Source organism: Paenibacillus sp. oral taxon 786 str. D14 (assembly GCF_000159955.1).
Classification (GTDB): domain Bacteria; phylum Bacillota; class Bacilli; order Paenibacillales; family Paenibacillaceae; genus Fontibacillus; species Fontibacillus phoenicis.
The window spans coordinates 1-57671 of sequence record NZ_GG695990.1; the positions used below are offsets into that span (position 1 = coordinate 1).

Below are 57671 nucleotides of genomic sequence, written 5' to 3' on the forward strand. Positions count from 1 at the left end.
GTCCCAGAAATGAGGGGGAGGCAGGATTCAAGAGACTTCTTGTCGAACTATAGAACTATATAAGGGATTTTATGGAAAAGGAGGGATATATATGATTGCAAATCGATCTTTTATCTAACATATCGTGAAAACTATGAAAATTTAACATTCGATTTACAATGATATAAGCCATCTTTCATTTCATCTATGTTAGAATAAGTGACAAATTAGGGGTTCAGGAGGATGCGGATGTGGACTTATCTGATTCGCCGTGCCATTTATTCGGTGATTGTGTTATTTATCGTCATGAGCGTATGTTTTTGTGCGATGCGTTTTATGCCAGGGAACATCTGGTCCCTAAGCATTGGGATGACCGAAGAGCAGCTCCAATTCGCAAACGAACAGAAAGCTCTCTATGGTCTGGACTTGCCCATTTACCAGCAATATCTCCGGTGGATCAATGACCTGCTGCATGGGAACTTTGGTCTGGATTATAACCAGATCCCAATTAATCTGTACATCTGGAGATATGTCTGGAACAGCTTCACCTTGTTAGGCACGTCCATGATCATTGCTTTGATGATCGCTATTCCGTGGGGAATCTATAACAGCAGACGGCAGGATGGGCTATCGGATAAACTTGGCCTGATCCTAAGCCTGGTTGGGTACAGCATTCCCGCGTTTGTGCTGGGGCATTGGCTGCAGGAGATTTTTGCCTTCAAATTGTTTTGGTTCCCGCCAAGCAGTATGCATACCCCGAACAAAAAAGGAGAGCTGGACGACCTCATCACCACATGGTACTCCCGGTTGCTACAGTCACGATCGGATTGATTGCTTATTATATGAAAATGGTCCGCACCAGCCTGATCGAGGTGCTGCCTTCTGAATTTCTGAATCTGGCTCGCGCCAAAGGGGCTTCGGAACGAAGAGTCACCTATCGACATGCGTTAAGAGTTGGTTTAATCCCCGTCATTACCATCATCATGCTGGATTTACCGACCCTGATTTCGGGTGCCGCGGTGGTAGAGAACGTTTTTAACTGGGAGGGTCTAGGAAGATTGGCGGTCTATTCTGCGCAATCCCGGAATTATCCCTTGCTTCTTGTGATCATCCTGATTATCTCCGCCTTTGTAGTGGTCGCCAACTTTCTGGCGGACTTGCTCTACACGATCGTTGATCCTCGGGTGAAGATCCATCGAAAGGGCATCCTGCGGCAATGATCAGCCGGAAGGCAACGAGCTGTTCAAGCGCTGCATGAACTCCCGCGGCGATATACCCTCTACTTTTTTGAACACTTTGCTAAAATAAAACGCACTCTCATATCCCAGCTTTTGCGAGATTTCATAGATCCGGCCTTCCCCGCGAACCATCATTTCCTTGGCCGCCGCAATTTTCGTCTCCGTGACGTATTCCACGAAATTGATTTTGGCCGTTTTGGAGAAGAGATGGCTTAAGTAATTGGGGCTGAAGTTAAAAACATCCGCCACCTGATTTAAGGACAGCTTACTGTTCAAGTTCCGTTTCACATAGTCCTGCACGTTCCGCACGATTTGCTCCTTGTAACTTTGCTTGCGGGAAGACAGGATTTCGCAGCAACCGTCCCGGAATTGCACGAGCCAATCGATCACGCCTTGGGTTGTTTGCTTTTTATAGATCGCGCGGTACCCCTCCGGCTCATTCTCGAAAATTTGCTCAACCACGTTCTCGCCGTCTGCCAGCAAAGAGGTGGCCATATATAAAATATTGCAAGCCGCATCGGTAGCGGGTACAAGTAACTCCGGCCGGCCATTAAACCGATCAATGAGATTCGTGATCATGGTGTGCAATGCGTGGGTATCCAGTTCTTCAAAGGCGCGGCGGATCTCTGAACGGGAGACGATGGCATCGACTCCTGGGGAAGCGAGATTCTCCGCTTCGCTCTGGGTGAAGAAGACAAACGATTGCTGATCGAGGGCAAACGGCAACGCCCGCCGGGCAGCCAGGTAGCTTTCATGCAGCAGGTACGGGTCCTCCACGGCATTCCCAACCGCGCCGATGATTTTTACATTGAAATAGGAATGGAGCACCTCTGCCATATGGTGCAGGAGCTCCTCTACCTCCGGCATCCAACGCTGCGGGTCTGGATCCGAGAGGGGCAGCACAATTGCAAAGTTCCGCAAATCCAGGCTGGTTACGAAGCAGGGCCGCGACGACGCGAGCGTATCCTTAGCCATCTGCACCGTGCTGGAGCACAAAGCGACCAGCTTATCCCCGCGCGGAGGGACGCTCTCCGGTCCCTGAATCCGGCAGGAGCAGACGAGGTGGGCAGGAGCGGATAAATCCAGCTCAAGATCGTCTCGTTGCAGCAGGAACTGATTTTTGTTCTCGAACAGCTGATTAAACAGCCGGATAAAAAATTTATCGCGCAGCGCATGCAAATTGCTGCGGTACAGCATACTCGGGTAACTCTCCACGGTTTGGTATTCCCCCAACATGGCAACGGCCTTCTGAACGGATTCGGCCAGGATCTGCGGGGTTAGCTCCAGCTTGACTAAATAATCCGCTGCCTGCAGATGAATGGCGCGACGTGCGTATTCAAATTCCTCATAGCTCGTTAAGAAGATGAAGAGCGGTATCCGGCCATATTTGTCGCGTACGGATTCAGCGACCTGCAGACCGGTTTTGACCGGCATCTTAATGTCGGAAATGACCAGGTCAGGACGCAACGATTCGATCATTTCCTCTGCCTGAGCACCGTTGTGGGCAATGCCCACGATTTCGATCTGATAATCTTCCCATTTGAGCATGGACTGCAGGCCGATACAGACGAGTGCCTCATCATCGGCAATCAGCATTTTAATCATACGATCACTTCCTCCCGTGGTTTACGATAGCGACAAGTTGTCAAAGTTGGAGGTCAAGACTTCCGGCAGGGCAACAGCAAATGCATTCTCGTAAATTCGTTCAACTTGCTTTCGATGGAGAGGCCGTATCGATCCCCAAAGGTCAGACGCAGCCGATCGTGTACGCTGCGGAGCCCGATATTTTCGAACAGGCCTTTGGAGCCGGGTTCTTCTTGCTTGGACAAAATCGCCTCAATTTGGGCTTCACTCATTCCCACGCCGTTATCCTCAATCGTAATCCGCATGTCATACCCGCTCTTGGCCACAGACACCGTGATGTTGCCGCGCCCCTTCGGTTCGATTCCATGAAAAATCGCATTCTCCACCAGCGGCTGCAGTGTAAAGCGGGGAACCAGACTGGAAAGGAGCTCCTCGTTATCAATGATTTGTTCCATTGTAATCGTGCCGCCGTAGCGATATTTCTGAATGAGGAAATAGTCATTCATCAGGCTAAGCTCTTCCTGCAGCGGAACCAGCTTGCGTTGATCTTTGGCGATGCTGCGCAGCAGCCGCGATAAGGAGGTGACCATATCTGCGATACCCGTAGCGTTCTGAATCGTAGCCATCCATCTTATCGAGTTCAGGGTATTATAGAGAAAATGAGGACTGATCTGGCTTTGCAGCATCCGATATTCCAGCTCCTGCTTCTGCTTCTCGTCTGCTACTCGGGATTCCATCAGCATCAAAATGTCTTGGGACAACCGGTTGATGCCGCGTCCCACATCCCCCAGCTCGCTGTTCCATTCGATATTCCGGTCGATAAAGAAATTGCCTTGCGCGATCTTGTCGATCCGTTTCCGCAGCTTTTCCACGGGCAGGCTGATCGTGCGAGTTAAATACAACATTATAAAACCGCTTAATGCGATCACCAGCACGGATGCGCCAATCATCAGCAGCAGCCAAGCGTTCAGCTGCGGAGCAAATTGCTTCTTGTCCAGCGTCTGGGACAGCATAACGCCTTCCCGGACCGGATAGGACACGGAGATTTGACGTTCTCCGTCCTGCTCCATCCATTCGAGCTTGGTGAGCGCCCCGGTGGCCTCGCTTTTGTCGTACGGCAACACGGTGTAAGGGCTTTCGAGCGGCTGCACTTTGTCCCCTTCAATGCGGTATGTTTGGCTGCCGAGGGTAAGCAGCAATTCAGAGCCCTCCGGCAGACTGTATCCTTTTAGCTTATCGGTGATCACGGAGGTGTTAGCCAGAAGATAGACCGTCCCAATGCGTGCAGCCCGTTCACCGTAAATCGGCAGCACGATCGGGATGCCGCTGGAGCGGGAGAATGGGTCCTGGATCACGCGTTCCCAAGCTTCCTTCGCATCTGCGGACAGGCCGGGCAACTGGGTAATATTATGGATATTCAGCGGAACTGAAGCGCTTCCAGAATTGTCAACCTGAATAAACTTGTCTTGGTGATCCGTGATGATCAGGCGACGCACGTAGCTGTTGGACCGGTTAACCCGGAAGTCCTCCTGCATCGATAAGAAGACATTCAGCCTGTCTTTGGCGCTGGCGTCCGGCGAGATGAAATAGTTCTGAATCAGTTGATTGGTAGGCGAGTTCGTGCTGCTGGTTAAAGCCAAGGTGTTCAAGTTATTGAGATCTTGATCGATGATGTGAGAGACGAGCTGCAGGTTGAATTCCGTCGCCTGAATGGTCGTTTTACGTTGAAAATACGAGATCAGCTCATAGCTGAAAAAAGACAGAATCCCTGCGATCAGCAAGGCAAACATGGTCATGATCAGGATGATCCGGCTTTTGATAGTGGCTTTTCTTGCGCGCGTGTCGATCACCTCGTCCGGAGTAAGATCACTGCGAGTTTTTACCGATATAAACTACAATAACATGAGTTGACTTCATCAGCAGCGGCCCGGATCATAAACAACCATTTTTACATCTTTTGAGTATGATTTTACAGCTTTTCATCCGTTTCTTGAAGAAGCGAATAGAAAAGTGTAGGAAATGAACGCAAAAATGTATGCCCTTACATTTCGAATTTCGATACCATGTACCTAAGGATTCGGCGTTGCCGATCTGGAAAACAGGAGGAAAAGGGGTTTGAAGATGAGACGAAAGAAAGTATTCGGTATTACCTTGGCGGCCGTTCTCCTTATGGGTCTGCTGGCAGGCTGTTCCGGCAACAACGGAAACTCGGGCAAAGCGAATACCACAGAGCCTCAAACGAACAATTCTGCAAGCGTTTCCAACGAGACGGGCGACAAGCCGGTCACGCTGAAATGGGCGCTGTGGGACTGGGAGGCAACCGCTTACTACCAGCCTTTGATCGACGCTTATAAGAAAGACCATCCGAACGTAACGATCGAATATGTTGACCTTGGCTCTACCGACTACATGACGATGCTCAGCACACAGCTCTCTGGCGGTGCGGACCTGGATATTCTGACCATCAAGGACATACCGGGCTACGTCAACCTGGTGAAGCAGAACCACCTAGAGCCGCTCAAGAGCTTCATTGACACCCAAGGCATTGATACTTCCCTCTACGGCGGAACGGTTGAGCAAATTCAAATGAACGGCGATGTGTTCGCGCTGCCTTTCCGCAGTGACTTCTGGGTCGTTTATTATAACAAGGACCTGTTTGATAAAGCCGGAGTTCCTTATCCAACCAACGATATGACGCTGGATCAATACGACGAGTTGGCCCGTAAATTGACGTCCGGCAGCGGCTCGGAAAAAGTATACGGCGCGCATTACCACACTTGGCGCAGTGCAGTTCAGTTGTTTGGCATCCTGGACGGAAAGAACACCATCGTGGATGGCAACTATCAATTCTTGAAACCGATTTACGAACGGATTCTGAAACAGCAAGACGACGGCATCGTGATGGACTACGCTACGTTAAAGACCTCCAGCACTCACTATTCCGGCGTATTCTACAATAATTCCGTTGCGATGATGAACATGGGCAGCTGGTTTATCGCTACGCAAATCGACAAGGTGAAGAGCGGTGAATCCCAGGCTACAAACTGGGGGATCGTGAAATATCCGCATCCGGACGGCGTACCCGCCGGGACAACGCTGGGGACCATTACTTCACTGGCTGTAAACCAAAAGTCCGCTAACAAAGAAGCCGCTTTAGATTTCTTGAAATTCGTTACCGGTGAAGAAGGTGCAGCAGTGATCGCATCCACAGGTACGATTCCGGCGATCAAGAACGATGAAGTGGTCAGCTCCATCGCTTCCATGGACGGCTTCCCAACGGACGAGAACAGCAAAGCAGCTCTCACGACCGAGAGAACTTATCTGGAAATGCCGCTGCATGAGAAGAGTGCGGACATCGAGGTCGTCCTGAACGAAGCACACGACAACATCATGACGAAAAATGCGACCATCGACGAAGGATTGGCAGATATGGAGAAACGGGTGCAAGAGGTACTTAATAACTAATCTGATCTCGCATGAGATTTCGATGCTGCCAGGGGCGGGCCTTATGAGCCCGTCTTTTTTTCCCAATACTCTAGCACAAGTTGGTTTGGAGGAGAAATCATGCAGAATGAACCCGTGTTAGGAACCAAAGCAGTTAAAAGAAGCGCGTTGTCTAAGAACGTCAAAGATCATTTGGTGGCGTACAGCTTCATTGCCCCCAACTTCATCGGCTTTGCCGTGTTTACGCTGGTGCCGATGGTTTATGCGTTTGTACTCGCTTTTGTGAAATGGGACGGGGCTAACCCGATGGAGTACGTGGGATTGCGTAACTTCTCTCGTCTGTTGCAGGACAGCACCTTTCACAAAGCGTTCTGGAACACCATTATTTATACGATTGGCGTGGTGCCGTTAACGATGGTTTGTGCGCTGGCGCTGGCGATCCTGCTCAATCAGAAGCTGTTTGGCCGCAACTTTATGCGGACCGTGTTCTTCTTCCCCTATGTCGCTTCACTGGTTGCCGTGGCAGCCGTTTGGAATTTCGTGTTCAGCCCCACGATGGGGCCGGTGAACAATCTGCTGCACTCGATTACCGGCATCCCCATTGAGGATTTGCCTCGCTGGGCGGCAGATAAAGATTGGGCGATGTTTACGGTCATTCTTTTTACAGTGTGGAAAAATATGGGTTACTACATGGTCATTTATTTGGCAGGTTTGCAGGGAGTAAATCCCGAGCTGTATGAAGCTGCCGAGCTGGACGGGGCCGGTCCTTGGAAAAGATTCGTCAACGTGACGATCCCGCAGCTGGCACCTACCACGTTCTTTGTCCTGATGATCCTGATCATCAATTCGTTTAAAGTGTACGACATCTTTATCAACCTGTTTGCCGGTGCTGATAATCAGCTGAACAACTCGACCCGGGTACTTGTCTATCAAATCTATAATACCGCGTTCCGCTCGCTGGATTACGGGTACGCCAGCGCTATGGCGATCGTGCTGTTCCTGCTCGTTCTGGGGATCACCTTGATTCAATTTCAGGGCGAGAAGAAGTACGGTCAATAGGAGGATGCAAAAATGACAGGAGCTAACAAACAAGTCAAAGTCGTTGCCAAGATTTTTGCGTACCTGGTGCTCGCGGTCGTTGTGCTGTGCATGCTTGTTCCCTATGCGTGGATGCTGTCTTCCTCGCTTAAATTAAATAAGGATGTGTTCTCGTTCCCGATGCAGTGGATCCCGGATGCTCCAAGGTGGCAGAACTACGTGGAAATCTGGACGCGGATCCCGCTCGGCCGGTTTATATACAACACGGCGAAGCTGTCGGTGATCGTCACTTTGCTTCAGCTGCTGACTTCCAGCTTTGCGGCGTATGCTTTCTCGAAGCTGCGGTTCAAAGGGAGACATGCGCTGTTTCTTGGCTATATTGCCACCATCGCCATTCCGTGGCAGGCCTACATGGTTCCGCAGTTTATCATGATGCGCTCCATGGGGTTAAACAACACCCATCTTGCGATTATTTTTCTGCAGGCGTTCTCGGCCTTTGGCGTGTTCTTGATGCGCCAGTTCTATCAAGGCATCCCGGATGAGCTCTGCGAAGCGGCGCGCATTGACGGATTAAACGAATACGGGATCTGGGCGAAAATCATGCTTCCGCTCTCGAAGCCGGCGCTGTCCACGCTGACGATCTTCACGTTCGTCAATACGTGGAACGATTTCCTCGGGCCGATGATTTACCTGACCAAGACGGAACTCAAAACGATCCAAATCGGGCTGCGGATGTTCATTACGCAGTATTCCGCTGAATATGGCTTAATTATGGCCGCCAGCGTCATTTCTATCATTCCGGTGCTGATCGTCTTCCTGGCGCTGCAAAAATATTTCGTGCAGGGCGTGGCCTCGTCCGGTATTAAGGGGTAATAGATCATGGTCCCGGATAAAAAGGAGTTGAGGAAATGAAAGTAACGGTTAATGCTCCGCTCCAAACGCGCAGCGATATGGTGAACGTTTTGGAAGAGCTGGTGCGTCCCCTTCGGCCGTTCTATAGCGAAGGCGGCGCCCGGCTTGTGCTTGGCAAGAGCGGGGTGTCCTACCCGGCGGCTGTAGCGGAGATGGAAGGGTTCTCCCGGGTGCTGTGGGGATTGGTGCCGCTGCTTGCCGGCGGCGGCAGCAGTGAGTTATGGGACGTCGTCCTGGACGGCATTCGCTGCGGCACGAACCCGGAGCATCAGGAGTATTGGGGCGAGGTTGGCGATTATGATCAACGGCTCGTGGAGATGGCGGTTTTTGGATTTGCACTGGCGTTGATCCCGGAACACATCTGGGAACCGCTTCGCCCGGAAGAGCGTGACCGGCTGTACAGCTGGCTGAATCAGATGAACCAGCATCCTTGTTACGATTGCAATTGGTTGTTCTTTAACGTACTGGTGAATGTGGGCTTCCGCAAAGCCGGCTTGCCTTACGATACGGAGCAGCTGGAGCGGAATTTGGACCGGCTGGACGCGTTTTATCTGGAGGACGGCTGGTACAGCGACGGTGTCGGGGGACACAGCGACTATTACGTCCCGTTTGCCTTTCACTATTACGGGCTGCTCTATGCGCGTATCATGGAAGAGGAAGATCCGCAGCGTTCGCAAGTGTATAAAGAGCGGGCCGCGTTGTTCGCCGACGATTTTCTCGCTTGGTTCGCCCCAGACGGGGCAGCGCTGCCGTACGGACGCAGCTTAACCTACCGTTTCGCCCAATCCGCCTTCTGGAGCGCACTGGCTTATGCCGGTGTGGACGTGTTGCCAATGGGGGTATTAAAGGGGCTGGTGCTGCGCAATTTGCGCTGGTGGTTAAGCCAGCCCATTCGCAGTTCCGAGGGGCTGCTTACGGTGGGTTACGCTTATCCAAACCTGGTGATGGCGGAGAACTACAATTCGCCCGGTTCGCCGTATTGGGCGCTGAAAGCGTTTCTGCCGCTGGCATTGCCGGAGGACCATCCATTCTGGACGGCGGAGGAGCTGCCGCTGCCGGAGCTGCCGGCGCTGAAGGTCCAGCGCCCGGCGCATCTTGTGCTGGCCCGCGATCCTGCGACCGGTCATGTAGCGGCCTTCAACACCGGCCATCGCGGCACGAACGAGCACACCCATACCTCGGCCAAATACGAGAAACTTGTGTATTCCACCGGGTTCGGGTTTAGTGTGCCGCGCGCGGAGTGGGGCTTGTCCCAAGGCGCGTTTGACTCCATGCTGGCGCTCAGCGAAAAGGGAGATAACCTGTACCGGGTAAGACGCCGGAACTTGGACACGTCAATTCAGGATAACGTGCTGTATGCGTTATGGAAACCTTGGTCTGACGTAGAGGTGCGCTCCTGGATCGTTGCCGGACTCCCCTGGCATGTGCGGATTCATCGCATCGAGACGAAACGACCGCTCGACATCGCGGAGGGAGGATTCGCGCTGGGGGTGGAAACGGAGTTGACGGAGTGGATCGAGGGGACGGAACGGACAGGGCTGGTGGAGCTAAAAGAGAAGAGTGGAGAGGGCCGGATCGCTGCGGGAGCAGCAAGCCCCTTTGGAGCCAGCGGGGTGCAAAGCTTGCTTGGCTTCGAATCGGTCGAGCTGATTCGCCCGAACGCCAATACCAATGTTCTGTATCCTCGCACTGTTCTTCCCACGCTCCTCGCTTCCCTGGAACCGGGGGTACACCTGCTCGCGTCGGCGGTTTACGGCGATCCGTCGCCGGGAGCCTCATGGCAACCAATTACGCTTGATGCGTTAAACCTCGCGATAGGAGAGCGGGAGATCGTGATAACGACCTGCTCGGGGAACGAAATCCGTATTGAGCTGGCTTAGTCAACGCCGCTGTTTTGGGCTGCGGTGGAAGGAGGAATGCTGATGAACGTTCGCGAGGGCTGGGAGCAGCTGGCCGAAAGCCTGATCCCTTTGAAGGCTGATGATTACTATCCGCACGGCAGCGGGCTGGCGTTTTGGGAATCGCTGCGCGAGGCGCCGGAGGCCCGGGCCGAGCTTGAAGTGATCCGGAGCGAGGGGGAGCGGCTGCTGAAGTCCCCAGCGGAAGAGCTGACCTATTCGTTGTTTTCTTTATTTGCCGTTCAGGGTTCGCGGCTGGAGTATGAGCGGGTGTATTTTGAGAAGCGGCGGCGGCTCAACACCTTCGCCTTTCTGTCGCTGCTTGAACCGGAGTCGGCGGCGTACGAAGCGGCGCTGCGGGATGCCATCTGGGCGATCTGCAGCGAGTTTACCTGGTGCTTGCCCGCGCATGTGGATGCGAAGCGTCCGGTCTCGGAGACCATCGACCTGTTCTCGGCGGAGACGGGGTTTGCGCTAGCCGAGTTATCTTTGCTGCTAGGCACGCGTCTACCGGAGCTGCTGCGGGTGCGGATCGCCGAACTGGTGGATGAACGGTTGTTCCGGCCATTCCTTGAGAAAGGCCCTTACCATTGGGAGGAGCTGACGAACAACTGGTCGGCGGTTTGCGCTGGCTCGATTGGTTCGGCTGCGCTGCTGCTGATGACAGAACAGCGCGACCACGCCCGGCTGGCTCAGATTTTGGAGAAAACCGAGCGCAGCATGGGCTTCTATTTGCAAGGCTTCGGCGAGGATGGCGGTTGTCCGGAAGGGCTGGGATACTGGAACTACGGGTTTGGCTACTTTGTGTATTATGCCGACCTGCTGTTAAAGCGAAGCCGGGGGCAGCGGGATTGGTTCAGCGAGGATAAAGTGCGGCGAATTTCCGAGTTCCAGCAGAAGTGTTTTCTAGGCGGCCGGCTAGTCGCCAACTTCTCTGACGCGCTGCCGTACGGGAGCGTCCAGCCCGGGCTGTCGCATTACCTTGCGGAGCGGTATGAGGTAGTCGAGGCTCCGCCTGTCTTGCTCTATGCGGATTACCGCGAGGATCACTGCAGCCGCTGGGCGCCGGCGCTGCGCAACCTGATCTGGCGGGACCGCACTGCGGCAGGCCCGGCGGAGTGGAGAGACGGCGACTTTTGGTTTGAAGACGCCGGCTGGCTGATCTCGCGAATTACTGCCGCAGGGGATACGTTTGGTTTTGCCGCAAAAGGCGGGCACAACGGCGAATCGCATAACCACAACGACCTGGGCCATTTCATGCTGGCGGGCGGAGGCGCGTTTTTCCTGTCCGATCTCGGGTGCGGGGAGTATACGCGGGATTACTTTGGCGAGGGCAGGTATCGTTATGACTGTAACGGCTCACAAGGGCATTCCGTGCCGATCATCAACGGCTGCGTGCAGCGGGAGGGACAGGAAAGGGCAGCGTCGAAGCTTCGCTGCGACATGACTGCGGAGGCATGCGAGTTCGCCTTGGAGTTGTCCAGCGCCTATGAGGATGATAATCTGCAGTCTTTTAACCGAAGTTGGATTTGGAACAAGACGGAGCTGCCCAGCTTAACGCTTCGAGACGATTTTCGCTTTGCAGAAGCGCCGGAAAGTCTGGTTGAGCGGTTCGTTAGCCCAATTCAGCCGGAGATGACCCGCCCGGGGCAGCTTCGCCTTGTCCGCGGTCAGTTCGCGCTGGAACTGAACTATGACCCGTATCAGCTGGAGGCGGAGATGGAGGAACGGACCTACCGGGATCATTACGGGAAGGATGCGGTTTGGTACGCGTTAGATTTTCGGGTCAAGCAGCCGGAAGCGGGTTTTGGCGTGGAGCTTCTGTTTAAATTCGCTCGGCAATAAGGAGAATGGAGGAACGAGGTCATATGCATATGGGAAACGAAAGGGCATGGGTGGAAGAGGCCTGGACGAAGTCGCTGGACAAAACGCTGCGGAACACGGCGAGAATTGGCTCCGGGTTTCCGCACGCCAGCAAGGGCGGGGTCTACGATCTGGCTGAGCCGGCCTGGTGGACGGCGGGGTTCTGGCCGGGGCTGCTGTGGCTGCTGTATGAAGGAAGCGGCCGGGAGGAATTGAAAGCGCTGGCACAAGCATGCGAAGCCAAGCTGGATGAGGTGCTGGACGGTTACGTGCGGCTGGATCACGATTTGGGATTCATGTGGACGCTGACCAGCATCGCTTCCTATAAGCTGACGGGGAATGAAACCTCACGGCTGCGGGCACTGAAGGCGGCGAACTATTTGGCGGCGCGCTTTAACCTGAAGGGGCGTTACATTCGAGCCTGGAATCCGTGGACGGAAGGGGAGCGGAACGAAGGCTGGGCAATCATCGATTGTTGCATGAACCTGCCGCTCTTGTTCTGGGCATCCCGGGAGAGCGGCGATCCCCGGTTCGCGCATGTTGCCGAAGCGCATTTGGACACCGTGCTCCATCATTTTGTCCGCAATGACGGCTCGGTCTATCATATCGTGGTCTTTGACCCGGTCACAGGCGAGCGGGTTGGGCCGCAAGGCGGCCAAGGCTACGCGCCGGAGTCGGCCTGGTCGCGCGGGGCTGCCTGGGCAATCTACGGCTTGACGCTGGGCTTCCACCACACCGGTAAGCCGGAGTATCTGTCCGCCGCGAAGCGGGCGGCGGATTTCTTCCTCAGCCAGCTGCCGGACGATCAGGTGCCGGCTTGGGATTTCCGCGCGCCGGAAGAGCTGCGCGAGCTGCGGGACTCGTCCGCCGGTGCCTGCGCGGCCAGCGGGCTGTTGCTGCTGGCGGAGAAGCTTGGCGGCGAAGGAACGGCCGCTACCAAGTACCGCGAAGCCGGCGAACGCATTCTGGAGTCGCTGTACGATAACTACGGCGCGTGGGACGACCCGGCGGAAGAGGGGCTGATCCTGCACGGGACGAGCAACTACCCGCAGGGGACGAACATCGACGTTCCGCTGATTTACGGCGATTATTTCTTTGTGGAAGGGCTCGCCCGGCTGAAGGGCGGCGGGCCGACGTATTGGGAATGAGGCGGACGCAGATATGAAAACAGGGTTGCTATACAATCGCATCTGATAGCGATTGGAGCAACCCTGTTTATTTTTTTCTATGCCTATTTCTCTACATAAAACACTTCTGCGCTTGGATGCTCACCATAATTGCCAAAGCCCTTGCCAAACAACGTCAAGCCGCCCGGATAACGGGCGTCCGGCTCCACGGATAAGCGGAGCGTCCATTGCTTCTGCCGAATGTCAATGTCGTGAAGGGTGACGTCGGACATCTTCAAGCCGTCCATGTACGTACCGTCTGCCGTAATGCGCAGCCGTTTCAGCAGCCCATATTGATTCGCTTGTCTTGGCCACCACTCCGGGGTATATTTTCCCGGCTGCTCCCCGTAATCGCCAGGGCTCGTCCAGGTGCCCAAAAGCTTGCCGTTTAAGGTAAACGTAATATCCGATGGATAATCGTCCTTCGTTCCCGGGGCTTCGGACGCGATTTCCATCGTAAAGACCAGCTCCTCGGGCTTCTGGGAGGACAGCAAGTAATTGGGGGATTTGTATTCGATATATCCCGTACCAAACCATAGAATCGCAGCATGAATCCGTTCCGGGTCCCAGAAGTACCGGGGATCGTCAAAGCTTCCGATGATCTTGTCGGTCGTTGCGATGCCACAGGTTGGCTCGATGTGAAAATCGGAGTAATGGCCTACCGGAATTTCAACCCGGTAGCTCTTGCGCTCGGCTGCCGCCTGCGCCGGAAACTGGATTTCTGCGCCGGAGACAGCAAGCGAGCAAATCTTCTGCAGGCCGCTCTTGCCGGGTGCCATATGGGTGGCGACTAGTCCGCATTCAGACAGCTTGCGCACATGCATGGTCATGATCGCGCTGGACAGCCCGACCGCAGCGGCTAACTCCTTAATGTTCATCGGGCGGTTGGCTAACAGACGCAGAATATGCAGACGAACTGGACTTGCCAGTGCCTCATACACGGGCAGCGATTGTTCAGATAAATCAAGCTTCAAGATGCCTTCACCTCACCCGAATTTTAGTTAATCATTATATTAATGAGAAATGTATTGTTTGACAAGCATCTTCCATGTAGTTATAAAATTTGGTAGAATAATTGACGGGGTTATGGTCGTTTGCCTATAATATTAAGTAAGTAGTTATTTAATTAATATTTATATTAACTAAGGAGTGAAATGACAGATGCCACTGCATGGAGTGTTAAATGCCGATTCCGGCAAAGGAACGATTAATCGCAATATTTACGGTCATTTCTCTGAGCATTTAGGTCGCTGTATTTACGAGGGATTTTGGGTTGGAGAGGATTCCCCGATTCCAAATACCAACGGCATTCGCAACGATGTTGTGAAAGCGCTTAAGAAAATTCGAATTCCGGTGCTGCGCTGGCCGGGCGGCTGTTTTGCCGATGAATATCATTGGAAAGACGGCATCGGGCCGAAGGAAGCCCGTAAGCGGATGGTCAATACCCATTGGGGCGGCGTGGTGGAAAATAACCATTTCGGGACCCATGAGTTTATGGAGCTTTGCCGGCAGCTGGGCTGCGAGCCTTACATTAACGGCAACCTGGGCAGCGGAACCGTTCAGGAAATGTCGGAGTGGGTGGAATATCTGACTTTTGACGGCGTATCGCCGATGGCTGAGCTGCGGGCGCAAAACGGACGCAAGGAGCCTTGGAAGGTGACCTACTTCGGCGTTGGCAATGAGAACTGGGGCTGCGGCGGCAACATGCGCCCGGAATATTATGCTGACGAGTATCGCCGGTATCAGACGTACGTCCGTAACTATGGGGATAATCGAATTCACCGGATCGCCTGTGGTCCAAATTCGGACGACTATAATTGGATGGATGTGTTGATGCGGGAAGCCGGACGGTTTATGGACTCCATCACGCTGCACTACTATACGCTGCCCAACGATAATTGGCAGGATAAAGGGACGGCGACCGGGTTCGACGAGTCTGCCTGGTTTGCCACGTTGCGAAAAGCCCTTCGCATGGATGAGCTCATCACTCGCCACCGCACGATCATGGATAAATACGATCCGGAGGGCCGAGTCGGTTTGATTGTGGATGAATGGGGAACCTGGTACAATGTGGAGCCGGGGACCAATCCGGGATTTTTGTATCAGCAAAATACGATGCGCGATGCGCTTGTCGCCGGGCTTACGCTGAACATTTTCCACAAACATAACGAGCGCGTGCGGATGGCAAATATCGCCCAGACCGTCAACGTGCTTCAGGCCGTCATCCTGACGGAAGGCGAGAAAATGATCTTGACCCCAACGTACCATGTATTCGATATGTATAAGGTTCACCAGGACGCTGAGCTGCTGGATCTGTCGCTGGAAACAGGCAGCTACAAGCTGGAAGACAAGGAAATTCCGGCGGTGACAGCTACCGCATCGCGGGATGCAGAAGGCAAAATCCATCTCAGCTTCTGTAACCTGCAGCCTCATGCGAATACACAGGTAACGATCGACATCCGGGGCTTGGCCGGCAACAGCTTGGCAGTGACTGGCACCACATTAACCGGCGATTCGATTGACGCCCATAATACGTTTGCGCAGCCGGAAGTCGTGAAGCCGCAGCCGTTTGAAGCATTTAAACTGGATGGCGGTAAACTGACGGTTGATTTGCCGGCGAAATCGGTGACGACGCTGGAATTGGCTGCGAGGGGATAACGTTACATGGCGGATACCTCATGCAAAGCGTGCCGGGACGATTACCGGGTGACGGAGGAGCAGATCCAACGTCTGCTGAAAACGACGGCGTTTGCGCCCGAACGCAGGGTGAGTGAGGAGCAGTATCAGGACAGACTTCGCGCATGCGAAGCGTGTCCGAAGCTGATGGACGGGATGACTTGCACAGTCTGCGGTTGTATCATTCCGGTAATCGCCTGGCTCAAGGAACGGCATTGTCCGCTGCCGGGCGGAGGATTGTGGGCGAGCATTGAGGCGTAATAGGAAAGGCTTCGACTTTATGGCAGCAGGGTGATTCCTTGCTTGTGCATAAAGGCGGAGCCTTTTTTTAGAACTATTTCGCCTCCTCCAACAGTTCCTTCGTATTGTTGCGCACGTTCCCAACGGCTGGGGATACGGGGTAAGCCCGCATTTTTGCGGCATCGTAAGGTTGAAGCAGCTTTAGCAGCGATCCCGTATCCGTGTTGTCCCGGGCCAGCCACTCGGCTTCATGTTCAGGTTGCAGGATCACGGGCATCCGGTTATGGATCTCAGCCATCAGCGAGTTGGGCTCCGTGGTGATGATCGTGCAGGTTGCCAGCTTGTTTCCTTGCGGATCGCTCCAGATGTCGTACAGGCCGGCAAAGGCGAAGGGGCTCCCGTCCTTCATGACGATCCGATAGGGCTGCTTGCCTCCGGCCCGCTGTTGCCATTCGTAGAATCCGTCAGCGGGGATGAGGCAGCGCCGGGTTGTCAGCAGCTTCCGAAACGCCGGTTTGTCCGGGAGCGACTCGGCGCGGGCGTTGATCATGCTGGCGCCGATCTTATCCTCCTTCGCCCAGAACGGCACCAGGCCCCAGCGCAGCTCGCCCAGCCGATTGCCCTGCTTGCCCGCAATGACGGCGGGGATGAATTGCATCGGCGCTACATTATAGTTCGGGGCGAATTTCGCCAGCCGGTTTTCCATGATGAGATACCGGACTATCAGTTCGTCCAGAGGAAGCGTAATCGTAAAACGGCCGCACATGGGGAGACCTCCATTGTATGGATCTATTCGTGGTATTCGTGATTCGTGGATTCACATTTTGTTGTATCCATTGTAATCGATTTGCTTACAGGCCTGCCAGCCCCGGGTCGATGTCTCTATCGATTCGGGGCTGCTTTGTTTAGCCGGAAGGAACTTCCGCCTAAGCTAAAGAATATGTATTTTTAGTAAAAAGACGACAAGCGGGGAGATCATCCATGGAACAAGTAGGTTTGGTGTTAGGCGGCGGGGCCGTACGGGGACTCGCTCATTTGGGCGTGTTGAAGGCGTTCGAACGGCACGGAATCCCGGTGGACGCGATCGTTGGTACAAGCATGGGCGGTGCGATCGGAGGCTTGTATGCTGCAGGCATTCCGGCAGAGGACATCGAGGACTTGCTGTATCACACGCCAAAATACCGGCTGATGGATCTAGGAATTCGCCAACGCGGGCTGATCGGCGGGAACAAAATCTACCAAACCGTCAACGATCTCTTGAGGCAACATGGGAAGGATGGGCTGAAGATTGAGGATTTCCCCATTCGGTTTAAGGCGGTTGCCGTGGATTTGATGCAAGGCAAACAGGTGATTTTGGATAAGGGCGATTTGGGAACGGCGCTGCGGGCAACGACGGCGTTTCCGGGGGTATTTGCTCCGCTGGTACGGGACGATCAGGTGCTGGTCGACGGCGGGGTGCTAAACAACTTGCCCGTCCAGGAGCTGAAGCGGAAGGATGTGGGACTGATAATTGCGGTGGATGTGACGCGCGAGCATGAGAAGAAGCCGCCCCGCAATATGATTGAGGTCGTTTACCGCTCTTACAGTTTGATGACCGCCGAACGGAAGCATACCAGCCTGCGGTTAGCGGATATCGTCATCCGACCGGATGTCGGTCATGTGTCCGCGTTTGATTTTTCCAAAATGGCCGATTGCATCAAGGCAGGGGAGGAAGCGGCTGAGGGCATGATGGATGAGCTCAAGGCTGAGGTGAAGCGGGTGAAGCCGGATTTCCTCTGAAGGAAGCTGGTGAATTCCGAATATTTGTTTTGACCGATTTAGAAGAACAAAAATGGGGGAGTTCCATGCGCTGCATCCGATACGACAATCATGGGCGACGCTGATTGCGATTGGGGCCAAACGGTTGGAAACGAGGAGCTGGAGAATTTTTAAGCTGATCTTCAGGTTTCTGTAATGTTCCTTTAAGAAACCGATGCTATTCTTTAGATACTCCCTCTTCTTTAATTGATATAGATATGAAGAAGCCACTCCGTACCAGGGGTGGCTTCTTCCATTTCCTTAGGTGTAAAAAAGCTAACGGAACGAGGAGACCTTATTTCTATTCCTACCAGGGTTAAAACAGATGTAACGGAACCAGATGACCTTATTTGGGCTATAGGCAGCGAATTCGCTGGTATTAGCATCAAATAAGGTCTTTAAGTTCCGTTACAGCGGGAAATCACCGGGAAATAGTACAATAAGGTCTCTGAGTTCCGTTACGGGTAAAGGTGATTACTTCAAATCCTCGATCGAGTTAATGTCCATGTAAACTGGAACGACCAGGCCGGTTTTGACCCCAGTCATGTTCGCGCCGAGATCCTCAACTTGTTCGCCGTATTTATCCCAATAATCCGCATGGGTGAGCGGCAGCCATGCGGCTGCAGTTGCATCAACGTCACCGCTGGCGACACCGGTCCACATTGGACCCGCTTCGACTTGGAGGGACTCGACGTCATAACCCAGCTTGCTTTCGAGTACATATTCCAGCAGGTTGGTGCTGGCGATTTCCGAATCCCATGCCACATAGCTCAGCTTGAGTTTGTCGCCGTTCACCGGTGTCAAGCCTTCGGTCCAGCTGTCCACGCGGTCGGCATGGCTGTCTGCCCAGGCTTTGGCCGCTTCCGCCGGGTCCTGACCTTCCTGAATCGCTGTCATAATCTCGCCCATTTCATCCGAAGTCCACTCGAAGCGGTTGAGGAACTCATAGGCGGTCGGATGGTCTTCCTTCAAGCCTTTCCGCGCCAGCGTGTGAATTTCTTCGGCTTCCCCGTAAACCTTCTGCGGATCCTCCAAATATTTCAGATCGTATTTGGAGAACATCCAGTGCGGGGTCCAGCCGGTAACAATGATCGGTTTTTCGGATTTCACCGCTTTGTCCAGCATCGCCGTCATGGCTGCGCCGGAGCCCTCAATCAGCTTCCAGCCGTCCAAGCCGTAGGTTTCGATCGCTTGACTTGTCGCCTTCATAATTCCAGCACCAGGGTCAATCCCGATGATTTCGTAGTTGACTTGCTCGCCGACGGCTCCGGCTGAGGTGTTGCCCCCGTTCGCCGAAGCATCCGGCGTGTTGTTGGCACCGCCGGCCGAAGGATTGTTCGCTTGCCCGCAGGCGGACAACGCCAACATGCTCACTAATCCTGCCAGTACCATCAACTTCCTCGTCTTCTTCAATTTCATCTCAATCTCCCCTTTGTGTTTTGGATTTAAACAGGTTTTGCGTAAAGCGGTCGAGCACGATGGCTAGGACAACCACGGCCAAACCGGCTTCAAAGCCTTGCCCGATCTTCAGTTGGGTGACCGCCCGGTAGACGGTGGCCCCGATGCCCTGCGCGCCGATCATGGAGGCGATGACGACCATCGAGAGCGACAGCATGATCGTTTGGTTAACCCCGGCCATCAACGTTGGCATGGCGAGCGGAAGCTCGACTTTAAACAGCTTCTGCCAGACCGTGGAGCCAAAGGCGTTCGCCGCTTCCGTCAACTCGCCGTTCACCTGCTTGATCCCAAGATAGGTGAGCCGGATCGTCGGCGGGATCGCGAAGATCACCGATGCGATAACCCCAGGGACCACCCCCAGGCTAAAAAAGGTTACAGCCGGCAGCAGATAAACGAATGCCGGCATCGTCTGCATAAAATCAAGCAGTGGCGAGATGACCCGATGGACCATTTTGCTGTAGGCGCTCCAGATGCCGATCGGAATCCCGAACAGGATCGAGATCAAGCCGGAGGTAATGACCAGGCCTAAGGTGTTCATGGTCTCGGTCCAATAGCCAAGGTTATCGATCAGCAGAAAACCGATTACGGTGAACAAGGTCAGCTGCCATTTTCCAATCAAATAAGCGATGATTCCGACGATGGCAATAAACAGCAGCGGATGCGGCAGCAGGAACAATCCGGCGAAAAAGTTAACGATGGTCTCAATCGTCATGGACAATCCGTCGAAAAATCCTCCAAGCGACCGCTCCATGGCGTCAACCAGCGATTCAATCCACTCGGCCAGCGGCAATTTCGGGATGAATTCCATCTGGGTTCACCTCCTCCTTCAGTTCATGATGTTCTCCGGCGAGGGCTCCCAGTACGGCGCCGCGTACGATAACGCCCAGCAAACGCTCCTGCTGGTCAACGACGGCCAGCGGAACCTTGGATGAGCTCATGACTTCAAATAGGTCACTCAGCACGGTATCCGGGGCCACGCGAGGGCCGTCCGTAATCAGAATTTCCTCCAGGCCGATGCCGGACTTGGCGGCACGGGATGCGTCTTCGGCTGTAATGACGCCCAGCAGGCGTTTGCCCCGGCCGATGACGAACAGGTTGGAGATGCCCCGTTCACGCATTAGTTCGAGGGCGACGCGAGGACCCTTATCCAACGTAACGGTTTCCGGCCGGCGCATGACGCGGGCTGCGGTCAGCACCTTGGACAGGTCCACGTCCTCGATGAACCGTTCCACATAATGGTTGGCCGGGTTCATCAGCATTTCTTCCGGCGTGCCGATTTGAACGAGTGCGCCATCCTTCATCAAGGCGATCCGGTCGCCGAGACGCAGGGCCTCATCCAAATCATGGGTAATGAAGACGATGGTCTTCTTCATCTTCTCCTGCAGCTCCAGCAGCTCATCTTGCATGTTACGGCGAATGAGCGGGTCGAGCGCGCTAAACGCTTCGTCCATCAACAGGATTTCCGGGTCATTGGCTAGCGCTCGGGCCAGGCCGACCCGCTGTTGCATACCGCCGCTCAGCTGCTCCGGCATCTTATGCTCCCAGCCCTTCAAGCCGACGAGCTCGAGGGCCTGCATCGCTTTGTCGCGGCGCTCTTTTTTGGCTACTTTCTGAATTTCCAGTCCGTATTCCACGTTCTGCAGGACCGTGCGGTGTGGGAATAAAGCAAACTTCTGGAACACCATGCTGATCGATTTACGCCGCACCTCGCGCAGCTCAGCTTTGTTCATTTTGCGGAGATCCCGTCCATGCAGCAGAATTTCCCCCGCAGTTGGTTCAATCAATCGATTCAGCATCCGAACCAGTGTCGATTTGCCGCTCCCGGACAAACCCATAATGACGAAAATTTCACCTTCGCGGATGTCCAAGCTGACTTGGCCGACGCCGATGGTGATGCCTTTTTCCTTGAGCAGACGCTCTTTGGTGTAGCCTTGCTTCAACAATGGAATGGCCTGCTCGGCATGCGGGCCAAATAACTTGCTGACTTCACGAACTTGTAATATTGGCTGATTCATAGATTCACTCCTTTTCTAAAGCTTTAAGTTCCCCCTTCGATCTCGGCTTCGCTAACAAAATTGCCCAGCGAGGCAGTATCGCATCAATCCGTGAGGTAAGTGTAACAAATGGAATGAAAATAACGCAAAGATGAAAACTGTACGTAAGGAACGTACAGAAAAAACTGAACGTAATGAATCGGCGGATAACTCCGATATCCTCCCAAATGCTCCCTAGGCTGCGTCTTTACTTTTGGGCTTGACTTACTTAAGATAGAATAAGCGTTGAGCCGTATGGGGATTTAAGCCGTGCGGGTGGACGCGTTACAGCGGAGGTTTTTTTGCATATGAATAGGAGGTTGCAAGCATGAGCTTGGACCAGCTCACCGATGAGCAACAGGCTTTATTAATGAAGGTACGTAAACGCGTGATCGAGGCCATCGGCAGAAATATGGACTTGTATGGGGTCTCGTTATCAACAGGGCACTTATACGGTCTTTTGTTCTTTGCCGACAAGCCGATGACTTTGGACGAGATGGGCAAGGAAATGAAGATGAGCAAAACCAGCATGAGTACGGGCGTCCGCACCCTGCTGGATCTCAAAATGGTCAATAAAGTGTGGGAGAAAGGCTCCCGCAAGGACTTATATGAAGTGGAATATGACTGGTACCAGACGTTTACGGACTTCTTCGCAATTAAATGGAGAAAAGCGGTGGAGAGCAACATCCTGGTGCTGCGTCGCTCCATTGATGAATTAACCAAAGCGATGGTGGTAGAGGAGGAAGGACCGCTCCGTAAGGTATTGGAAGAAGACGTACGTAAGATGAAAGAATCGGTGAAATATTACGAATGGCTGGACCGCCTGATCGACGCGATGGAAAGCGGAGAGATCTATAAGCTGGTTCCCAAGGAAACCGAATCCTGACTTTCTTGTATAAAAAATATAACGCTTATTCCCGATCACGCTGTCATTGCGCAGCGCGGGGAATAAGCGTTTTTTTGGCGTATCAATAGACTCCGATGTCATCCAGCATCAGCTTGGCGGCGCCGCCGCTGAGAAGGAAGGTCAGCCGCTGGATTCCGGTGTCCGGATTGAAGCTGGGGTTGGCGGCCGCAAAGTCTGCCAAAGCTAGACGATACGTCTGATATACCGCTTCCGTCGGATGCTTGTATTTGCCGCCCGACAGGTGGCGCTCCAGCCAGGGGTGGATCGTAAACGAGGTGACGGGCAGCGGTTCGACCTCCATAAACCTCGTGAGCGGCAGACGGACGGAGGTACCGTTGCCGTCGGTAAGCTCTACCTCAACTGTGACGGAACCCGCAGCCAAAGCCGCATCGGGCGTATTGTCATCCTGCAGCTCGAAGCTGCGGTCCGTGAGCGAAAAGGCGAGCTCCTCCAGCTGGCCGCTGGACGGGAGGGGAGCACCTTGCTCCCAGCTTAACGTATAAGTGGACGGCTCATTGCCGCTAGGCTTACGCTCCAGCACGATTCCCCGGGACGGCTTGGTGCCGTTTTGCCGGTTCTTTGCCTCTTCCTCCTTCCAGGTGAGGTTGCTGCCCGCTGCTTTCCCTCCCCCAGGGAGACTCAACCGGTTCAAATCTTCATCGTAGCGGGCCCAAGCGGTAAATGTGCTGCGCTCGAACCGGTTGTAATATGCGGTGTCCGGGAGCCAGGCTAAGCCGGTGCGGTAATCCTGCAGCAGCGGGAGATAGCGGCCGAGCTTGGCGCTGGTGTTCGTTACCGAAGCGGAGCCGGACACAGCGTGGAGAGTGGTTGTTGCTCCGTTATTCCCCGCTCCCGCACCATGCAGCGTTTCCTCAAAGAAAGCCGAGATGTACACCTTCGCGATGCTCCGTTGTTCGGAAGGCGACAGCATCCCGTTCCGGCTGAGCAGGATGCCCTTCGGATAACTGACGTCCCGACCGCCCCAGCTGCTATTGAACTGGCTATGGTTGGCGTCTCCGATGTACAGCGAGGCTTTGAACCGATCTTTGCCTGACGAAAAACTTGTGCGCATGTACTGGCGGTCGCCTTCGAAGTCGCTGACGTCGCCATCCCGCGCGCCTTGCAGTGTCAAATAGCTGACATCCTTAAGCTGTGTGTATTTTCCGTCCACCTTTTTGTCGGTGGGGGCGATGGCGGCAACGGCTTGGATCTTGTAGTCTTCTAAGCTCGACATGAGCTCCGCGTCGTCCGCGAACCAATCCTTGTAACCCGCGGCCATCGCTACTGCTTGCCCGCCGCGGGAATGACCAACCAGTCCGATGCGGGTAAAGTCGATTTTTTCGTATAACGGATTATCCGGTTCTGCGGCAAATGTGCCGATCTGTTGCAAATGCTTCAGCAAAATCCAGGCTCGAACCTTCATATCGTTATCGGGAATCCCCGTCCATACGGAGTAATTCAAGAAGTTCTCATCGACGGATACGACGATAAACCCTCGGCTGGCCAACAATTCTCCCAGATAAGCGTATCCGTCATCGGAGAAATCCTCCATGAGGTGATTCCCGTGAACGATCAGCACGAGCGGGTACCGAGTTTGGCTATCGGCAGCGCTGTTTCCTAGGTTGGTGTTGTCCTGTTCCTCTGCTGCGACAGGCATCCAGACTCTCCCGTTCAGCGGAAGTGCTCGCTGATTAAATCCCCAATAGGCGGTCCGGTAGACGGACCACTTCTTAATGTAGACGGAGGCATCCACCGTTCCGGAGGTGATGTCGACCGCTTCCCCGTATTCGGGCTGCCAAGCGTCGTTCCCGCTGCCGTAGGTGAAGGTCGACACCTCATACGGCCCGGGTTCGGCGGGGCTGTCCAGCAGATCGGCCAAGCTTGGCACGGCCGCTGAACCGACGGCGGCGTCGCTGCTTGCGCCATCGCGCGCCTTGTCATCTTCGGCTTCGCCGGCTTTCCATATCCCGGCGCTTTGCACGCCTTGATAGGCCGGTACGGCGGAGCCGCCCCCTGGTCCCGCCGCGAACGGCCAGATCGCGGCGGCGGCCACCAGCAGCGCCGCCATCAGGGCGGCTGCCGCTTTATGGCGCAGCCGCAGCCTCCGGCTGGCGAGCGCCCCATAAAGCAGCCCGGCGGCGATTCCCGCCAGGCTGATCACCGCGGCCACGACCGCAGCCGCGGGCATCGCTACTTCGTTATAGTAGAAAATAACGAAGGCTGCGGCAAAATCGAACAGGACCGCCCCCGTAAACAGGCGGGGGATCGGCACGCCGATCAAAGCCAGCAGCAGCGCGGCGGTGTGGGCGGTCAGGTACAGGCCCAGCGTTCCCGCGAGCAGGAACAGCAGCAGGTCGACAGGTCTCCCCAACCCGGTCGGCATCCCGAGCGCCAGTAGGCCAAACGCGAACATGCCGGCCCCCCAGGGGCCGGCAATGGCGGATCGCCAAAAGGCGGTATCGTATCGGTAAGCATTCCGGATGCGGCGAGCGATCCGGTAACGCAGCGTCGGCTTGCTCAGTAAAAGTTCAGTAACCACCTGAATTTCCATGGCTTCCCCCAAAATCTCGTAGTCTCTCCTCTTCCCTTATTGTAACATGGGCCAAGGACCGGGAGAAACAGGGGAAAACAGGGGCCGACCCAGCTGACCGAACGGGATAATCATGTAAAAGCGTCTGCTGCAGCACCATCAGCCGGCTGAGTCAGCGGGATAATCCCGTAAAAGCCAGCTCCAACACCTCTACCGACTCTGGCCGGGGCGCGGGCGGAAACGGACCCACGACCAGACGATCAGCAGGAGCAGCACGGCCAGGCAGGTCCCGATACTGATGCGGTTCTGCGCGTCGAACAAGAACAGCAGCGCAATGACAACGAGGCTGATCACGGTCAGCACCGTAATATACGGGAAGCCCCAGACTTTAAAGCTAGGTGCCGCCGGATAACGCTGGCGCAGCTTTAACTGGGACAAGCAGATGGTGATCCAGACGAGCAGCACGACAAAGCCGGGTACCGCCATCAATAGACGGAACAAGCCTGCCTGATTAAAGACGGCCAACATGGAGCCGAGGATCAGAACAACCCCGCAAAGAATTAAGCTGTTGACCGGAACGCCCTTGGCGGAGATCCGCGCCAGCTTCGCTGGGGCTTCCCCGCCGGCGGCCATCGAGTGGAGCATCCGGGTCGCGCCATAGATGCCGGAATTGGCAGCGGACAAGACCGCCGTAATCAGAATGAAGTTCATCAGATGCGCCGCCCCCTGCAAACCAACCGAGGACAGCACCTGCACGAACGGGCTGGTCTGCTCACTGAGACTGTTCCACGGTATCAGCCCGCAAATGATCAGAATCGGTAACGTGTAAAACAGCACCACGCGCAAAATAAAGCTTTTGACCACCCGAGGTAACACTTTTTCCGCATCCTTGGCCTCCGACAAGGTCAGTCCGATCAGCTCGGAGCCGCCGTAGGAGAACATGACGACCAGCAGCGCCGAGAAGATTGCCGTCCATCCGTTCGGGAACAAGCCGCCGTAATCCCGGTAATTGTGCGGGAACGGAGCACTCGTTCCAGGGAGAAGGCCAAACAGCATGGCCGCGCCCAGGAGAATAAAGACAATGATCATCGCGATTTTAATCCCGGCCAGCCAAAACTCAAACTCGCCGTAACCGGCTACGCTCATTCGATTGATGGCCAAGATAAAGGCGGCACTGGCTAGGCTAAGCACCCAGAGCGGCACGTCCGGCAACCAGAACTGCAGGAAACTGCCGGCGGCAATCACCTCAATGACGCATACGGCCAGCCACATGAAGCAGTACATCCACCCCAGAATGAAGGAGATGCGCTCGCCAAACGCCTCCCGGATGAAGTCCTTCATGTTGCGGCCAGGATACACTGTCGCCATCTCGGCAATAGCGCCCATGACGACCAGCAGCAGCAATCCGGCAAAGGCATAAGAAAAAATCACGCCAGGCCCGGCCAGGCTGACGGTCTCGGAGCTCCCTTTGAAGATCCCGGTGCCGATAACGCCGCCCATGGCCATGAAGCTGATGTGGCGGGGCAGCAATTTTTTCTGCAAAGTTGAGGAATCGGATTTCACGTAAATAAAGCCCCCTAAATCTGAGTTGTATCCATTGGAAGTTGGATAAGCAATACGGACTTTATCTTACACTAATTCGCCCGCGGGAGGAAATGAAATCATACCCGGTTGATTAGTATCACATTTCGTTGATTGGTCAGATAGGCAAGGGCCCGGCGGCCAATATACAATAACTTTCAAGATCAAAAAAGCGTAAAGGGGAGAAGCGTTTATGGCCCGATTATCCACGGATCGGGAAATGCAACCCGAACCCGCCATGCCGCACATGCCTTATAAAAGAAGGAAGAGCGGGATCGAGCGTTTTTTTCGGCAAATCGACCTGCAGTTGATGGTTCTCCCGGCGCTTGCCCTCATCTTCGTGTTTAGTTATATCCCGATGTATGGTGTCTTGATCGCCTTTCAGGACTACAAGATCGGGCACAGCTTTACGGGAAGTCCGTGGGTGGGCTGGAAGCATTTTGCTTACTTCTTTAACTCGCCGGATTTTTACACGGTGATGCGCAATACGATCGTCATTAGCCTGCTGAAATTTCTGATTGGATTTCCGGCACCGATCCTGTTGGCCTTAATGCTGAACGAAGTGCGGAAAATGGTCTTCAAACGAGTCGTTCAGACGATTACGTATTTACCGCATTTTATGTCCTGGGTCATTCTCGGCGGCTTGGTCGCTTCGCTGCTCGCCACGGATAACGGCAGCTTAAACATGCTGCTGGAACGGCTGAATCTGATTCAGGAGCCGATTAATTTTCTGTCGCTCCCGGAATACTTCTGGACCATTCTGATCACGACCAACGTCTGGAAGGAAATCGGCTTTGGCTCGATCGTCTACCTAGCGGCGATCGCCGGGGTGGATCCCCATACGTATGAGGCCGCTTCGATTGACGGGGCCAGCCGTTTTAAGCAGATTTATTTGATAACGCTTCCATCGATTATGCCGGTGATTTCGATTTTTATGATTCTGGCCATCGGCAATTTGCTGAGCGCCGGCTTCGAGGATATCCTCGTGTTGGCCGTGAACCCGGCGCTGCGCGATGTATCCGACGTCATCGATACGTACGTGATCCGGGTCGGGATCAACAATTACCGCTATTCCTACGCTACCTCCGTCGGGTTGTTTAAAGCGGTTGTAAGTGTCGGACTGTTGACCCTCGCTAACTATGTAGCCCGCCGATCCGGCAACAGCTTATGGTAATCAGGAGGAGGTGCTCGCGATGTATAGCAGCAGAGGCGACCGGGTCATGGTTGCTTTCATCTACGTCTTCTTAACCATTTTTTCCCTCTCCACGTTATATCCGTTCCTGAATGCCATTGCGATCTCGCTAAACGAGGGGCTGGATACCGCAAAAGGCGGAATTACCCTCTGGCCGCGCGCCTTCACCCTGGAAAATTACGAGGTCGTCTTCCAGGATGAACGGCTGATGTCGGGCTTCATCATCTCCGTCCTTCGGACCGTCGTCGGAACGGTCAGCGCCATCTTGGCCACGGCGATCTTCGCTTATGGGATGACCAAGCGCGAGCTGATGGGGCGTAAGGTTTACATGCTGATGTGTATTTTTACGATGTATTTTTCCGGCGGATTGATTCCAACGTTTCTGCTGATCCGTAATCTGGGGATGTTTAACTCCTTCTGGGTTTATATCATTCCTTCGCTTATCGGGGTCTGGAACATGATCATCTTCCGTACCTTCTTCCAGGGGCTGCCCCAAGGGCTGGAGGAATCGGCCAAAATCGACGGCTGCGGCAATTGGGGCACCTTGTTCCGCATCGTGCTGCCGCTGTCGGGACCGGTTATCGCAACGTTGTCGCTGTTTACCGCGGTTGGGCACTGGAACGAGTGGTTCATCGCCAGCATCTACATTTCGAAGGAGGAGCTGCTGCCGATTCAGACCATTCTGAAGCAGATTCTCGCGTCCAATATCGTCTCCGAGCAGACGGCTAACCTGGATGCAGCGGCGCAAGCCCATATGGCGCAGGCCAAAACCGTCACCAGCAAATCGCTGTCGATGGCCACCATGATGGTCGCAACGATCCCGATCGTCCTGGTGTATCCGTTTGTGCAGAAGTATTTTGTCAAAGGGGTGCTGGTCGGGTCCTTGAAGGAGTAGTTGAAGGAACAACTGGCGGCGTTTAAGGCAGATCGTTCTGCTTTGAACATAAAAATGAAAGGCGAAAGGGGATAACAGTCGTATGAAAAAGCGGGGAACACGGTTAAGCCAACTGTTGATCATCATCATGGCGATTGCCGTCATCCTGGCCGGATGCTCCGGCGGCGGGGGCAACAGCGCGAGTGGCGGTAATCCTGCCGAAGCGCCGAAGGAGAACGGCAGCAATGCGGAGACGAACCAGGCGGAGTCTGCGGAACCGCAGCTTTTCGAGCTGGGGAAGGAGCCGCTGGAATTCACGCTTTACGGCAACTATGACTGGTACACCATGCCCAAATGGGGCGCCGACGAAACGACAGCTTGGGTGAAAGAGAACAAGAAGGTGAACATCACAGAAATTCCAAACGGCGGAAATACGGTGCAAAAGCTAAACACGATGATTGCCTCCGGCGATCTGCCGGACGTCATTTGGGGTGAGCGGGGTGCGGACGTCGAACGGCTGCGCGAAGCAGGCTTGCTGGTGCCATTGGACGATTATATCGAGAAGTATCCGAATTTGAAAAAATGGCTGGATCCGAAGGCAATGAACATGCTGCGATCCCCTGACGGCAAGCTGTATCAATTCCCGAACTGGTACACGAACCGTCCGAACGGCAATGCCGGATGGGTGGTCAACAAGAAGATTTATAAAGAGCTCGGTTCGCCTAAACTGGAAACAACCGATGATTTGTATGCTTACCTGAAGCTGGTGAAGGAGAAATATCCGGACGTCATCCCGCTGGAGACGGATTTGGCCAGCGAAGGTCACGGTCTTGATCAGATTTACTCCGCGTTTAAGGAGAACAATTTAAGTTTTCCGCGTTATTTTGCCGTACCCAACGGGGATAAAATGACTTCGATTTACAAGGACGAACCGTTCCGGGAATCGGTGGTCTACGCAGCGAAGCTGTTCCGCGAGAAGTTGATGACGCAGGACGCCATGACGCAGACCAGAGACCAGGTGCAGGAAAAGCTGATGAACGGCCGGGTGGCGGTGTACACTTCCTCCAATCCGACCTTGTATGCGATGCAGGCCCACGCAGCCTTGACCCAAAAGGATCCGGACGCCGGATATTTCATGATCTGGCCGATTCACAAGGAAGGGCTGGACAAAAACAAAATTTATCCCGGCACTTATAACATGCTCGGTTGGAACGCAGCGGTCATTACGACCAGCGCCAAGAATCCGGAAGCGATATTCGCTTTCTTGGATTGGTGGACCGGTCCTGAGGGGATGACCCTGCAGATGTGGGGGGTTGAAGGCGAGTTCTGGCAAGGACGGGAAGCGGACGGCATCACGCCGAAGTTCACGGAGAAATATACGAAGGAAAAAGAAAAGCTCGCCGATTATCAAGCGAAGATGGACCCGTTGATGTGGGTTGGTAATACCGTGTACGTTGACGATATTAAAGGGAGATTCGAAGCAACGCTGCCGGAGAGCGAACGGAACTGGTCAACCTATTGGCAGTACGAAATTACATGGAAAACGCAGGGCGACGCTACGGAATTCATCAATTTGTTCCCGCTGCCGGATACCGAGGAGGGCATCACCTTCCAAAGCGGCAAGGACATTTGGCAGAAAGCGAGAGCGCAAGCGCTGTATGCGAAGACGGACGAGGAAGCGTTGGCGATCCTCGACAAAGCGCATGAGGACACGATGGCCATTGGGTTCGAGAAGCTGCTGGATTACTATACTCAGCGCTGGCATGAGAATTTGAAGATGATCCAAGGCAATTAACCGAGACAGGCAAGCTACTTGGCAAGGGGGCCCGATTCATTAGGCTCCCTTTTCCTGTAGCGCAGGGCGGGGAGGATTAGAGGATTTTCTCCGTTCTCAACGAACAGGGAGGCCGGGTATACTTAGGGGAAACGGAGCTGAAACCGAACTTCCGCAAGGAAAAAAGGGGGCTGACACGATCGTGTACAAGGTACTGCTTGCTGATGACGAGCATCTTGACCTGGAGGGCATGAGGACGTTTATTCCCTGGTCCGAGCTGGGGATGGAGGTGGTGGGCGCCGTTAGCAACGGCTTCTCGGCCTGCGAGCTGATGGAACGGCAGGCGATCGACATTCTGGTCACGGACGTCAATATGCCGCATATGTCCGGGCTGGAGCTGGCACGCCGGGCGATGGACCGGAAGCCGGACGTCCGCGTCGTGTTTGTCAGCGGACACCAGGATTTTCATTATGTGAAGCAGGCGCTCTCGCTCAAAGCCTGCAGCTATGTGCTGAAGCCGATGGACGACGACGAGTTGGTCGCCTCGCTCCGGCAAATTACGCTGGAGCTGGAACATGAAGCGAATCGGAAGCGGACGGAGGAGCAGTATCTGAAAATGATGCAGGCGTTGCAAGCGCAAGGCGTTGAGAAGCTGGAGGACGAGCAGGAGCGGCAAGCTGCGGCGCGGTTGACCGAGTCGCGCCCTGCGCCGGGTTGCAGCCGGCTGATCCGGGAAATCATCGCGACGATGCAGGCGCGCCTCCACGAGAATCTCACCTTAAAGAACATCGCTCAGCAATTCGCCTTTTCGCCGAACTATCTAGGGCATCTTTTTAAGGAGGAAACCGGCCAAGGCTTCAGCGAAATGCTGACTGAACTGCGAATGGAACGGGCACGTAAGCTGCTCAAAGACCCGAAGGTGAAAATTTACGAGGTCGCCGGTCAAGTAGGTTACCGCTATATCCCTTACTTTAGCCGGCAATTTAAGGAGACCTTCGGGATGACGCCGATGGAATTCCGCAAACGGGAGTGAGGCCGACTTGATGAAAATCCACCGCGTGACGCCGCCCCGAGCGCTGCGTTACCTTCCGTTTGGCTACAAGCTGATGTTGACCTACCTCGTATTTATTTTGATTCCGGTGCTGGCGATCGGCTATTTTTCCCATTCTCTCTATCAGGAATCCATACGCAATCAAACCCGCAGTAATATCCAGGGGACGCTGCTGCAAATCCGGGACAACGTCGAATACAAACTGGCGGATGTCGAGCGCGTCTCCTCGATGCTCTATCACGATTACATGTTGATCACGCAGCTGCGCAGCTATGAGGAGGGCTGGAGCAGTTATGAACGGACGACGATGGTGCTTCAGCCCAAGCTGCATATTGCGATGAATGCGACCGGTCTGAAGCTCGCCATGTACGTTTTTCTGGAGAATGATACGCTGCCCGAGATTTATCACGGTTCCTTTGTGAATGAGAATCCGGATGCGCTTGAAGGCAACTATAATATCTATCATTTAAGCAGGCTTCAGGATAAAGCGTGGTACATAGATTTTCCTGAGGAGCGATACGGAGAGACGCTCGTTTGGCAGCAGGTGGAGAAGGACCGGGAACAGGGCAGAATCTCGCTGCTGCGCCGGTTGGTCGACAGCAACAAGCCGCTGGATTTGCGGGAAATCGGCTTCTTGCGGCTCAGCGTTCGGATCGGCGAGCTGTTCGGGGCGCTGGATTACCGCAAAATCGGCGAAGGCAGCCAGTTGCTCATCCAGGATGGGACGGGGGAGACGTTATACGAGTCCGGTGGGTTTGCAGCATCCTCTGGAACAACCGAGTATTTGACGATCCAAGAGGAGCTTGAAGGCCCAGGATGGGTGCTGACGGCCCGGGTTCCGCTTACGATCATGGAACGGGACTCGGCGAAGGTACGCTGGTTTGTGATCTTGATCTGCCTGTTGTGCCTGATTGTGTTTACGTTTGCCGGCATGTTTATCTCCCGTTATTTCTCGATCCGGGTGACGAAAATCGTCTCGGTCTTAAACGCCTTCCGTGAGGGGGATTTGCATAAACGGATGCGCTATCGGGGGAAAGACGAGTTCTCGCAGATCGCTTCCGCCCTGAATGAGATGGGGCACAATATCAAGCAGTTGATTGAGCAGGTCTATCTGACCCGGCTTGAGAAAAAAGAGGCCGAGCTGGAGACGCTGCAGGCGCAGATTAATCCGCATTTCCTCTATAATACGTTGTCCTCGATCAGCCGGCTGGCCAAATTCGGGGAGATTGACAAGCTGCAGCGCATGGTGCTGGATTTGGCGAAGTTTTACCGCTTGTCGCTCAGCGATGGACGCACGATCATCCCGATCCATAGCGAGCTGGCGCAGGCCGAAGCTTATATTAACATTCAGCGTACGAAGTTCGGAGAGGCGGTGTCCTTCGACTTTGAGGTTGATCCTGCCATCCTGTCTTTGGCTACGGTGAAGCTTGTGTTGCAGCCGTTTATCGAGAATGCGCTGGAGCATGCTTGGTTTGGCGACCCGATCCACGTTCGGATTCAAGGATATACGGAAGGGCGGGAGGTGTGCTTCAAGATTATCGACGACGGGATTGGCATGACGCAGGAACGACAGCGGCAAGTGTTCAACCCGGCCCCCGGAGCAGATGGCGGCTTTGGCATTCGGAATGTCCATAGCCGCATTCAACTGCATTTTGGGTCGGAGTACGGGGTGAAGCTGTATAGCCGCCCGGGCATCGGCACGACGGTGCTGATCCGGTTCCCGGCCGTCCCTGCCGGTGGAGAAACGCCGGGCTCCTCCCGAACCTCTGCCAAAACGTCAAGCATTAGTCCTTCTGACAAGTCTTGACAACTATTGGATTCGCGGTTTTAATAGGGAGATAGTTTTGAACATCTTGTGAACAAAGAAGGCGAAACCAAATGAACGCACAACTCAAGAGCATTCATCCCTTGTCGTGGACCATTATTATTGGGACGATTTTTGGACGTATGGCTTCGTCCATGAGTATTCCGTTCTTATCTATTTACTTGATCAAATCGCTGGGAGCATCTCCCTCCGAAACCGGGATCGTCATTGCGGTCAGTTCGCTGATTGGGGTGTTCGCCAGCTTCTATGGCGGCTACATCTCGGACGTCATCGGACGCAAGCGGGTACTGTACATTTCGATCTTCGGTTGGGTGCTGGTGTTTATCGGCTTTGGGCTGGCGAACCAAGTGTGGCTTTTCTTTATCATGAACGCCCTAAACGGATTATGCCGGGCGCTGTTCGAGCCAACCTCCCGGGCGCTGCTGGCCGATATCACCCCGCAGGAAAGCAAAATGCTGGTATTTAATTTGCGTTACGCCGCGATCAATCTCGGCGTTGTAATTGGGCCGATCCTTGGATTGCAAGTGGGTGCTTCCGAGACGGGACTGGCCTTCTATTTCGCGGGTCTCGTGTATTTGGTGTACGGGTTGGTTCTGGTCTTCCTGTTTATGCTGCACAAGGAAATCGGGATCGCGGGTCATGGAGCAGGCGAGCGTTTGACGTTGAAGGGCGCCATGCAGGTGACCGTCAGGGACCGCACCTTTTTGTACGTGCTGATAGGCATGATTTTCTGCGTGCTCGGGTACGGCCATTTCAGCTCTACGCTGGCACAGTACCTGGAGATGACGCCGGGCATCCAGGACGGGGCCACGCTGTTTGGTTACATGCTGTCGCTGAACGCCATTGTTGTGTTGGCGGTGCAGTTCCCGATCGTCAAGTTTGCCGGTCGCTTCTCGCCGATTGTGCCGCTGGTTGCGGGCAATCTCTTCGTGTCCGGCAGCCTGCTGCTGTTCGGCTCGGTGCATGCGGTCTGGGCGTTCCTGGTGGGCGTAGTGATCTTTACGATCGGCGAAGTGCTGATGTTTACGATGACGGACGTGCTGGTTGACCGGATTGCTCCTGCCTCGCTGCGCGGGACCTATTTCGGCATGTTTGGCTTCAACCAATTAGGCAACGTGCTCGCACCGCTGGTGGGCGGTTTCCTGTTGGATGCCTTTGGCGCCCTGCAGTCTCTGCTCATCTTTGGGATCATCGCGCTGACGACCGCTTGCGGCGTGCCGTTCCTGCTGCTGGCGAAGCGTCACTTGACCGCAAAGGAAGCGGCGGTTGGGAAGGCGGAGGCGCAGGCGGGAGTGCCTAGCTGATCAGCTGATAAGGGGAGCCTCTTGCCTTTTGAAGTCTGGCAGAGGGTCAGGATCGCCGGACGGGATCGACTAACTGGATTTTCTACCGTTATTTTTGGACATTTTGGGGGAGCGGAGTAATTTAACTGGAAATCCTACTGTTAATTTGCCGGAATCGTCGCTTACAGGCGGTTTCGGGCAAAATTAACGTCAGGATTTCCAGTTAATTTGAACACATCGGGTGTATTTAAAGAAATTAACGGTACTTTTTACAGGTAAGCGTGATATGGGGATGACAAGTTCATACCACGCCAAAACGGATCGGGCGATTCAAGCCCGGTCCGTTTTATGTTTCGGCTGCTTGGGCCAGATGAACGCGGAGATCATAATGAGACCATCGATGACGAACACGATACTCCAAACTCGCAGGATCCCGCCCAGCGCTTCGGTCCGACTCGGATCGTTGATGAAGGTGATCATGCCAAAGAGCAGTGCTGCGCCAATCAGGAAAGAGAGGGCATGGCGCAGAAATCCCTTCAGCTCGTGCTTGGCATACTCCAGGCCATAACGTTTGGGCGGTCTAGCGTCCTTCTCTCCGACGAACAGATAACGGTACCAACGATCGGCCCAATCGATCATGCTCTTGCCGAAAGCGATCGAGACCCCGATATATACGGCGGCGATTCCATGGGCTGTCGTTGCTACGGCACCGTTATACAGGTCCACCCCGGTGAGGACGAACAGCAGCAGATCGATCACCGGCGTTAAGGCCAGCAAAGCCATCCCCAGCTTTGGTCGCTTTAGTCCATAACGAACGGATAATCCTGCAAGAATCACGATCCAAAAGGCGATCTCACAGGCCACTATCATCCAGGCGATAAAGTTCATAATGACCTCCAGTAACAGATGAAATGTAAAAAGGTTGAGTGTATTGTAACATCCTGTTTCAATTAATACAACTGTACTAAATAAATTGTGTGATCCGCCCTGGAGGTGCTAAACTAGAGGCATGCCAAAACTAGTAGATCATGAACAAAGAAAACAGATTATAGCCGAAGCAACCTGGCGGGTGATTTTGAAGCAGGGGATGGAAGGGGCCACCGTTCGCAATATCGCTAAGGAGGCGGGGCTTTCACCGGGGGCGTTGCGCCATGATTTCAACTCGCAGGAGGAGCTGCTGCGCTATGCGATGAACCTGGTGAAGGAGAGAGCGACGGAACGAATTATCGAAATCTCCGCGTTGGATCTGCCGCCGCTGGAGAAGGTGCTGAGGATTTTGCAGGAGGTCGTGCCGACCCGTGAGGAGACCCGGGCGGAAGCGGAGGTGTGGATGGCGTTCACAGCCTATTTCAGGCATAAGCCGGGGAAGTTTGATGCGCGCCATGACGGGTTGTACGACTTGATGCAGCGGTTGATCACCACCATGGATCAGCATGGTTTGCTGCAAGCCGGGCTGGATCGGGAGATGGAAACGGTGCGGCTGCACGCGTTGATCGACGGCATCACCTTACATGCCTTGCTTGATCCCTTACGGGTGAATCCAGACAAAATCAACCGCGTTCTGAAGGCTCATCTAGACTCGATTACGAATGCAGCCAAGGATGAATAGCCTGCAATAGCCTGCAATAGCCTACAACCGCAACGGGTTGCCCCGAATCCGGTAACTTGTCTTTTCCCGAGCAGGGCTAGTCTGCATAATCGGCCAAGTTCCCTCATAGACATGTATCAGTTTAGGAAATCAAACTGCAGAGGGGATGATCTCATGCGCCGTTTCACGTGGATGCTGACCATCGTGATAGCCTTAAGCTTCGTGCTGGCTGCATGCGGGAAAAAGGACGCCGACGGCGTCGTCAAGGATTTGGACAAATTGGTTGCCCAGTTGGAGAGTTATCAGGGCTCCGGCACGATGACGCTTTATACGGGTGACAAGCCTCAGGAGTACAAGGTGGAGGTCTGGTACCAAAATCCGTCGTTCTACCGGATCGCGCTCACCAATGCTCAAAAGGACGTTACGCAAATCGTGCTCCGCAACGAACAAGGCGTATTCGTACTGACGCCAAGCCTGAACAAGAGCTTCCGCTTCCAAAGCGACTGGCCGGAGAACCAAGGTCAAGTGTATCTGTATCAAACGCTGGCTCGCAGTATCTTAAGCGACAGCTCGCGGCAATTTGAAAGCGACAAGGATAGCTACATCTTCGATGTTGCGGCTAATTACAACACCCATGCCTTAGTCCGGCAAAAAATCTGGCTGGCCAAGGACAACTATGCGCCGAAGCAAGTTCAGGTATCCGATGCCGAAGCGAAAGTTGTTGTCGAAGTGAAATTCGATAAATTCGACTTTGGCACCAAGTTCGACAAGAACTCGTTTGACATGCAGCATAACCTCGATACAGCTGCCCAGAATTCCCAAGGCACGTTGCTGGAAGTTGATGAGAACGGCATGCTTGTGGAGAAGACGCCAACCGATGAGGCAGCGGGCGCAAACGGCGATGCAGCAACCGATGAAGCCAGTGGCAACACATCTTCGGCTGCACCGGCGTTGACGGAACCCTTTGGCGTAATTATCCCAACATATTTGCCGGATGGGGTCTTGTACCAGGATGACAAAGCCGTGGAAGGTACCGATCGTACGACTGTACTGCTGCGGTATGACGGTACATATCAATTTACGCTGACGGAGACGCGTTCGCCGGACCGCACTGCATCGCTCGTACCGGGTGAATTCATCGATATGGGCTTTACGTGGGGGCTGCTGACCGGCGATACTCTGCGGACACTCACCTGGACAGTGGACGGATTGGAATTCCGGATTACGAGCGAGAATCTGCCGGTGACCGAAATGGTCAAAATTGCCGCTTCGATGCAGGACCAAACCGGTAAGTAACACAAGGAACAGGCGGATTGCGGCTGTGCCGGAGGGGAGGAGCGTTCCCCAGGCCCCGTGGATTCGCCTCTTTCTTCTATAAGGGTGTATTAAGCGCCTCCTCAGGAATTGGGTTCTTTTGCAGAATTGACAGCCGCATTCATGAACATTACCATTAGGATATTGCTCAGATATTTGAACTCTCAATCTTTGGAGAAGGTGACCCGAAAGTGCAAGTGATGTATCGACCAACCCATGCGGAAATTGATTTGGACGCGCTGCGCAGCAATTTCGAAGAATTGCGGAGAAGACAACAGGACATGAAAATGCTGGCATGTGTAAAAGCTAACGCGTATGGGCATGGTGCTGTACCTGTGGCGAAGGAGTTGGAACAGATCGGCGCGGATTATCTCAGCGTCGCCTTTCTGGACGAAGCGCTGGAGCTTCGGAAAGCCGGCATTCAGCTGCCGATTCTCGTGCTAGGATATACGCCGCCACACGGGGTTCGCACCGCTTGGGAGCATGATGTCACGCTAAATGTCTTCAGCAACGAAGTGCTGGAGGCGATTGAAGCGCTGAATCCTGCTGAATTCCCGCATAAGCTGAAAGTCCATATCAAGATCGATTCCGGCATGGGCCGCGTCGGACTGCTGCCTGGAGATGAGGCGGTCGCCTTCGTACGCAAGGCTATGCAAGTGCCGCATGTGGAAGTAGAAGGCTTGTTCACCCACTATGCCACGGCGGACGAGGAAGACAAAAGCTATACATTGGAACAATATCGCCGGTTTCAGGGCGTGGTGGAAGCGCTGCGGGAGCATAATATTCGCATCCCGATCATACATACGGGAAATAGCGCAATCGCCATTGATATGCCGGAACTGTCGGTGCAAATGGTCCGCATTGGCATCGCACTGTACGGCTTGTATCCATCCGACGAGGTGAGACGCGATCAAGTGAAGCTCACCCCGGTTCTCTCGCTGAAAACGGAAACGGTACGGGTGAAGACGTTGCCTGCCCATTCCGCCATTAGTTATGGAGCGAGATACATCACCGAGCAGGAAGAGCGGATTGCCACGCTTCCGATCGGGTATGCCGACGGATATTCACGGATGTTAAACGGCAAGGCGCAGGTACTAATACGCGGCCGCCGTGTCCCTGTAACAGGCGTCATATGCATGGACCAATGTATGGTATCGCTTCAAGCTTTGGCTGAGGAAGCCGAAGAAATTCAAGCCGGCGAAGAGGTTGTGCTCATCGGCCGGCAAGCCGGCGAGGAAATTACCGCCGGGGAGCTGGCTTCCGCCATGGGAACGATCCATTACGAGTTGATTTGCATGCTGGCCCACCGAGTGCCCCGGGTATACAAACGAAAGGGCGAATCGGTCTTATTGCTGAACCCGCTGCTGTGACGGAATTGGCGCAGCAGACAAAATTCAACAAAACTTTCCCTGCGTGAAGGAATTTATGCCAGGTCTATCGAATACTAAACATGGAAATGATCAGGTATGTACGGCACCACTGTTTTTGTTTATAATGAAATGCAGCATACTTGATATACGCTCGGCATATATTTCTTTTGTATAAATTTCCTTGAATAATGCTATACTGATTATCAGGAAACAGGGGCGAGTAGGTTTTGGGGGTGGAAGTTTTAAGATGGCTAATATGCACAACACCAAAAGAATCATGATCAGTTTGCCGGATCAGCTATTGCAGGAAGTTGATGGAATCGCGGCGATGGAGAACTCCAATCGCAGCGAGTTGATCAGGCAGGCCATGAAGCTGTATCTGAACGAGCGGAAGAAACGTTTCATCCGCGAATCGATGCAGCGCGGCTATATGGAGATGGCCAAAATTAATTTGTCCATGGCCTCCGAAGCGTTCCATGCGGAAGAAGATGCAGACATCACTCTGGACCGCCTAGTAAGCGGGGTGTAAACATTGATCGTAAAGCGCGGCGACGTTTTTTTTGCAGATCTCTCCCCTGTGGTAGGTTCTGAGCAGGGCGGGGTCAGACCGGTGCTTATCATCCAGAATGATATCGGAAACCGATTTAGCCCAACGGCCATTGTTGCTGCTATTACGGCACAAATCCAAAAGGCGAAATTGCCGACCCATGTTGAGATTGACGCGGCAACTCACGGATTTGACCGGGATTCCGTCATCTTGCTGGAGCAAATTCGAACGATCGATAAACAAAGACTAACGGATAAAATTACGCATTTGGATGAGGAGACGATGAAGAAAGTGAACGATTCGCTGCTCATCAGTCTCGGTTTAATTGATTTTTGAACATTTATCACTCATGTGTGCGTTTTTAGAATGACTTTTTACGCTCCGGACGTTGTTCCGGGGCGTTGTTTATTATGCGATAAAATTCATAAAGGATCTTATAATTTTCCTATTTGTCGCGAGGGCAATTCGAGTACGATGAGAGTAATCACGGATAAAGGAGAGGTTGCCGTTTGAGCGCTCAATATGAAATCTATGACGATCCCTTCAAAATGTTGATTTTGCTGGCGACGTTCGTGGCCGAGCAGCAAGGCAGCGAGCTGGATTACGAGAACATCGTGCCCTTCGAGAACGACAAATTTTCACTGACGAACGGCCGGTTCCTGTACAAAAAAGATCAGGTCGAGATCACCTGGTACCAGTTCCTTGGACGCGATATCCATTGCAATAAGGATCTGACCCGCCAGGAATACAACCGGATGTTCGTCGATTGCATGGCATCGGTTTACGGAGTGAGCTAGGCTAGCGAAACGAGCAAAAGTGCAAGCGCAAGGGAGTTCCTTGGCGGCTTGCACTTTTTTATTGTTGCTTGGACGGTTGGGTGGTAGGGGGCAGTCTGGTAAGGTGGTGCGGCTCGGCTCGGCGGAATGTATTCGATTTTTCATATAGAATTGTGTTGATTTCGGGGATTAGGGCGGATTCTATTCGATTTTTCATATAAAAAAACGGATTCCGGCACCCGCAGGGCACATTCTGTATGAAATTTCATATATATCACGCCCCAAATGGTGGGATCTGCCGAAATGTATTCGATTTTTCGAACACATTTGCTGTCATTAGCGGTTCAATCGGTCCGCAGCGCGTAAATCGGGCGTAGCTTGGCTGCCTTGTTCGCTGGAATCATCCCAAAGATGATGCCGATGAACAAGGAGAAGCCAAAGGCGATCAGGACGATCAGGAGCGATACGGTGGTCGTTAGCGACGAATAGTGGCCGATCAACGCGCTGGCGCCGTAGCCCAGCCCGATGCCAATCAAGCCGCCGAAGCCGCTAAGTGCCGTCGATTCGACCATGAATTGCATCAGGATGTCACGCTTTTTGGCCCCGATCGCTTTGCGAACGCCGATTTCCCGGGTGCGCTCGCTGACGGAGACGAGCATGATGTTCATGATCCCAATGCCGCCGACGAGCAGCGAAATGCCGGCAATGCCGCCGAGCGCCAGCGACAGTATTTGGGTTGTCGAATTTAGCGTGTCCAGCATCTCCTGGGAGTTAAAGATACTGTAGGCGTTGTCGGCATTTTGGAACTTTTTATCCAAGGTAGCTTCCAGCAACGCTTTGACGGTTTCAATCTGCTTGGTGTCCTCAACCTGTACCGTAATCGAACGCACGCCGCGGCTTTGCAGAAAGCGCTCGGCCGTAGCGATTGGGATCAGCAGCTTATTATCGTTGGAGGCGGTCAGGCTGGAACCTTTCGATTCCAACAAGCCAACGATTTTGAAGCTGCTGCCGTTAAGCTGAATCGTTTGTCCAATCGGGTTATCTGTGCCAAAAAAAGTCTCGGCAGCTTCGGTCCCGATCAACGCCACCTTCATGCGGAACTCATTGTCCATGTCGATGATGTAACGTCCGGCTTGGACGTGGAAATCCTGGACCTCCTCGTAGGAAGGCGCGATGCCTTCTACCGAAAGACTGTCATTTACCGTTCCTTTCTTGGCCGTTACAGAGCCGTTGATCACGGGGGATACGGCCTTCACCCCTTCGATCTTCCCCAGAGCCATCGCTTCCTCAAAGGAGAGTGAGGTGGAGCTGCCCCGGCCCATGATGTTCACCGTAAGCAGGTCGGTTCCCAAGCCTTCGAGTTGGTCCGTAATCTGCGATGTGGTGCCTTGCCCCACAGATACGAGCGTAATCACCGAGGAGACGCCGATAATGATGCCTAGCATCGTAAGAAAAGAGCGGATCTTCGCTCCGGCGATGCTTTTCCAGGCCATTTTGATGCTTTGCAGAAGATTCATGCCCGGTTCCCCCGATCTTCAACAATTCGTCCGTCCTGGATTCGGATGACCCGTTTGGCTTGCTCAGCGATGGACAGATCGTGGGTGATAATAATGATCGTGTGGCCGAGTGCATTCAGTTCCTTCATCTTATCCATCACTTCGATGCCGGTCTTGCTGTCCAGCGCGCCGGTCGGTTCGTCCGCGAGCAGGAGCGGAGGGGAGCCGGCGATTGCACGGGCGATGGCCACCCGCTGCTGCTGCCCGCCTGACAACTCGGAAGGACGATGGTGCATCCGGTCTTCCAAACCAACGAGACGGAGCGACTCTTCGACTGATTTTTTTCGCTCCTTGTGCGGGACGTTGCGGTAGATGAGCGGCAGCTCAACATTTTCGTAGGCGGTTAATTTGGGCAACAGATTAAACTGTTGAAAAATAAACCCAATCTTCTCATTGCGAATCGTGGCCAGCTTGTTATCGGACAGCTTGCGTATGTCCTGCCCGTCAAGCAAATACGTCCCTTCGTTGGCGACGTCCAGACAGCCCAGCATGTTCATCAGCGTCGACTTCCCCGAGCCGGACGGGCCGATGATGGCGACGAATTCGCCATGCCGGACCTGAAAGCTGATATCGCTGAGCACGGTCATCATCTCTCCGGCCATACGGTAGCCGTGTCCGAGGTTCTGCACGTCGATCAGTGGGGGAGATATTGCCGCCATTATCGGCCACCTCCGCCGCTGAACCCGCCTCTTCCGGATGGAGCCGCACCGCCCCCGCCAGGAGCGGCGCCTCCGGCTCCGCCAAATCCGGCACTGCCTCCGCCGAACCCTCCCTGCATTCTCATTTGCTGTTGGGTGGAGGAACTCGAAGAGTTGCTGATGATCGTCGGGATCACAACCTCCTGGCCTTCGGTTAGTCCGCTGACAATCTCGATATATGATTCGTTATGCACGCCAACCTCAACGACCTGGATACGGCCGTTCATGCCGCTGGTGCCTCCGGCAGCACCAGCTGCGGCATCGGGCTGTGCAGTGCGGCCTGTGCTGGGCGTGCTGCCTTCGGCCGGTGCGCTGCCCGTGGTCGGCGCACTGTCAGCGGCCGGTGCGCTGCCTGTAGCCGGCCCGCTGCCCGACCCTTGCGGACTGGCTGCGCCACCTGCCGCACTTGTTCCGTCGCTCCCCGTTTCGGGCAGCATGACGAAATACCGGCCGGCCCGCTGCTGAACCGCCTCGATCGGCAGGGTTAAGATATCCTTTTTCTCCTCGGTGATGATCGTTGCTTCCGCTGACATACCTACCCGCACGCCTTCAGAATTGTTCAGGGCGATCGTGACATCAAATAACGACACACCGCCCGAGGCAACCCCTTCATTCGCGATGTCAGAGACAACACCTTCAAAAGTCTGATCCGGAAAAGCGTCAACTTGAACGTTCGCCTTCATGCCCTTTGTGACGCTGGGGATATCCAGCTCGTCAACCTGAATTTTGACGCTGAGCTTCTGGTAATCGTTAATGACAAACAGCTCGCTTCCGCTTTTAGCCTGTTCCCCGGCGGTGATGTTGACTGCGGTGACCGTGCCGTCAATCGGGGAGGTTAACGGATCGGGAGGAACCATTGCCTCCTGCAGCTTAGCGATTTCCGCTTCCGTATTGCTGATGTTTAGCTCTTGCTTGGCAATTGATTTTTTCGTGGCGTTTAGTGTTTGCTCGTCGGCGCCTTCTTGCACTTGACGTTTAAACTGATTTTGCAAATCAACCAGGTCCAGTTTCTGCATTTCCAGGGAGGATTGCTGTTCCTTGATGTTGTCGGTATTATCCGTGCCCTCAAATGTCAGCAGCACCTGGCCTTCTTCCACGACGTCTCCCGTCTTTACAAGAACTTCGCTTACTTTCCCCTCGTCCTTCGTACGTACGCTTTCGCTCTCGGTTGAGACGATCGTACCTGATCCGGACACGCTAACGGTAATGTCGCCCTTGCTGACCCGGGTCGTATTCTGAACGGGCGCCGCCGTCTGATTCTGCTTGTCCGGCAGCTTTAGAACAAGGATGAGGGCAATGGCGATCAGAACCAAGGCTCCGCCCCCAATCCACAACCATTTCTTCTTCATCGAATCCCTCCAACGATGATGTATTCTACCGGCAGACGGCAGTGCTTGTACCGGTTCTCTGCAAATCAAAACCATTTTAGAAGATGAAGATGAGGCGAACCTTAAGTGAAGCTGAAAGTTTTCTGAATGATTTTTCATAAAAAGACCAATTCACGGGAAATAGCCATGGCGCCATTCACAACGATCAAGTACAATGGATGTAACATATTTTGGGGAGGACTTTTTTTTCATGGATCAACGTCCGTCTGAAACATCTTATTCGTATTCCACGTTTAACCAATTTCCGCCGCCACCACCGCCGACGCCGCCCAAAACAAACGGCAAATCCATCGCATCGTTGGTGCTGGGCATTCTCTCGATCGTCATTCCGTATGTCGGCTTTATTTTGGGGATCGTTGCGATTGTGTTCGCCAGCTTGTCGTTTAAGGAGATCAAACGGAAGGGCGAGCAGGGCAAGGGACTTAGCATCGCGGGTCTCGTTTGCGGTATCATCGGTACGGCACTGTACGGTATCATTATTGTGATTGCCATTATTGCGGTATTGGTCTTTGCTTCATCGCCAGACATCTACGGCACGTTTTAAAGAACTGAATGAAAGCACCGTTGTCTTGGGCGCGGTGTTTTTTTTTCGTCAACTCTGACTTCGATGGGTTTGGACATGCTGGAAAAGGCGCGCAAAGTTTGTGATAATAGAAACAATCGCAATTTTTAGAATGAAAGAGGGATTTGGCCATGACGCAAACGGAGACGAACGGAACAGAGGTGCAAAGTATGGCCGATGCGGGGGAACAGGAGCGGATCTTCGCCCAGATCGCGAAGGAGCTGGGACTCTCCCTGAAGCAGGTGCGAACAACGATCGGGCTGCTGGATGAGGGCAATACAATTCCGTTTATCGCCCGTTACCGGAAGGAAATGACCGGGGAGCTGGATGAAAACCAGCTGCGCAATATTGAAGAGCGGACGCAATACCTCCGCAACCTGGAGGAACGGAAACGGGAAGTCGTCCGGATCATCGACGAGCAGGGCAAGCTGACGGACGAGTTGGCGGCCGCGATCGCGAAGGCGGTGAAGCTGCAGGAAGTAGAGGACTTGTATCGACCCTTCCGGCAAAAACGCAAAACCCGCGCGAGCGTAGCGAAGGAAAAGGGTCTGGAGCCGCTGGCGGAGTGGCTGTTGTCGCAGCCGAAGCAAGGCGATCCACTCACGGAAGCCGCGAAGTTCACCCAGGCTGCCGGGATGGAAGGAGGCGTAGAAACGGCCGAGGAGGCGCTGCAAGGGGCGATGGATATCGTCGCCGAGCAGGTGGCGGATGAAGCGCCGACCCGGGCTTGGGTCCGGAAATATACGATGGACCACGGAATAATGGTGTCCGAAGCGAAGTCACCGGAAGAGGAATCCGTCTACGAAATGTACTACAACTATCGGGAACCGGCCAAAAAAATGCCGCCCCACCGCATCCTCGCCATGAACCGCGGCGAGCGGGAGAACGTGCTGAAGGTGTCGCTGGAGGTGGACGCCGAGGCGATCTGCCGCCACATCGCCGGCCAGGTGATCCGCGGACGTTCCGCAACGGAGGACGTGCTGCGCGCGGCGATCGAGGATGCTTATAAACGCTTGATCGCCCCGTCGATCGAGCGGGAGGTGCGCGGCGAGTTGACGGAAAAAGCCGAAGCCCAGGCGATTTCGATCTTCGCCGGCAATTTGCGCAGCTTGCTGCTGCAGCCGCCGGTACGCGGCAAAACGGTGCTTGGCGTTGACCCGGCCTACCGCACCGGCTGCAAGCTCGCCGTTGTTGACGACACCGGCAAGCTGCTGGAGGTGGCGGTCACCTACCCGACGCCGCCAAACAACAAGAAAAAGGAAGCGGCAATCAAGTTCCACGAGCTGATCGACAAATACGGGATCGAGCTGATCGTGATCGGCAACGGTACGGCCTCGCGGGAGACGGAGCAATTTGTCGCCGAGGTCATCGCCGAGCGCAAGGGCAAGGACCGCGAGCTGGCGTATCTGATCGTCAACGAGGCGGGCGCCAGCGTGTATTCGGCCTCCAAGCTGGCGCAGGAGGAATTTCCGGATTTGGACGTGGCGGAGCGAAGCGCCGTATCCATTGCACGGCGGGTGCAGGACCCGTTGGCGGAGCTGGTTAAAATCGAGCCGAAGGCGATTGGCGTTGGTCAATACCAGCACGACGTGTCGCAGAAGCATCTCGACGAAAGTTTAAAGAACGTGGTAGAGTCGGCGGTAAACCATGTTGGTGTGGACGTCAATACCGCTTCGCCGGCGCTCTTGTCCTACGTATCTGGGGTTAATGCGACGATTGCGAAGAATATCGTTAAGTTCCGCGAGGAGAACGGACGCTTCAAGAGCCGCAAGCAGCTGCAAAAAGTACCGCGACTTGGCGCCAAAACTTTCGAACAGTGCGTAGGCTTCCTGCGGATCGACGGCGGCGAGAATCCGCTGGACAAGACGCCGATCCACCCGGAATCTTATGACGTGGTGCACCGATTGTTTGCCGAGCTGGGGGTATCGATGGATCAGCTGGGCTCCAAAGAGCTGAATGAGAAGCTGGCTGCGTTGAATCCGGACGAACTGGCGCCTCGCCTCGAGGTGGGCGTTCCAACGCTGCGCGACATTCTCGAAAGTCTGCAGCGCCCGGGGCGTGACCCTCGCGAGGAGCTGCCGCCGCCAATCTTCCGCACCGATGTACTGAAGATCGAGGACTTGGTGCCCGGCATGGAACTGCAGGGGACGGTGCGCAACGTCATCGATTTTGGGGCTTTTGTTGATATTGGCATCAAAAACGACGGGCTCGTACACATCTCCCAACTGAGCAACGGGTACGTCAAGCATCCGATGGACGTCGTCTCGGTCGGCGACAATGTCACCGTCTGGGTGCTGAACGTGGACGTGAAGAAAGGCCGGGTTGGTTTGACGATGCGGGGGCCGGCCGGGATAGAAGCTTAAACTTAAAACTCTACGTGCATCATAAATGTTTAAAAGTGTCGGACGCTGATCCTAAGCGATCCGGCGCTTTTTTAATGAGGAATAATTCGCGGGTAATCGACATCGAACAAGAAACCGATTGCAACTAGAAACGGGTTGTGATATAAAAAGAATATAAATCTAAACGATTAAATTTGGATTGTGACTAATCCGGAGGAGGTAGAATATGTCCAATCCAAGCATTAAAGATATCGCTGCCAGAGCAAATGTATCTACAGCCACCGTCTCTTATGTGCTGAACGGAACGCGGAACGTCCGGCCCAAAACCCGCGAGCGAGTGCTGGCCGTGATCGAAGAGATGAACTATAAACCGAATGACATCGCTAAAAGCTTGAAACGGCGGCGCACTGACACGATCGGCGTGATCGCCGAGGACGTTACCGTGTTTAACACACCAGAGATCATCGACGGAATCAACGATTACGGCGACCGGCACGATCTGCATATTTTGCTGACGAACCTGCGTCTCGATAAACGTATCGGCCGCGACTTCGCGAATATGGAGAAATACCGGAAGTATGCCGCCAGCGCAGTTTCCGAGCTGCTTAGCAAACAGGTTGACGGCATCATATACATTGGTGTGCATCCTCGTGATATCACTGGATTGATCGACAGCGAAGGCAAACCGATCATATATACCTATGCGTATACCCAAAACGAAGTAGCCATCCAATATAATGACGAACAAGCTTCTTACGAGGCAATGTCTTATTTAGTGGACAGGGGACACCGGAGAATTGCGATCATCAGCGGTTTAATGGATTCCATACCATCCCGGTTGCGCCTCAACGGTTATTACAGAGCGGTGACCGATTTCGAGCTTCCTTTTGATCCGATGTTAATTAAAATGGGGGACTGGGAGCGGGAATCCGGATATCGGCTAACCCGTGAACTGTTGTCCTTGCCTGAGCCGCCTACGGCGATCCTGGCGATGAACGACGTTATGGCAGTGGGCGTGCTGAAGGCGGCGGATGAAGCGGGTGTGGACATTCCTGCGGACCTGTCCGTCATCGGTTTTGATAACCGGGAATTTAGCGATTATTTGACTCCGCGGATTACGACCATGGATCTTCCGCTCCATGAAATGGGTTACCGCGCGATGGAAGCGCTGCATGACTTGATCCGGGGGAAACGGATCGAGCGTCCGGAAATGCCGGTGTGCCGGCTGATTGAACGTGATTCTGTAGCACAGCTTCCGAAGTAAGCTTTGATGAAAACCGTTAACCGGAATCTTTGATGGGAAACTTTCGATCCGAAAGTTCCTTGACTGAAAAAATCTAAACGTTTAGATTTTGATGAGGTGATGTCTTACAGGCGGGAGGTTAGGCTCGCTCTGTAAGTTCACATATAACATCAACCATATATTCTAAGGAGGGGTTACGTGTGAAGAAGAGCAAAAAATGGTTTGTCCTCGCATTGGTCAGCGCATTATGTCTTGGTCTGTTGTCCGCTTGCGGGAGCAAAAATGAAAGCGATGCCAATTCAGAAGGAGCGGCAAACGGAGGGGAAAAAGGAGCCGAGGAAGTAACACTGCGATTTATGACATGGGACTCCGGTCAAACGCTCCAACCTTATCAAAACGCAATCAATGCTTTTATGGAGAAACATCCGAACATCAAGGTCAAGGTAGAATCTGTACCGGATAACTATGACCAGAAGCTGCTGACTTCCCTTGCTTCTGAGACCGCGCCCGACGTGTTTATGGCCTGGAACTATCCGCTTTATGTTCCGGGAGGGGCGCTGGAGGACATGCAAACCTGGGTGGACAAGGACAACTACGATCTGAACAAATATTATCCCATTATCATGGATTACATGAATTATGACGGGAAACTTTGGGGGCTTCCGACGACTTATTCTACCCGGGCAATTTACTACAATAAAAAGCTGTTTGACGAAGCGGGTGTCCCCTACCCTAAGGACGGATGGACCTGGAATGATTTCATCGAGACGGTGCAAAAATTGACCAAGCCGGGCCAATACGGTTTCATCATGACGCCGGACGACGTCATGACCATGCAACCCTACTTTTGGAGTAATGGCGGGGATATGGTCAGCGATGATGGTAAAACGGTCGATGGCGTATTAAATAGCCCGGAAAATGTAAAGACGATGACGTTCCTGAAACAACTGTATGATGCTTCCTCCAAAATCAACACCGCGGGTAAATTCAGCACCAACAACGGACTGGAATCTTTCCAGACCGGACAGATCGCCATGTTCGACAACGGCATGTGGCCGCTGGGGGATATCCTGAAAGAAGGCAAGCTCGATATCGGAACCGTAACGCATCCGCTTCCTGAAGGCGGCAAACTGAATGGAATTATCCATACTTCGGGATACTCTATGCCGAAAGCCGGCAAAAACAAGGAAGCCGCCTGGGAACTGATCAAATTCATGTCCGGGGAGGAAGGCATCAAAATCATTACGGCCGACAAGTTTGCTTTTTCACCGGTAATTTCCGTAGATGAGGAGAACGGATACGCTAATGATCCTTATCTGGAAGCATTCGCTAAAGAGTTGAAAGGTACGGACAAGCTGATCGCCAGCATGCGCACCGAAAAATGGAGCCAGGCGGAAGATTTGATCCGCGCCGGGGTACAGGCTATTTTTTACGGCAACGCCGATATACAGAAAACGTTGAACGAAGTCGCGAAGCAAGCACAAGAGGTATTAGAGTAACGGTAATGCGGGAAGCGCTTGCAGCGCTCCCCGCGTTCCAGCAAACGAGGTGATGACCAAATGCAAGCAGCCGGCCCGGATTCAGCGATGATGCGCCGTGCGGCCAGACGAAGAAGACGGCGCGAAAACCTCTCAGGCCTGTTTTTTATCTCGCCGTGGCTGATCGGATTCCTTCTATTAATGTTTTTCCCGATGATGTTTTCGCTAGGAATAAGTTTTACCGAATGGAACATGGTTGGCAGCCCCGAAATTATCGGGATTCAGAACTATGTGCAGATGATTACGGCCGATCCCTTTTATTGGAATGCCATGAAGGTTACGTTCAAATATGTGTTTATTATGGTTCCGCTCCAGGTTATTTTCGCGATTCTCATCGCGGTGCTGCTGAACCGGGTGGCATACGGTATCAAGCTGTTCAGGGCGATTTTTTACCTACCCTCGTTGATTCAAGGGGTTACGTTGGCGCTGATTTTCAGCTGGATGCTGAACGATGATTTCGGACCGGTCAATTACATGCTGGAACTGGTGGGCCTGCCGCGGGTGCATTGGCTGACCGATCCGCACGTAGCCTTGTACGCCCTGATCTTCATCGCTCTCTGGGGCGTTGGATCGCCGATGGTGTTGTACCTATCAGCGCTGCGTTCCGTTTCGTCGGAATACTACGAGGCCGCTGATATCGATGGCGCTGGATCGGTTCGCAAATTTTTCAACATTACGATTCCGCTAATCACGCCTACAATCCTGTTTAACATCCTAACGAGTCTAATTTCGGCTTTTCAGACGATCGTGCTCGCGTTCGTCCTGACGGGTGGCGGCCCGGCCAACTCGACGTATTTCTATTCTCTGCACGTGTATCGCAATGCATTTACACATTTCAAAATGGGATACGCTTCCGCCATGGCGTGGGTAATGTTTATTTTGATCGTGTTGTTGACCGGGCTTATTCTTAAATCTTCGAAATACTGGGTCTACTATGAAGCCGATGGAGGTGGGCGCTGATGCATGCGCTGGCGCGAAAAGAACGAATCCAGACGTTGGTGTTCCAAATTTTGATCCTGCTGCTTGCGGCCGCGTTCCTGTTTCCGATCGCCTGGATGCTGTCGACTTCGCTAAAAGCACCAGAGGACATTTTTACGCCAAAACCAGATCTGATTCCGGATACGTGGCAGTTCCGAAATTTTGCGGAGGCCTGGAATGCCCAGCCGTTCGGGCGTTTTTTACTCAATACGCTGATTGTGGTGGGCGTTTCGACGCCGTTTGCCATGCTGTCGGCCACAATGGTCGCCTTCGGGTTCGCACGGATCAATTTTTGGGGTCGGAACGCCTTGTTCCTGCTTGTGATCGGCACGATGGTGATTCCCTGGGACGTTACGGCGATTCCGCTCTATATTGAATACAAAAAGCTGGGACTGATCAATACGCTGTGGCCGATGATTTTGCCGGGGGCGTTCGGTTCCGCGTTCTTCATCTTTCTGGCCCGGCAGTTTATTATGGGTGTTCCGCGTGATCTGGACGAGGCGGCGGAAATCGACGGCTGCAACCGCTGGCAGATCTACTGGAAGATCATCCTCCCGTTGTGCCAGCCGATCGTCGTCGTCATCGGCGTGTTTCATTTCGTGTGGTGCTGGAATGAATTTTTGACTCCTCTGATCTTCATTAACGATCAGAGCATGTATACACTGCCGCTGGGGATCAACCTGTTCAAAAACGCCTTCAACATCGAATATGAGAAGCTGATGGCGGTATCTTGCCTGTCGGTGCTGTTCCCGGCCACGCTGTTCTATTTTACGCAAAACTTGATTCTAGGGGGCATCTCGCTTAGCGGTGTCAAAAAATAACGATCCGTCATGACGGAGGGTGGAGAAACATGACCATACTTAGCAATACAAAGTTTGAGTTGGATTTTAACGAACGCGGCGCGGTAACGGTGTTGTTGATGAAAGATGATCCTAGCGCTATGAATTGGGTGGTAGATCCGGAGTATCTGATCGAAGCAGGGTATGAGGATACGCTAGATAAGCTGTTTGGGGAATGGACGGCGGTGGTGGATGGCCAGACGCTGAACAGTGCCGAATTGACGCCGGAAATCACGCGGGAAAGCGATAGCCGAATACAGGTCCGGTTCAAGACGGAGAAGCTGGAGGTCGGACTGACTTATGAACTGGAGGAGCAGCGGATTCGTTGGATCATCGAGTGCGGGAACCGGGCTGATGAGAGCTTACGGATCGAGGGACTGCATATTTGGTTCTCGCTGGCTTACGTGATGTTCCGGGACGAAAACGTGCTGCGCAACATACGGCAATCGTGCGCGCTTTTCCCCCATTTGGGCGGTGACTTCGCCAAGTTTGCGGCGGTCCGGCGCAGCAATGAGGCGCCTCATCTGGCCGTGTACGGGATGAAAGGGCACACAGCGGCGTTTGGTTCGTTCTGTCGCTACGAGAACCGCTTTTTGGAGCAGGTTTCGCCCTCGCTGGACGGGGTGCTGTTTCACCGTCTGTCGCTGGTGGAGGACGGCGGTTCAATGCCGGAGTCAGCGGCGACAGACTGGATCTATGGGGGAGGATATTATCCGGTCGTGTTGGAGACCGGTCAGAATATGTCGTGGGAATATGCCATCGCTTCCTGCGAGGGATGGGATGATTTCTATCGGCAGGCGATGGCATATGGCCATCCGCGCTGGGAGTATACGCCTGTGCTGGTTCGGGGAGGAACGTTTGAAGCGGAGTTGGAGCTTCCGGCGGGGGAGCGCGTGAGGGAAATCTGCGTGACTTCAGCTGTTCCTGAACCGACTGGAGGATGCCGGATTCGTGAGGAAACAGTGACCGAGTGGTTTTGCGCGGACGGTGAATGCGGGGAGGTGTTGCGGGTCTCCTTGCGGCGGGAGGAGCCTGGCGAACATAAACTTGAAATAACGCTGGAAGACGGACGCAAAGACGTGCTCGTTTGGAACGTGTTGGAGCCGATCGACTGCATTCTGGAGAAACGGGCCGAATGGCTGTGCCGGAATAATTACGACCCTACGGGGAAAGCAGGGAGGCCGCATGCTTTTTTGCCACTATCAAATCAAGGCGAATCTTTGGGCAAGCTGGCTTTTCTGCTGATGAAGAACGCCCTGGCAGCCCCGGTTCCGGAGCAGGTGACCATGGCGGAAGCCGCGGCGGTATTGGATATGAAAAATCACTGGTTCGAAGGCGGCGATTTTTCCCGACCGCGCGTGTTGTATGGGACGTTTTATCGGATATTCGATCTGGATTATATCGCGCATGTGTTTTATCTGCTCTCCAGGATGGATGCTGCGCTGCTGAAGCTCCATCCGCCGCAGACGTACCTGGAGTGGGCGGCTGAAGTTTTGTGCGTACGGATGGATCCAGAATGTCACGCTGGGCAGCGGGAAAAAAACGAGACGGGTCTAAACGGTGTGTTCATTTTGTACGTTGAAGACCTGCTGGCAGATTTGCAGGCCGCCGGTATGGACGGATGGTACGGCCGTTTGCAGGCACTCTGGGAGGCGTTCGGTAGCCGGCTGAAGCATAATGTATGCCGGTTCGCCGGGGCCGTTACCGAACATTTTTACGACAATGCGGGGTTCGGACCGACTTGCGAAACACTATTGCGCGTTGGAATGACCCACGAGGCGGAGCAATACGGGAGTCTGATTTTAGCCAATATCGGCTTTAGCAACGATTACCGATCACAGAATCCCGACCGTTGGTGGGAAGCGTTGTCTTATATGATCCATTCCCTGTGGGGCGGATTGGTTGCAGCTTCCGCACTTACTGCTTATGAGCATTTGGGCGATTCGAAGTATCTGGAAGCGGCGTACCGGGCGAGCATGGCCGTTTTCAACTGTTACGATTGGAACGTAGTATCGACGCCGCGCCGCTTGCAGCCGGGTGAAGCCGCTTCGACATATAGCGTGGCAGCGCCCAATCTGAACATGCCGGCACTGTCGCGAAACCGTTTCGGTCAATCTGTTTTCCGGAATGCGAGCGATCCGATGTTCGCGCGTCTATTTGCGAACGCCGCGGGTGACGATTGGGATATGGGCGAGGAGTTGGTAGCGTATCTGCTCGGCTTCGGTACGACCGCATATCTGTACCGCGATGAACGGGGGCGGCTTCGCTGTGTGAACGGCTGTTTGACGCGGGACGGGGACGGCTGGCTTATCACCAGCTACGCCGCATACCCGCGACAAATCGTGATGCGGGAGGAAGGGCTGGTGCTGCGGGCTCAGCCAGGCGAGGCGCTTCGGCAAGCTCAGTATCGCGACGGCAAGCTGGTACCGTTGCTTTAAGGCAGGTTATTATAACACGGGCATATGGTGAGTATAGGTTCCGCCCTACTTGCTATTATTGGCTTAGCTTGATTTCCCATTTGATTTCAGAAGATTGGACTTGGGAGACTTCGAATGGGCAGGAGTTTGCAAAAATGAAGAAGCCGTCCCAACCCGTCAAAAGGGCGGTGGGGACGGCCTTTTCCAATGACTATTGCATTTGGTTTGAGAATTCGGTTTGGCTTTTTTGACGACTATAATAAAAAAACCAACAATCGTTTAACAGCCGAATTTGACGGCGATCTCTCTTGTTAAAGGCATGCATGATCTGATTGCTAAGCCAGTTTGGCAAGCGTATCCCCTCCTCCGGAAACCCATTGGTATGGTTAGGGTATGGGGAATTCACCCAATCCGTGCAAGTCCCCTGCAAATCGCCGGTAAATTCTGGCTTTTGAACACGGTGGGGGAATGGAGAGGCAGGGGTGCGGTTTGGCCTTAACTGACCGGGTGGGGTCTGCCGGGGCTGACGCCACTCCAATGGAAGTCAGAAAAGGTTGGTGCCGCCTCTGCGCTGTTGGGTCTATTCTAACGGAACTCAGAGACGTTATTTGCTCGAAAACGGGCATGATCCGTTTCTAACGGAACCAGGAGACCTTATTTGGAGCGTGGACAGCGAAATGGCCGCAAAAACCGTGCAATAAGGTCTTTCAGTTCCGTTACAGCGGGAAATAGCCGGGAAATAGGCAAATAAGGTCTCTACGTTCCGTTAGAGCAGCGGCGGGGGTGTGACGACGAGCTATGCCCGGAAGAGCGCCGCTGCGGGGTGTGCTAGGCTCCTCCGACCAAAGTGAAAAAGCCGACCAATTCCCTCTACCTTACGGAAAGGGATAATCCTGGCCGGCTTCATTGCTTCCTTGGCAGCAGCCTTAGAGTTACGCGCCTTCTTCTTCGTACCATTGCTCCAGCTGAGCCTGGAGGGCACGGATTTCGGTGAGCAGCGAAATCAGGGGATAATTTTCCTCACGGATCGCGGAGAAAGCGGACTCCAGTCCGTTAATATAATCCAGCCCGCTCGTGATCTGCAGCGATTCCTGCAGGAGCTCGAGCTGGTCGCATTCGGCAATCGCACGCGGCAAGGTCGGAACCTCGGCAGCCGTCAGTTTATCGATTTCCTTGTTCAGCCGCAAATTCAAAGCGCTAAGCTGGTAGGCGTAGTCACGGGGCATTTCAACGAAGATCAGATCCTGGTCCTGCTGTAAAATGACGTATCTCATTAGGGACATGCTTAACGATTCTCCTTTTCTATCCATGCTACTTGACAGTGTAGCGTAAGGAGAAGTTAAAATTCAAGTAATGAATCTGGCAGATTCATGCGCTTCTACGAACAGGAAGGGGAGAGGACGATGACGGATGAGCAGCTGCAAGCCTGGATCGAGCAAATCTCGCTGCGTTCCTTCGGCGTGCCTTTCCGGCATAAGGCCCGTTTTAACAGCAGGTTAAGAACAACCGGAGGGCGTTATTTTATGAAAACCCATCATATCGAGATCAATCCCGCCCAACTGGCCGCCTATGGGGAAGAGGAAGTCGAGCGTATCATCAAACATGAATTGTGTCACTATCATCTTCATCTGGCGGGACGAGGATACCGGCATCGCGACGCGGACTTTAAGGCCCTGCTCCAAAAAGTTGGCGGCAGCCGTTACTGCAACGCCTTGCCCGGGGCAAAACAGCGCAAAACCTTGCCGCAACGCTATAAGCTGGTATGCGCCGATTGCGGGATGACGTATCTGCGTAAACGTCGAGTAGACCCAAGCCGCTACCGCTGCGGCCGATGTGCGGGGAAACTGCGGCTCTATGCATTATCCGGCGGTTAAAGGTGTGCTATACTTAAATCAAACAACCTAAGGAGTGATGTCAGATGGCCCAATCTCAAGCCAAGAAGCATCGGCAAAAGCTCATCCGAGAAGGCAAACGTAGCCCGGAGCTCAGCCGCAGTCCATTTGCGTTCCAAGATCTGCGAACCCGCAAGACGAAAACAAAGCAGGAACAACTTCATCGGCAAAAATATAAGAACCACGCTTCCTTGTATGGAGACGATGGTTCTTATTATTTTAATCCTCGGAATCTATGCTTTTCGATACGGTTAAAAAGATCTCGTACATCGTACTTTCCTCCGACGTTTTGGTCTGGTGCTGCTTGAGAAACGCCGTGACCCAGTCCTGAAATTCCTTCGCCTCCTGCGGGGTCAGATACACGTGATCGGTGGTCAATTGCCCGGAAGACGTTTGCGAGCGGGATGCTTTCAAAAACCGCTTTTTGCTTTCATCATATAAATTGCTTAGCAGCTTCTCGGTTTCTGTCAAAGCAACCTGCCTCATGGAATCATCAAAATAACTCTTCTTAATCTGAATAGCCCCCTCATAGGGCTCATAGTACTTCGCCGTAATGCCGTTGATGATCTTCGTGTCCACGAGCTGCAGCAGGCCGATGCTCTCCAGTTTTTTGGCGTGATAATAGACCTTGGCTGGAACTTCCCCCATCTTATCTGCCACTTCCTTCATCGTTGCCGGACGATTTAATTGCTTAAATGTATCCAGGATTTGAAGGCGATACGGGTCAGAATAGATCCGAATGTCCTCCAGGGTTTTTAATTCCTTCACATTGTCCACCAGTAAGCCCCCCACCCGAACCTTAAACGGTTGTCGTCATTGTTTTTAGTATAGCCTGGGTCTATCAAATGCGCAAAGCAGAGGAAGGCGTCAAATTTCCATAAAGCTTCGCTGCTTCAACAAGAGCAGTATCGGGATGAGCAGGAGGCACCCAAAGCTCACATACAAGAGATGGACGGGCATCCATTCCCCTATCACCCCGGCCAGCGCACTGCCCGCAGGGATCGCGCAGGTGCAGACCATCGAGTATAACGCTCCGACGCGGCCAAGCAGTTCCTTGGGGACACTTTCCATAAAGTAGGTCGTGGATGGGGTGTTGCACAATGAGACGGAAAGTCCCATGCCAAAGGAAAATAACGCAGCCAAAACAAGCGGTTGAACCGGAATGACTGCAGGCAGGTACATCAGCGCATAGTTGGCTCCAAGCAGCAGGTAACCGGTGAGGATGAGCCGGCTTTTTTTGTAGGCGGAGCCTTTCTTGCCAATCCATAATCCGCTGACAATAGTCCCGCAGATTAAGCTAAACCCCATCAAGCTTAGGCCGGCAGGACCTGAACCTAAAATTTCATCAACATAGACGGCGTTTAGGACGTTAAACGGGGATAAGCAGAAGTTCACGAATGCCGCAGCCATCACGATGGTTATCAGTAGCTTATTGGATACGAGATATTTTAACCCTGCTTTAAGTTCTTGAACAAAGGAGTTATCTGGTTGTGCAGCTTTGAGGTGAGGTGCAGGCGAAGTTGGGTTGGCGTTTGGGCTGGTGTTACGGATCAGCAGGATGAAGCCGGCCGCAAGGGTGAACGTAATTCCGTCAATCAAAATTGCAGCGGAGATGCCCAAAGTTGCAATAATGCCGCCGACGGTGGCCATGCCCGCTAATTCAGCCGCCCGCGAAGCGGAGGTGCTGAAGGAATTGCCGCTGAGCAGCTTTTCCTTGGGCAGCAGTTGGGGAACCAAAGCCAGCTCGGCAGGAGAGGCAAAGCATTCCAGCGTGGAGGTCAGAAAGGTCAGCATATAGAGATGCCAGGGGGCGAGCCAGCCTTGCCAATAGAGGAAGGCCGTGAAGCAGACGATGAGGCCGCGTCCCAGATAGGTGAACGCCGCGACCTTTTTCTTGGACCAGCGATCCACCAGTGTTCCCGCGAAAAAGCTGAAGGCGATGTTAGGGATGAAATTGAGTGCAAACAAGGTGCCCATCATCAGTGTGGAGCCGGTCAGTCTGTATACCATCCAGCTATAAGCAATCGAGTCAATGGAATCGCCAAAACGGGAAATTACACGAGCGAGCAAAAGGTACATAAACGGTTTATAAGCTGCCAGCTCACCGAACCGGATCAACGGCTGGCTTTTGACGCGCACTTCTTGAGACATGAACACTCCTCCTACACAATAAAAATGTTAATACGTTAAAAATATTTTTACGTCAAGTTTATTTTATCGTTTTTTTGATGGAATGCAAATCTTTTTTTGGCGGGCTTGTCCGACGGGAAGCGGCGGCAA

48 protein-coding genes and 1 pseudogene are annotated in these 57671 nt (G+C 53.7%); 32 read left to right on the plus strand and 17 right to left on the minus strand.

Annotated elements, in window-relative coordinates:
* Positions 1 to 228: 228 nt before the first annotated feature.
* Together POTG_RS22830 and POTG_RS22835 are read left to right on the plus strand one after the other, a co-directional pair.
* Entirely contained in the window at positions 229 to 810 is a 582-nt protein-coding gene (locus POTG_RS22830; protein ID WP_009226430.1) for an ABC transporter permease, read from the plus strand.
* 11 nt (positions 811 to 821) lie between these two features.
* Entirely contained in the window at positions 822 to 1199 is a 378-nt protein-coding gene (locus POTG_RS22835; protein ID WP_232282356.1) for an ABC transporter permease, read from the plus strand.
* Here POTG_RS22835 and POTG_RS18770 read toward each other — a convergent pair whose 3' ends face one another.
* Complete coding sequence (locus tag POTG_RS18770; RefSeq protein WP_009226431.1) at positions 1200 to 2822, minus strand: response regulator; 1623 nt, start codon at positions 2820 to 2822, stop codon at positions 1200 to 1202.
* A 53-nt stretch (positions 2823 to 2875) separates the two neighbouring features.
* Complete coding sequence (locus tag POTG_RS18775; RefSeq protein WP_083791529.1) at positions 2876 to 4597, minus strand: cache domain-containing sensor histidine kinase; 1722 nt, start codon at positions 4595 to 4597, stop codon at positions 2876 to 2878.
* Between the two features lie 325 nt (positions 4598 to 4922).
* Between POTG_RS18775 and POTG_RS18780 the strand changes: the two genes are divergently transcribed.
* From POTG_RS18780 to POTG_RS18805, 6 genes are all read left to right on the plus strand, one after another.
* A complete protein-coding gene (locus POTG_RS18780) occupies positions 4923 to 6266 on the plus strand; it encodes an ABC transporter substrate-binding protein (protein WP_036646285.1) in 1344 nt (447 codons plus the stop codon).
* A 99-nt stretch (positions 6267 to 6365) separates the two neighbouring features.
* Positions 6366 to 7304: a carbohydrate ABC transporter permease gene (locus POTG_RS18785; protein ID WP_009226434.1), complete on the plus strand. Its 939-nt coding sequence runs from the start codon at positions 6366 to 6368 to the stop codon at positions 7302 to 7304.
* A 12-nt stretch (positions 7305 to 7316) separates the two neighbouring features.
* The gene (locus POTG_RS18790; protein ID WP_009226435.1) at positions 7317 to 8156 is read left to right on the plus strand and encodes a carbohydrate ABC transporter permease; all 840 of its coding nucleotides are present in this window, start codon (positions 7317 to 7319) and stop codon (positions 8154 to 8156) included.
* 35 nt (positions 8157 to 8191) lie between these two features.
* The gene (locus POTG_RS18795; RefSeq protein WP_009226436.1) at positions 8192 to 10075 is read left to right on the plus strand and encodes a DUF2264 domain-containing protein; all 1884 of its coding nucleotides are present in this window, start codon (positions 8192 to 8194) and stop codon (positions 10073 to 10075) included.
* Positions 10076 to 10117: 42 nt separating this feature from the next.
* Positions 10118 to 11938 (plus strand): heparinase II/III family protein, encoded by a 1821-nt coding sequence (locus POTG_RS18800; protein ID WP_157273519.1) that lies wholly within the window; start codon positions 10118 to 10120, stop codon positions 11936 to 11938.
* A 29-nt stretch (positions 11939 to 11967) separates the two neighbouring features.
* A complete protein-coding gene (locus POTG_RS18805; RefSeq protein WP_036646288.1) occupies positions 11968 to 13104 on the plus strand; it encodes a glycoside hydrolase family 88 protein in 1137 nt (378 codons plus the stop codon).
* Positions 13105 to 13187: 83 nt separating this feature from the next.
* Here the strand turns inward: POTG_RS18805 and POTG_RS18810 are convergent, their stop codons facing one another.
* Positions 13188 to 14096 (minus strand): ArsR/SmtB family transcription factor, encoded by a 909-nt coding sequence (locus POTG_RS18810; protein WP_009226439.1) that lies wholly within the window; start codon positions 14094 to 14096, stop codon positions 13188 to 13190.
* A gap of 187 nt (positions 14097 to 14283) precedes the next feature.
* On the opposite strand from POTG_RS18810, the gene POTG_RS18815 reads away from it, so the two are divergent.
* Both POTG_RS18815 and POTG_RS18820 read left to right on the plus strand, forming a co-directional pair.
* Positions 14284 to 15780, plus strand: a complete 1497-nt coding sequence (locus tag POTG_RS18815) for an alpha-N-arabinofuranosidase (RefSeq protein ID WP_009226440.1) — start codon at positions 14284 to 14286, stop codon at positions 15778 to 15780.
* A 6-nt stretch (positions 15781 to 15786) separates the two neighbouring features.
* Positions 15787 to 16059 carry a DUF6171 family protein gene (locus POTG_RS18820; RefSeq protein ID WP_009226441.1) on the plus strand — a complete coding sequence of 91 codons (273 nt, stop codon included), beginning with the start codon at positions 15787 to 15789 and terminating at the stop codon, positions 16057 to 16059.
* Between the two features lie 73 nt (positions 16060 to 16132).
* On the opposite strand, the gene POTG_RS18825 is transcribed toward POTG_RS18820, so the two are convergent.
* Positions 16133 to 16804 (minus strand): SOS response-associated peptidase, encoded by a 672-nt coding sequence (locus POTG_RS18825; RefSeq protein ID WP_009226442.1) that lies wholly within the window; start codon positions 16802 to 16804, stop codon positions 16133 to 16135.
* A 215-nt stretch (positions 16805 to 17019) separates the two neighbouring features.
* Between POTG_RS18825 and POTG_RS18830 the strand changes: the two genes are divergently transcribed.
* Positions 17020 to 17817, plus strand: a complete 798-nt coding sequence (locus POTG_RS18830; RefSeq protein ID WP_009226443.1) for a patatin-like phospholipase family protein — start codon at positions 17020 to 17022, stop codon at positions 17815 to 17817.
* Between the two features lie 492 nt (positions 17818 to 18309).
* Here POTG_RS18830 and POTG_RS18835 read toward each other — a convergent pair whose 3' ends face one another.
* The 3 genes and pseudogenes from POTG_RS18835 to POTG_RS18845 form a co-directional block, all read right to left on the minus strand.
* Positions 18310 to 19254 carry a glycine betaine ABC transporter substrate-binding protein gene (locus tag POTG_RS18835; RefSeq protein WP_009226444.1) on the minus strand — a complete coding sequence of 315 codons (945 nt, stop codon included), beginning with the start codon at positions 19252 to 19254 and terminating at the stop codon, positions 18310 to 18312.
* A gap of 15 nt (positions 19255 to 19269) precedes the next feature.
* Positions 19270 to 20101: pseudogene (locus tag POTG_RS18840) on the minus strand (ABC transporter permease); the annotation flags it as partial.
* Positions 20061 to 21308, minus strand: a complete 1248-nt coding sequence (locus tag POTG_RS18845; protein ID WP_009226446.1) for a quaternary amine ABC transporter ATP-binding protein — start codon at positions 21306 to 21308, stop codon at positions 20061 to 20063. The gene POTG_RS18845 and the pseudogene POTG_RS18840, both read right to left, overlap by 41 nt.
* Before the next feature lie 346 nt (positions 21309 to 21654).
* On the opposite strand from POTG_RS18845, the gene POTG_RS18850 reads away from it, so the two are divergent.
* Positions 21655 to 22212 (plus strand): GbsR/MarR family transcriptional regulator, encoded by a 558-nt coding sequence (locus tag POTG_RS18850; protein WP_009226447.1) that lies wholly within the window; start codon positions 21655 to 21657, stop codon positions 22210 to 22212.
* Between the two features lie 82 nt (positions 22213 to 22294).
* Here the strand turns inward: POTG_RS18850 and POTG_RS18855 are convergent, their stop codons facing one another.
* Both POTG_RS18855 and POTG_RS18860 read right to left on the minus strand, forming a co-directional pair.
* Positions 22295 to 24796: an alpha/beta hydrolase family protein gene (locus POTG_RS18855; RefSeq protein ID WP_009226448.1), complete on the minus strand. Its 2502-nt coding sequence runs from the start codon at positions 24794 to 24796 to the stop codon at positions 22295 to 22297.
* Between the two features lie 177 nt (positions 24797 to 24973).
* A complete protein-coding gene (locus POTG_RS18860) occupies positions 24974 to 26326 on the minus strand; it encodes an amino acid permease (protein WP_009226449.1) in 1353 nt (450 codons plus the stop codon).
* Positions 26327 to 26537: 211 nt separating this feature from the next.
* Here POTG_RS18860 and POTG_RS18865 point away from each other — a divergent pair, with 211 nt between their 5' ends.
* From POTG_RS18865 to POTG_RS18890, 6 genes are all read left to right on the plus strand, one after another.
* Positions 26538 to 27518 carry an ABC transporter permease gene (locus tag POTG_RS18865; protein ID WP_009226450.1) on the plus strand — a complete coding sequence of 327 codons (981 nt, stop codon included), beginning with the start codon at positions 26538 to 26540 and terminating at the stop codon, positions 27516 to 27518.
* Positions 27519 to 27537: 19 nt separating this feature from the next.
* The gene (locus POTG_RS18870; RefSeq protein ID WP_009226451.1) at positions 27538 to 28431 is read left to right on the plus strand and encodes a carbohydrate ABC transporter permease; all 894 of its coding nucleotides are present in this window, start codon (positions 27538 to 27540) and stop codon (positions 28429 to 28431) included.
* Between the two features lie 82 nt (positions 28432 to 28513).
* Entirely contained in the window at positions 28514 to 30205 is a 1692-nt protein-coding gene (locus tag POTG_RS18875) for an extracellular solute-binding protein (RefSeq protein ID WP_009226452.1), read from the plus strand.
* Positions 30206 to 30386: 181 nt separating this feature from the next.
* Entirely contained in the window at positions 30387 to 31217 is an 831-nt protein-coding gene (locus POTG_RS18880; protein ID WP_009226453.1) for a response regulator transcription factor, read from the plus strand.
* Between the two features lie 10 nt (positions 31218 to 31227).
* A complete protein-coding gene (locus POTG_RS18885; protein ID WP_009226454.1) occupies positions 31228 to 33042 on the plus strand; it encodes a cache domain-containing sensor histidine kinase in 1815 nt (604 codons plus the stop codon).
* A 71-nt stretch (positions 33043 to 33113) separates the two neighbouring features.
* Positions 33114 to 34364, plus strand: a complete 1251-nt coding sequence (locus tag POTG_RS18890; RefSeq protein ID WP_009226455.1) for an MDR family MFS transporter — start codon at positions 33114 to 33116, stop codon at positions 34362 to 34364.
* A 309-nt stretch (positions 34365 to 34673) separates the two neighbouring features.
* Here POTG_RS18890 and POTG_RS18895 read toward each other — a convergent pair whose 3' ends face one another.
* A complete protein-coding gene (locus POTG_RS18895; RefSeq protein WP_009226456.1) occupies positions 34674 to 35231 on the minus strand; it encodes a hypothetical protein in 558 nt (185 codons plus the stop codon).
* Positions 35232 to 35352: 121 nt separating this feature from the next.
* Here POTG_RS18895 and POTG_RS18900 point away from each other — a divergent pair, with 121 nt between their 5' ends.
* The 6 genes from POTG_RS18900 to POTG_RS18925 all read left to right on the plus strand — a co-directional run bounded on the left by POTG_RS18900 (position 35353) and on the right by POTG_RS18925 (position 39959).
* Entirely contained in the window at positions 35353 to 35952 is a 600-nt protein-coding gene (locus tag POTG_RS18900) for a TetR/AcrR family transcriptional regulator (RefSeq protein ID WP_009226457.1), read from the plus strand.
* 153 nt (positions 35953 to 36105) lie between these two features.
* Positions 36106 to 37227, plus strand: coding sequence for a LolA family protein (locus POTG_RS18905; protein ID WP_036646261.1), 1122 nt, complete (start codon positions 36106 to 36108; stop codon positions 37225 to 37227).
* 209 nt (positions 37228 to 37436) lie between these two features.
* On the plus strand, positions 37437 to 38615 hold the full coding sequence (alr, locus tag POTG_RS18910) for an alanine racemase (protein ID WP_009226459.1): 1179 nt from the start codon (positions 37437 to 37439) through the stop codon (positions 38613 to 38615).
* A gap of 247 nt (positions 38616 to 38862) precedes the next feature.
* The gene (locus tag POTG_RS18915) at positions 38863 to 39144 is read left to right on the plus strand and encodes a CopG family ribbon-helix-helix protein (protein WP_009226460.1); all 282 of its coding nucleotides are present in this window, start codon (positions 38863 to 38865) and stop codon (positions 39142 to 39144) included.
* A gap of 3 nt (positions 39145 to 39147) precedes the next feature.
* Positions 39148 to 39498 carry a type II toxin-antitoxin system PemK/MazF family toxin gene (locus POTG_RS18920; RefSeq protein ID WP_009226461.1) on the plus strand — a complete coding sequence of 117 codons (351 nt, stop codon included), beginning with the start codon at positions 39148 to 39150 and terminating at the stop codon, positions 39496 to 39498.
* A gap of 173 nt (positions 39499 to 39671) precedes the next feature.
* Entirely contained in the window at positions 39672 to 39959 is a 288-nt protein-coding gene (locus POTG_RS18925) for a hypothetical protein (RefSeq protein ID WP_009226462.1), read from the plus strand.
* 323 nt (positions 39960 to 40282) lie between these two features.
* Here the strand turns inward: POTG_RS18925 and POTG_RS18930 are convergent, their stop codons facing one another.
* From POTG_RS18930 to POTG_RS18940, 3 genes are read right to left on the minus strand one after another with little or no spacing between them, the layout of a single operon-like run.
* Positions 40283 to 41455 (minus strand): ABC transporter permease, encoded by a 1173-nt coding sequence (locus tag POTG_RS18930; protein ID WP_009226463.1) that lies wholly within the window; start codon positions 41453 to 41455, stop codon positions 40283 to 40285.
* Complete coding sequence (locus POTG_RS18935; RefSeq protein ID WP_009226464.1) at positions 41452 to 42153, minus strand: ABC transporter ATP-binding protein; 702 nt, start codon at positions 42151 to 42153, stop codon at positions 41452 to 41454. Before POTG_RS18935 ends, POTG_RS18930 begins: the two co-directional genes overlap by 4 nt.
* The gene (locus tag POTG_RS18940) at positions 42153 to 43541 is read right to left on the minus strand and encodes an efflux RND transporter periplasmic adaptor subunit (protein WP_028539682.1); all 1389 of its coding nucleotides are present in this window, start codon (positions 43539 to 43541) and stop codon (positions 42153 to 42155) included. Before POTG_RS18940 ends, POTG_RS18935 begins: the two co-directional genes overlap by 1 nt.
* A 229-nt stretch (positions 43542 to 43770) precedes the next feature.
* Between POTG_RS18940 and POTG_RS18945 the strand changes: the two genes are divergently transcribed.
* The 7 genes from POTG_RS18945 (at position 43771) to POTG_RS18975 (ending at position 53520) form a co-directional block, all read left to right on the plus strand.
* The gene (locus POTG_RS18945) at positions 43771 to 44124 is read left to right on the plus strand and encodes a DUF4190 domain-containing protein (RefSeq protein WP_036646263.1); all 354 of its coding nucleotides are present in this window, start codon (positions 43771 to 43773) and stop codon (positions 44122 to 44124) included.
* A 149-nt stretch (positions 44125 to 44273) separates the two neighbouring features.
* Complete coding sequence (locus POTG_RS18950) at positions 44274 to 46505, plus strand: Tex family protein (protein ID WP_009226467.1); 2232 nt, start codon at positions 44274 to 44276, stop codon at positions 46503 to 46505.
* Between the two features lie 205 nt (positions 46506 to 46710).
* Positions 46711 to 47748, plus strand: coding sequence for a LacI family DNA-binding transcriptional regulator (locus POTG_RS18955; protein ID WP_009226468.1), 1038 nt, complete (start codon positions 46711 to 46713; stop codon positions 47746 to 47748).
* Positions 47749 to 47927: 179 nt separating this feature from the next.
* On the plus strand, positions 47928 to 49226 hold the full coding sequence (locus tag POTG_RS18960) for an ABC transporter substrate-binding protein (protein WP_009226469.1): 1299 nt from the start codon (positions 47928 to 47930) through the stop codon (positions 49224 to 49226).
* A 60-nt stretch (positions 49227 to 49286) separates the two neighbouring features.
* Positions 49287 to 50225, plus strand: a complete 939-nt coding sequence (locus POTG_RS18965) for a carbohydrate ABC transporter permease (RefSeq protein ID WP_036646265.1) — start codon at positions 49287 to 49289, stop codon at positions 50223 to 50225.
* A complete protein-coding gene (locus POTG_RS18970; protein ID WP_009226471.1) occupies positions 50225 to 51064 on the plus strand; it encodes a carbohydrate ABC transporter permease in 840 nt (279 codons plus the stop codon). The genes POTG_RS18965 and POTG_RS18970 overlap by 1 nt, the downstream gene beginning before the upstream one ends.
* 29 nt (positions 51065 to 51093) lie before the next feature.
* Complete coding sequence (locus POTG_RS18975) at positions 51094 to 53520, plus strand: hypothetical protein (protein ID WP_009226472.1); 2427 nt, start codon at positions 51094 to 51096, stop codon at positions 53518 to 53520.
* A gap of 190 nt (positions 53521 to 53710) precedes the next feature.
* On the opposite strand, the gene cmpA is transcribed toward POTG_RS18975, so the two are convergent.
* Positions 53711 to 53851: a cortex morphogenetic protein CmpA gene (gene cmpA / locus POTG_RS23475; RefSeq protein ID WP_085982553.1), complete on the minus strand. Its 141-nt coding sequence runs from the start codon at positions 53849 to 53851 to the stop codon at positions 53711 to 53713.
* A 580-nt stretch (positions 53852 to 54431) separates the two neighbouring features.
* Positions 54432 to 54782 carry a hypothetical protein gene (locus POTG_RS18980; RefSeq protein WP_009226473.1) on the minus strand — a complete coding sequence of 117 codons (351 nt, stop codon included), beginning with the start codon at positions 54780 to 54782 and terminating at the stop codon, positions 54432 to 54434.
* Positions 54783 to 54902: 120 nt separating this feature from the next.
* Between POTG_RS18980 and POTG_RS18985 the strand changes: the two genes are divergently transcribed.
* On the plus strand, positions 54903 to 55373 hold the full coding sequence (locus POTG_RS18985; RefSeq protein ID WP_009226474.1) for a SprT family protein: 471 nt from the start codon (positions 54903 to 54905) through the stop codon (positions 55371 to 55373).
* Positions 55374 to 55610: 237 nt separating this feature from the next.
* Here the strand turns inward: POTG_RS18985 and POTG_RS18995 are convergent, their stop codons facing one another.
* On the minus strand, positions 55611 to 56168 hold the full coding sequence (locus POTG_RS18995; protein ID WP_036646271.1) for an ArsR/SmtB family transcription factor: 558 nt from the start codon (positions 56166 to 56168) through the stop codon (positions 55611 to 55613).
* Positions 56169 to 56258: 90 nt separating this feature from the next.
* Positions 56259 to 57542, minus strand: a complete 1284-nt coding sequence (locus POTG_RS19000; RefSeq protein WP_009226476.1) for an MFS transporter — start codon at positions 57540 to 57542, stop codon at positions 56259 to 56261.
* Positions 57543 to 57671 lie beyond the last annotated feature (129 nt).

Bases quoted from the DNA above. Each gene is read 5' to 3' on its own strand.
- POTG_RS18890 (WP_009226455.1), top strand. From the start codon at position 33,114: ATGAACGCACAACTCAAGAGCATTCATCCCTTGTCGTGGACCATTATT.
- POTG_RS18780 (WP_036646285.1), top strand. From the start codon at position 4,923: ATGAGACGAAAGAAAGTATTCGGTATTACCTTGGCGGCCGTTCTCCTT.
- POTG_RS18915 (WP_009226460.1), top strand. From the start codon at position 38,863: ATGGCTAATATGCACAACACCAAAAGAATCATGATCAGTTTGCCGGAT.
- POTG_RS18775 (WP_083791529.1), bottom strand. From the start codon at position 4,597: ATGACCATGTTTGCCTTGCTGATCGCAGGGATTCTGTCTTTTTTCAGC.
- POTG_RS18935 (WP_009226464.1), bottom strand. From the start codon at position 42,153: ATGGCGGCAATATCTCCCCCACTGATCGACGTGCAGAACCTCGGACAC.
- POTG_RS18800 (WP_157273519.1), top strand. From the start codon at position 10,118: ATGAACGTTCGCGAGGGCTGGGAGCAGCTGGCCGAAAGCCTGATCCCT.
- POTG_RS18965 (WP_036646265.1), top strand. From the start codon at position 49,287: ATGCAAGCAGCCGGCCCGGATTCAGCGATGATGCGCCGTGCGGCCAGA.
- POTG_RS18945 (WP_036646263.1), top strand. From the start codon at position 43,771: ATGGATCAACGTCCGTCTGAAACATCTTATTCGTATTCCACGTTTAAC.
- POTG_RS18970 (WP_009226471.1), top strand. From the start codon at position 50,225: ATGCATGCGCTGGCGCGAAAAGAACGAATCCAGACGTTGGTGTTCCAA.
- POTG_RS18895 (WP_009226456.1), bottom strand. From the start codon at position 35,231: ATGAACTTTATCGCCTGGATGATAGTGGCCTGTGAGATCGCCTTTTGG.
- POTG_RS18885 (WP_009226454.1), top strand. From the start codon at position 31,228: ATGAAAATCCACCGCGTGACGCCGCCCCGAGCGCTGCGTTACCTTCCG.
- POTG_RS18835 (WP_009226444.1), bottom strand. From the start codon at position 19,254: ATGAAATTGAAGAAGACGAGGAAGTTGATGGTACTGGCAGGATTAGTG.
- POTG_RS18815 (WP_009226440.1), top strand. From the start codon at position 14,284: ATGCCACTGCATGGAGTGTTAAATGCCGATTCCGGCAAAGGAACGATT.
- POTG_RS18845 (WP_009226446.1), bottom strand. From the start codon at position 21,308: ATGAATCAGCCAATATTACAAGTTCGTGAAGTCAGCAAGTTATTTGGC.
- POTG_RS18930 (WP_009226463.1), bottom strand. From the start codon at position 41,455: ATGAATCTTCTGCAAAGCATCAAAATGGCCTGGAAAAGCATCGCCGGA.
- POTG_RS18900 (WP_009226457.1), top strand. From the start codon at position 35,353: ATGCCAAAACTAGTAGATCATGAACAAAGAAAACAGATTATAGCCGAA.
- POTG_RS22830 (WP_009226430.1), top strand. From the start codon at position 229: ATGTGGACTTATCTGATTCGCCGTGCCATTTATTCGGTGATTGTGTTA.
- POTG_RS18950 (WP_009226467.1), top strand. From the start codon at position 44,274: ATGACGCAAACGGAGACGAACGGAACAGAGGTGCAAAGTATGGCCGAT.
- POTG_RS18975 (WP_009226472.1), top strand. From the start codon at position 51,094: ATGACCATACTTAGCAATACAAAGTTTGAGTTGGATTTTAACGAACGC.
- POTG_RS19000 (WP_009226476.1), bottom strand. From the start codon at position 57,542: ATGTCTCAAGAAGTGCGCGTCAAAAGCCAGCCGTTGATCCGGTTCGGT.
- POTG_RS18905 (WP_036646261.1), top strand. From the start codon at position 36,106: ATGCGCCGTTTCACGTGGATGCTGACCATCGTGATAGCCTTAAGCTTC.
- POTG_RS18980 (WP_009226473.1), bottom strand. From the start codon at position 54,782: ATGTCCCTAATGAGATACGTCATTTTACAGCAGGACCAGGATCTGATC.
- POTG_RS18870 (WP_009226451.1), top strand. From the start codon at position 27,538: ATGTATAGCAGCAGAGGCGACCGGGTCATGGTTGCTTTCATCTACGTC.
- POTG_RS18790 (WP_009226435.1), top strand. From the start codon at position 7,317: ATGACAGGAGCTAACAAACAAGTCAAAGTCGTTGCCAAGATTTTTGCG.
- POTG_RS18785 (WP_009226434.1), top strand. From the start codon at position 6,366: ATGCAGAATGAACCCGTGTTAGGAACCAAAGCAGTTAAAAGAAGCGCG.
- POTG_RS18985 (WP_009226474.1), top strand. From the start codon at position 54,903: ATGACGGATGAGCAGCTGCAAGCCTGGATCGAGCAAATCTCGCTGCGT.
- POTG_RS18820 (WP_009226441.1), top strand. From the start codon at position 15,787: ATGGCGGATACCTCATGCAAAGCGTGCCGGGACGATTACCGGGTGACG.
- POTG_RS18830 (WP_009226443.1), top strand. From the start codon at position 17,020: ATGGAACAAGTAGGTTTGGTGTTAGGCGGCGGGGCCGTACGGGGACTC.
- POTG_RS18795 (WP_009226436.1), top strand. From the start codon at position 8,192: ATGAAAGTAACGGTTAATGCTCCGCTCCAAACGCGCAGCGATATGGTG.
- POTG_RS18865 (WP_009226450.1), top strand. From the start codon at position 26,538: ATGGCCCGATTATCCACGGATCGGGAAATGCAACCCGAACCCGCCATG.
- POTG_RS18850 (WP_009226447.1), top strand. From the start codon at position 21,655: ATGAGCTTGGACCAGCTCACCGATGAGCAACAGGCTTTATTAATGAAG.
- POTG_RS18825 (WP_009226442.1), bottom strand. From the start codon at position 16,804: ATGTGCGGCCGTTTTACGATTACGCTTCCTCTGGACGAACTGATAGTC.
- POTG_RS18875 (WP_009226452.1), top strand. From the start codon at position 28,514: ATGAAAAAGCGGGGAACACGGTTAAGCCAACTGTTGATCATCATCATG.
- POTG_RS18940 (WP_028539682.1), bottom strand. From the start codon at position 43,541: ATGAAGAAGAAATGGTTGTGGATTGGGGGCGGAGCCTTGGTTCTGATC.
- POTG_RS18805 (WP_036646288.1), top strand. From the start codon at position 11,968: ATGGGAAACGAAAGGGCATGGGTGGAAGAGGCCTGGACGAAGTCGCTG.
- POTG_RS18955 (WP_009226468.1), top strand. From the start codon at position 46,711: ATGTCCAATCCAAGCATTAAAGATATCGCTGCCAGAGCAAATGTATCT.
- POTG_RS18770 (WP_009226431.1), bottom strand. From the start codon at position 2,822: ATGATTAAAATGCTGATTGCCGATGATGAGGCACTCGTCTGTATCGGC.
- POTG_RS22835 (WP_232282356.1), top strand. From the start codon at position 822: ATGAAAATGGTCCGCACCAGCCTGATCGAGGTGCTGCCTTCTGAATTT.